This is a genomic window from Streptomyces sp. NPDC031265 (genome assembly GCF_055570295.1).
Genome location: NZ_JBVIHM010000036.1, coordinates 1 through 57,671 on the forward strand (window position 1 = coordinate 1; position 57,671 = coordinate 57,671).

Genomic DNA, 57,671 nt, shown 5'->3' on the forward strand with positions numbered 1-57,671 from the left:
CTTCGTTTCCGACTCTATCAGACTCTTTCGCGTCCGATTCCCAGTCAGCGGGATTCGCTTTCCAGGTTTTCGCTTTCGCGTTTCCCTTTCCGGCGACTCCGACTCTATCAGAAGCATTTCGGCCGAGCTAATCGGCTTCGTGGTTCGAATCAATCGGAGATGGCTCTTTTTCGGGAAATCAATTCCCGGGAGAGCGAGAGAGATACTAGCCAGTGCGCCCGAACCTGTCCAGTCCGGCGCAACCGTTTAAATCTACCTCCCCACTCGAACCGTGTCAACAGTTTTTGTGGGCGAAGAGAACAGTACCAGGTCAGAGGGGTCGTACGCACATCACGCGGCAGTGGGAAGCCCGGCGCTGCGGTCCGGTTCGTCGATGTCGCCTGTCTCGCCCTCGCGTACTGCTCGGCCGCCGAGCACGTAGACGTACAAGAGAAATGCCAGCTCGACGGCGATGCCGATGATGATGCGGGCCCAGGTGGGCAGGCCCGACGGCGTGACGAAGGCTTCGATCAGGCCTGAGACGAACAGGACCAGGGCCAGGCCGATGGCCATGCCCAGGGCCGCGCGGCCTTCCTCCGCGAGGGCGTCGCGGCGGGTGCGGGGGCCGGGGTCGATGACGGTCCACCCAAGGCGTAGCCCTGTACCCGCCGCTACGAAGACGGCGGTCAGTTCGAGAAGGCCATGCGGGAGGACCAGGCCGAGGAAGGTGTCCAGGCGGCCGGCCGAGGACATGAGGCCGATGCCCACGCCAAGGTTCAGCATGTTGGAGAAAAGGACCCAGAGGACCGGGAGCCCCAGGAAGGCGCCCAGGACCAGGCACATCGCGGCTGCCTGCGCGTTATTGGTCCAGACCTGAGCCGCGAAGGAGGCCGCGGGGTGGCTTGAGTAGTACGTCTCGTACTCACCCCCGGGTCGCGTCATTTCCCTGAGCGTCTCCGGAGCGGCGATCGACGACTGGACCTCGGGGTGGGTGCCGATCCACCAGCCGATGATCGCGGCCAGCGCGGTCGAGAGCAGGGCCGCCGGAATCCACCATCTACGCGCGCGATAGACGGCTGCCGGGAATCCGGCGGTCAGAAAGCGCGCGGCGTCGCGCCAGGAGGCGCGGCGGGTGCCGGTCACCGTGGCGCGGGCACGAGCGACGAGCTGGGTGAGACGGGCCGTGAGCTGCGGATCCGGAGTCGAGGACTGTATGTGTGAGAGGTGCGTCGACGTGCGCTGGTAGAGAGCGACGAGTTCGTCGGCCTCGGCGCCGGTCAGGCGGCGGCCACGGCGCAGTAGCTGTTCGAGTCGGTCCCACTCGGGATGGTGGGCGGTGACGAAGACGTCGAGGTCCATGGTCGGCTGCTGCTCCAGGCACTGGGTGCGTACGGTCCGTACTACTGCGGCGCGCTGCGGGCCAGCTTGGCAGACTGAGGTTTTCGAGGGTCCGGGAAGGTCGACGCTTCGGCGGCGACGGCGAAGGGTGGGTACCGGTGAGCGCGCTGGTCACGGGGGATGCGGTCGTGCTGGGGCTGCGGCCCGCGCGGCTGCCCAGTCGGGCGCTCGCGCTCCTCATCGACATGGTGGTGGCCTGGGCCGCCTACCTGATCGTGTCGTTCGCGCTGTTGCTGGCCACCGCGTCGCTCGACGATGCCGCGCAGGCGGCGATAGCCGTCGCCCTGTTCGTCCTCGTACTCGTAGGAGCGCCCATAGCGGTCGAGACGCTGACGCATGGACGCTCGTTGGGGAAGCTCGCCTGTGGGCTGCGGGTGGTGCGCGACGACGGAGGGCCGATCCGCTTCCGGCACGCGCTCGTGCGCGGGGCCATGGGCGTCGTGGAGATCCTGCTGACCTTCGGGGTGGTCGCCTGCATCGCGTCGCTGGTTTCGGAGCGGGGGCGGCGGATCGGGGATGTGTTCGCGGGGACCCTGGTCGTACGGGAGAGGGTGCCGGCCGGACGGGCCACTGCTGTGCCGCCGCCCCCGCCGTGGCTGATGGGACGTTTCTCCGGGCTCGATCTGTCAGGGGTGCCGGACGCGCTGTGGCTGGCCGTACGGCAGTACCTGACGCGAATGGGGCAGCTCGACGCGCAGGTGAGCTGGGCGATGGCGGTCCGGCTGGCCGACGATCTGGTGGCGCGGACAGGGGCGCCAGCGCCGCAGGGCGTGCCTCCGGCCGCGTATCTGGCGGCGGTGATGGCCGAGCGGCAGACTCGGGACGCGCGGCGGGCGTTCGGGGCGGTGCGGGCGGCGGGTGGGGCAGGCGGCATCGCCGGATACAGGGATTCCGGTACGGCGGGCGGGGCAGCGGCCACGGGCGAGGCATGGGCCCCGGGTCCTGCCGCGTCGGCGCCTCACGGCGCGGCGCACATCGCGGGCGCGCCCGTCTGGACCGCCGCTCCCCCGCGTATGCCATCCGCGGGCACGGCATCCGCCTCCTCGGCACCGAAGCCGGGGCCCGAGGCTGAGCCCGATACCCGGTCCGCCACGGGCTTCGTACCGCCTGCCTGAATCAACTGACCCGATCCGTCAGCCCCATCCGTACAGGTCATCTGGCCGTGTCTGCTTGGCGCGCCCACACTCGGGCTGCCTACCGCGCCCAGGCCGTCGGCGGGCTTTCGAGGGATTCGAGCTCGATTCCGGGAGCCGCGAGGACCACGTCACCGGCGATGTGGACGACGTGCTGTTCACCCGTGTCCAGGGCGCTGACCTGGTACTCGTCCACGGTCAGAGGGTCGTTGTCAGTGGCGTGCGCTTCACTGTTCACCAAGGCCCAGGACTGGTCGAGGGTGCGGGGGGCGAGGACCGGGTCGGTGAAGGCGACGAGGCGTACGCGGGTCGCGGGGGAACCGGGGGTGAGGCGGAGCAGACGTGACGTGGCGATGAGGAACGCCGGGGACATGCCGGTGAAGGCGTGGGCGGGGACGTTGCCTTCGGTGGCGTGAGTGCCGGTGGGGTCGGTGCGGACCCAGGTGACGCCGTCGAGGGCGGCGCCGCGCACCTGCCAGCCTCCGGCGTGGAGTTCGAGGCGAATGGGGCGGCCGAGGTCGTCGAGGGCGAGGTCGACGGAGCCGGCGGGATCGCCGGAGGGGGTGGTGATCTGGGAGACGTAGCGCCAGCCGGAGGGGCCGGGCGCGCAGTGGAAGTGTTCTTCGCCGAGGGGGGTGTGGTCGTGCGGATCGTGAAGCGAATACCGGCCGCGGGGCATGGGGTCTTGTGGTCCTCGGGGGCGTAGGGGTGGACCGTTGTACAGAGCGGGGTACGGGGCAGGCCCCCGGCACGGGGGTCCGGGGGCCTGCCTTGTACCGCTGTTCTCGGTACTACGTTCTCGGTACCGCGGCTGTCGAGTCCGTCAGTTACGGAATCAGTAGCGGTAGTGGTCCGACTTGAACGGGCCATCGACCTCGACGCCGATGTACGCGGCCTGCTCGGGGCGGAGCGTCGTGAGCTTCACGCCGAGCGAGTCGAGGTGGAGGCGGGCGACCTTCTCGTCGAGGTGCTTGGGCAGCACGTAGACGTCGGTCGGGTACTCCTCGGGCTTGGTGAACAGCTCGATCTGAGCCAGGGTCTGGTCCGCGAACGAGTTGGACATCACGAACGACGGGTGGCCGGTCGCGTTGCCCAGGTTGAGCAGGCGGCCCTCGGAGAGGACGATGAGGACCTTTCCGTCGGGGAACGTCCAGGTGTGGACCTGCGGCTTGACCTCGTCCTTGACGACGCCGGGGATCTTGGCGAGGCCGGCCATGTCGATCTCGTTGTCGAAGTGGCCGATGTTGCCGACGATGGCCTGGTGCTTCATCTTGGCCATGTCCGCGGCCATGATGATGTCCTTGTTGCCCGTCGTGGTGACGAAGATGTCGGCCTTGTCGACCACCTCGTCGAGCGTGGTGACCTGGTAGCCGTCCATCGCCGCCTGCAGGGCGCAGATCGGGTCGATCTCGGTGATGATCACTCGGGCGCCCTGGCCGCGCAGGGACTCCGCGCAGCCCTTGCCCACGTCGCCGTAGCCGCAGACGACAGCGGTCTTGCCGCCGATGAGGACGTCGGTGGCGCGGTTGATGCCGTCGATCAGGGAGTGGCGGCAGCCGTACTTGTTGTCGAACTTGGACTTGGTGACCGCGTCGTTGACGTTGATCGCCGGGAAGAGGAGGGTGCCGTCGCGGTGCATCTCGTACAGACGGTGGACACCGGTCGTGGTCTCTTCGGTGACGCCGCGGATCTCGGACGCCAGCTGGGTCCACTTCTGCGGCTTCTCGGAGAGGGTGCGGTTCAGCAGGGTGAGGATGTAGCCGTACTCCTCGCTGTCCGCGGTGGACGGGTCCGGGGCCGCACCGGCCTTCTCGAACTCGACGCCCTTGTGGACCAGGAGCGTGGCGTCACCGCCGTCGTCCAGGATCATGTTCGGGCCGCCGGTCGGGGTGTTCGGCCACGTGAGGGCCTGCTCCGTGCACCACCAGTACTCCTCGAGGGTCTCGCCCTTCCAGGCGAAGACCGGGACGCCCTGGGGGTTCTCGGGGGTGCCGTTCGGGCCGACCGCGATGGCGGCGGCGGCGTGGTCCTGGGTGGAGAAGATGTTGCAGGAGGCCCAGCGGACCTCGGCGCCGAGGGCGACGAGGGTCTCGATCAGGACGGCGGTCTGCACCGTCATGTGCAGGGAGCCGGTGACCCGGGCGCCGGCGAGCGGCTGGGTGGCGGCGTACTCCTTGCGGATCGACATCAGGCCGGGCATCTCGTGCTCGGCGAGGGTGATCTCCTTGCGCCCGAAGGCGGCGAGGGAGAGGTCGGCGACCTTGAAGTCCTGGCCGGCGTCGACAGTCGTCATGGCGAGCTGCTCCTCGTAGGTGGGTCGAGGGTGGGTACGGAAGGTCTGCGGGCGCGCCTGGGCACGGCGACGGCCACGCGGGCGCCAACGGGTGCCCGGCGGACATCGCGATGTCCGGGTGGACACCGGAGTGTCCGTGGGCACCAAGCGGTGCCCGTCGTGCTCACAGCGCAGTCCGTCGGAGGCCCTCTCTCCCTCGGCCGGTGCGCGTGGCGTACCGACCGACCGCCATCAGCAGCGACGTCTGGCTCTGGTCACGAATCTACACCGATCGGCCCAGCCGCCCCCAGCCCGTCCAGGAAGGCGAGGTGGAGACGTTCAGGGTCGGGAGCCTTCCCAAAGAGGATCAAGGAGCGGCAGCAAGGGTTAGCCGTGAGCGTTGCGGGTGGGGAGGCGGCACTGGCCGCGGATGCGGCGATGGCCGTCGACCGCGTTCCGGTGGGGGTGGCTCCAGAGGCAGCCTTTGCCGCCGCCCCGACTCCGGGCCGTACCGGGGGCGCTTCCGGTGCGAGCAGAGTCGGCGATTCTCCTGATGAACGTCCCCGCGGCTCCAGGAGTTCCAGCCGATCCCACGCCCCCGAAGGCTCCGAAGGCTCCGAAGGCCCCGCAGGTTCCGGCGACCCCGCCGACCTCCGCGAAGTCCTATCCGGCCGCCTCACCCCGTACACCGTGACGTGAAGGTCGCCCTGGCAGCGGGCGAGAAAGAGGCTGCTATCCGGGAGATGGGCGAGCTGCGGGCCGCGGCGGGAACCTACGGGATGTCGACGAGCTCGTACTGGTCGCGTCGGCGCGTGAGGCGCAGGGCATGACCGGGCTCGGCGAGGTGATCGCGATCCCGCACGCCAAGACGGATGGGGTGGCGAGGCCGAGCGTGGAGTTCGCCCGGTCCTCCGAGGGGATCGAGTGGGGCGCCCTGGACGGGACGAAGGCCAAGCTGCTCTTCATGATCTCGGTGTCGCAGGCGGCGGCCGGGGACGAGCACCTGCGGATCCTGGCACGGCTCTCGCGCCAGCTCATGGACCTGAGTTCCGAGTGCGGTTGGCGGGAGCGCCGGACGAGGCGGCCGTACTCGCGGTGCTGAGCGAGACCCAGTAGAGGGTGCGTCCAGTAGATGCGCGGACCCCGTAGACGTGCGGGCGGGGCGGGAAGTCCTCTCCCGCCCCGCCCACACACTCACACTCGCCTGCCGAAGCCTCGGCCCCAGACCTGCTTCGCAGGTAGCGGTGGAGCGCACTCGGTGACCGTACTCAGTGACCCGTGCCGCCCGGCGTGGTCGCCGGGTCCGGGCCCGCCGCGGCTTCCGTCGCGCTGTAGATGTCAGGCTCCAGGTAGATCACGCGGGCGATCGGGACCGCCTCGCGGATGCGGACCTCGGCCGCGTTGATGGCGTGGGCGACCTCTGCCGCTGTGTCGTCGTGCTGGACGGCGATCTTGGCCGCGACCAGCAGCTCTTCCGGGCCGAGGTGGAGCGTACGCATGTGGATGACGGAGGTGACCGTGTCGCCGTCGACGATCGCCGTGCGGATCTTCTCCAGCTCCTCCGTACCGGCAGCCTCGCCGAGCAGCAGCGACTTCGTCTCGACCGCCAGAATGAGGGCGATCAGGATCAGCAGCGCGCCGATGCACAGGGTGCCGACGCCGTCCCAGACGCCGTCGCCGGTGGCCAGCGCGAGGCCCACGCCGCCGAGGGCGAGGACGAGTCCGATCAGGGCGCCCGCGTCCTCAAGGAGGACTACGGGGAGCTCGGGGGCCTTCGCCCGGCGCACGAACTGCGACCAGGAGAGCGAGCCCCGCGTCTCGTTCGACTCCTTGATGGCCGTACGGAAGGAGAAGCCCTCGGCGATGATCGCGAAGATCAGGACGCCGACGGGCCAGTACCAGGCCTCGATGTCGTGCGGGTGCTTGACCTTCTCGTAGCCCTCGTAGAGGGCGAACATGCCGCCGACCGAGAACAGTACGATCGAGACCAGGAAGGCGTAGATGTAGCGCTCCCGGCCGTAGCCGAAGGGGTGTTGGGGCGTCGCCTCACGCTGTGCCTTCTTGCCGCCGAGCAGCAGCAGGCCCTGATTACCCGAGTCCGCCAGCGAGTGGACGCTCTCCGCGAGCATCGACGACGAACCGCTGAAGAGGAACGCCACGAACTTGGCTGCCGCGATCGCGAGGTTGGCGCCGAGCGCCGCCACGATCGCCTTGGTTCCGCCTGACGCACTCATACGTGCACGTGTTCCCTTCGTCGGTGTCGCGGCCGCCCGGGTGCCGCCATACGGCCGCACATTGTTGCATCAGGCCACGACAGTGGCGCGAAAAGCAGTGCCCGTTCCGGACAGTCCGGCCTTTTCGCCCGCCCGGACGAAGGCCGCCTGGCCCGGGGTGAGGCGCAGGCCGCCGAGCTCCACCGCACCCGCCGTGCACAGGACGATCTGCGGGGTCCCGGCCGTCAGGTCCGTCGGAGCCGCACCCTCCGCGCGTACGAAACGGGATAGGCGGAACTCGTCGATCGGGGTGTCGTAGAGCTCTTCGCCCGCCTCCGACGCCTCGGGGCGCAGGACGCCCGGGTCGTTGGCCTCGAAGCGGACGACCCGGAGGAGTTCGGGGACGTCCACGTGCTTCGGGGTCAGACCGCAGCGCAGTACGTTGTCCGAGTTGGCCATGATCTCCACGCCCATGCCGCTCAGATACGCGTGCGGAATGCCGGCACCGAGGAACAGGGCCTCGCCCGGCTGGAGTTGCACGTAGTTGAGGAGCATGGCCGCGATGACGCCGGGGTCGCCCGGGAAGTGGTGGGCGAGTGAGGCATAGGCCCGGTAGGCGTCACCTCCGAGGCGCTCGCAGGCCGCTGCGGCCTCTGTCACCGTCGCCGCCATCTCCTGCGGATCGGCGGTCAGTACGGCCGTGAGGACCTCGCGCAACGCCGCCTCTTCGGGGTGGGCGTGCAGGAGGTCCACGTACGGCTTGAGGGAGTCCACGTCGAGCGCGGCGAGAAGATCCGCGGATTCTTCCGGAGCCCGGAACCCGCACAGGCCTTCGAACGTTGTCAAGGCACAGATCAGTTCGGGCTTGTGGTTGGCGTCCTTGTAATTGCGGTGCGGGGCGCCGAGCGGAACGCCCGCGCTTTCCTCGTCCGCGTAACCCCGCTGCGCCTGGGCGAGATTGGGATGCACCTGAAGCGAGAGGGGGGCGCCTGCCGCCAGCAATTTGAGAAGAAAAGGAAGACGGGGGCCGAATTTGGCGACGGCCGCGTCACCGAGCTCCGCCGTCGGGTCCGCTGCGATGACGTCGGAGAGCGGAGTCCCGCCCGCACCCCGGTCGATACGGGACGGGGCGCCCGGGTGCGCACCCATCCACATCTCGGCCTGGGGCTCGCCGGTGGGGGCGGTGCCGAGCAGTTCCGGGATCAGCGTCGTGGAGCCCCAGGCGTAGGGGCGCACGGTGTTGGCGAGACGGTCCATGGTTCGCGTGGTCTCTTTCGCGTGGTCTCGTACGGGTTCGGTCGCCGCGTGCCCAGCAGCTGTCGGCACCGGTCACCGTCGGTATCGGTCGCTGTCGGCTCCGGTCACTGATGTCCTCGGCCGCCGGCCGCGTCGGCATCGGGCTGCACCGGCGGTGCCCTACGTGGGGGGCGGCGTCGATGCGAGGGCGAGGTACGCGGTCGTGAAGTCCGTGAGGGCGAGGAGTTCCGCCAGGCACTCCAGCTCCGTGCCCTCCTCCGGCTCCAGTTCGCTGATCTGCGCCTCGTGGCTCAGGGCGAGTTCGCGCGCGGCCGGGGCGGCGGAGAGGCCGCCCGCCGGGCGGTCGCGCAGCAGGACGACCCGGGCGTGCAGCGCTGCGGGCTCTTCCACCCGGTCGCGGAAGAAGTCGTCCGGGTCGGCGCCCTCCCCGAGCGAGCCCGCGAGCAGGATGCCGTGCGACGCGAGCGTCTCCGGCAGCTCGCCGGTGAGTGCGGGGCGGCCCGCGAGCTCGGCCAGTACGGTCGCGAAGCGGCGGCCCGCCGGTGCGGCGCCCTCGCCCTCCGTCCAGACGAGGGGGAGCGAGTCGGCGAGTTCCGTCGCGAGGGTCTTCGCCGGGTTGCTGTACGTGGCGATGGCCGGGCCGCAGCGTTCCGCGGTGCGGTCAAGGCGGTCGGCGATCTTCTCCAGCGTCTCCGGAGGCGCGGCGGTCAGCCCCAGCCGGTCGAGCAGGGCGAGGATGGGGGTGAACAGGGCCCACAGCGCGCTCGGAGAGGCGGCCGGGGTCCTCCCGTCCTCGTACAGCTCGTGCGGGGCCGTCGCCAGCGGCACCACCAGGCCGTGCACCCCGTCGACGGCCTCGGAGAGCGGGGAGCCCTTCGGGGCGACGGCCACGACCGTGCAGCCCCGGCGGTAGGCCTGCTCCGCCAGGAGCGCCAGGCCGGGCTCGCTGCCGTCCGTCGTGGTGATGAGCAGGAGGTCGACCGAGCCCGCCCAGCCGGGGAGGTTCCAGCGCAGGGCGCCCGCCGCGGCGGCCACCCCGGTCGAGACGAGCCGGGCGACCGGCGCGGAGGCTCCGGCCAGCGCCGTGACCAGGTCGGCCACGCCCTCGGCCGCGGTGCCGGGGCCCGCGATGAGTACGGCCCGGGGGCGGCCCTCGGGCTTCAGCTCCGCGATGCCCGCCTCGATGGCGTGCCGGGCGGCGGTACGGACGCGGGCGCCGGCCTCCGCGGCTCCACGCAGCAGACCGCGGCGATCCGCGCGGGCCAGGGCTTCCGGCGCGTCGAGCAGCGACTCATCGAGCATGTGCGGCGGCCTCCGGGGCGATCGGGGTTCCGGGTCACTCGGTTCCCGGCTGGTGTGCCGGGCGGGGTCTGCGGGACGGGGTCCGCGGGGCGGGGTTACGCCGGGCGGCGGGCCTCGTCCACGAGGAGTACGGGGATGCCGTCGCGGACCGGGTACGCAAGGCCGCAGTCCGCGCCGGTGCAGACCAGCTCGGGCGTCTCCTCGGCCGTGGCGTCCTTGAGCGGGGCGTGGCACGCGGGGCAGGCGAGGATGTCGAGGAGGCCGGCTTCGAGCGGCATGGAGGTCCTTCCGGAACGTCTTCGTCGTCTTCGTATACGTGGATCAGGTACCTGGATCAGGCCTTGTCACCCTACCGCCGGGGTGCGGTGCGGGCTCCCCGGGTGGCGTGGGCGGACGCTGGTGGCGGTGGGAGTCGGCCCGCGAGGCCGCCGGGACCGGGTCCCGTGCCGGACGGCCGGGACCGGGCCCCGGCCCGTCCGGCACGGGATTACGCCCGTACCAGCGCCAGGACCTCGTCCCGCAGCTTCGCCATCGTCGGTTCGTCGCGCGCCTCGACGTTCAGCCGCAGGAGGGGCTCGGTGTTGGAGGGGCGCAGGTTGAACCACCAGTCGGCCGTGGCGACCGTCAGGCCGTCCAGCTCGTCCGTGGTGACGCCCTGCCGCGTCGCGAAGGCCTCGCGGACCGCCTCCGTACGGGCGGCCTGGTCGGTCACCGTCGAGTTGATCTCGCCCGAGCCCGTGTAGCGGTCGTACGACGCCAGCAGGCGGGAGAGCGGGGCCTTCTGGGTGCCCAGGGCGGCCAGGACGTGCAGGGCCGCCAGCATGCCGGTGTCGGCGTTCCAGAAGTCCTTGAAGTAGTAGTGCGCGGAGTGCTCGCCGCCGAAGATCGCGCCCGAACGCGCCATCTCCTGCTTGATGAACGAGTGGCCGACCCGGGTGCGGACCGGGATGCCGCCGTTCTCGCGGACGACCTCCGGGACGGACCAGGACGTGATCAGGTTGTGGATCACCGTGCCGCCCGGGTGCTTGGCCAGCTCACGGGCCGCCACCAGGGCGGTCACGGCGGACGGGGAGACTCCCTCGCCGCGCTCGTCCACCACGAAGCAGCGGTCGGCGTCGCCGTCGAAGGCGATGCCCAGGTCGGCGCCCTCGGCGCGGACGCGCTCCTGGAGGTCGACGATGTTGGCGGGGTCGAGGGGGTTGGCCTCGTGGTTGGGGAAGGTGCCGTCGAGCTCGAAGTACATCGGCACCAGCGTCAGCGGCAGACCGTCGAAGACGGTGGGGACCGTGTGGCCGCCCATGCCGTTGCCCGCGTCCACGACGACCTTGAGGGGGCGGATGCCGGAGACGTCGACCAGGGACTTGAGGTGGGCGGCGTAGTCCGCGAGCGTGTCGCGCTCGTCGAGCGTGCCGGTCGTCGCCGCCACTTCCGGGGCGCCCGACTCCGACCAGGCTTCGACCAGGGCGCGGATGTCGGCCAGGCCAGTGTCCTGGCCGACCGGGGCGGCGCCCGCGCGGCAGAGCTTGATGCCGTTGTACTGGGCCGGGTTGTGGGACGCCGTGAACATGGCGCCGGGCAGGTTCAGCTTCCCGGACGCGTAGTACAGCTGGTCCGTGGAGCACAGCCCGATCAGCGTGACGTCCGCGCCCTGGCGGGCCGCGCCGCGCGCGAACGCCGCCGACAGGCCGGGTGACGAGGGGCGCATGTCATGCCCGACCACGATCGCGTCGGCGCCCACCACCCGGACGAAAGCCGCTCCGAACAACTCGGCCAGGGACTCGTCCCACTGATCCGGCACCACCCCGCGGACGTCGTACGCCTTCACGATCTGCGACAGATCAGCAGCCACGGCCCAACCCTTCTGAAATCACCTGCGGAAACATGCGGCCCCCTGGACCGAGGCTACCGGCTGGGGCTGTCAGGGCTGCCGCGCCTGTGGAGAACGCGATGCCTGCGGAGAACTCCAGCCCTGTGGAGAACGCGACGCGGTGGAGGACTCCGGAGCGGTCGGCCCGTGAGGGTCGGGGCTCGCACGACCGGCCCCTCGTCCCCTGCGGCCGGTCCGCTCGGCCCGTCAGGGCTCCGGGGAGCGCAGGACTCGGAGGTGGCCTCGGCGGGCGACCTCCCTGGGGTCGGCCGCGCGGGCGCCACCGGCCTCGGCGGCACGTTCGTGCGGACGGGCCGCTTCCCGTACCGCGTTGGCAAGCGCTTCCAGATCGTCACCGCTGGGGCGGCTCGGGGCGGAGGCGTCGGTGAGGCGGACGACCTCCCAGCCACGGGGCGCGGTGAGGCGCTCGCTGTGCTCAGCGCACAGGTCATAGCAATGGGGCTCGGCGTAGGTGGCGAGCGGGCCGAGGACTGCGGTCGAGTCCGCGTAGACGTACGTCAGTGTCGCGACGGCAGGGCGGCCGCACGCAGTGCGCGAACAGCGACGTACAGGGCTCACGACGTTGGACGGTACCGCACTCTTGAGCGGGCCGCGACGACTCTCCACCGGGTCACTCCACCGTGTCGCGGTGTGAGCTCGGGCACAGCGGCCCCGTGAGCAACTGGGCTGACCTGCACGGGAAGAGGGCCGCACGGTCTGTGACCGGACCGATTACGTTCCGTACTTGGGAATCTTCCGGTCAAACGACGCGAAATCCACTGTCTCGTATGGGCCGGTAATCGCTCTCAAGCGAGAGGGAAACGGTCATCAGACGACATGCCACGGAACGGGCCGCCGCCGCGATCGCACGGCGCTCCGGAGGGCTACGCTGCGTCAGTGATGGACAGTTCCAGTTCCGGCATCGGCTCCGGCCCCGACTCCGTACCGGCCGGCCCGCGGCCCCGCCGCCGCGACCGGCACGGGAGGGGCATGCGCGGACCCGTCGCCCCGCCGCAGGTGCCGCTCTCGGCGAGCCGCGCGGAGAGCTTCCGCGATCTGGTGCGGGACTCGGTGGAGCGGCTGGAGCGGCGCTGGCCGCAGCTGGCCGACGTCGACTTCCTCGTCTCCGACGTGCCGCTGCCCGAGTCCGACGACGACGGGTGGAGCGACGAGGCCGTGCCGCTGGGCCGCGCGCTGCCCGCATCCAAGGGCTCGCCCGCGCGGATCATCGTCTACCGGCGGCCCGTCGAGATCCGCACCAAGAGCCGGGACGAGCGGGCCCTGCTCGTCCACGAGGTCGTGGTCGAGCAGGTCGCCGAACTCCTCGGTCTCGCACCGGAGTCGGTCGATCCCCGCTACGGACAGGACTGAACGGACAGGGCTGAACCGGCAGGGCCGACCGAACCGGATCCGTCCTCAGTCGTCCAGTACCGACAGGTCCTGCTTCGCCGCCGGGACCGCCACCGTCCCCTTGTCGTCGGGGAGCGTCTGCACGGTGAACATCGGGATGCCGTCCTGCGGCAGCGCCAGCGTGCGGGAGGCGTAGACGGGGCCGCTGCCCGGCTGGGTCTCGACCGTCAGCGCGTACGAGCCCTTGAGGCCGGACGGGACCGGCGGCTCCACCGCCAGCGTGGTGCCGGCCTTCACGGTGTACGTCTTGGTCTGCGGCTCGCCGCCCTCGGTGCCGGGCGACGCGGTGACCTTGACCGTGGCGGCGGTCGGCGCGGTGAACGCCAGCGTCGAGCCCTTGGCCCGGTTGTCGGCGGCCGTGGACCGGTCGCCGACCGGCGCGGTGGCCGGAATATATGCGGTCTCCTGCTTGTCACCCGTGCCGCGCACTACGCGCAGCGCCGCCACGATGGGCGTTTTTCCGCCATCCGAACTCGGGGTGAGCAACAGGGAACCCGCCTCACCCCTCGTAACGTTCTTCAGATCAAAGGACGCCGTCATCCCCGACTTCACGTGGACGGTGTCCAGACCAGCAGGGGTGAAGCTGCCGCCCGCACCGGCCAGCCGCACCTTGAGATCGGCGTCGTCGGCGCCCTTGGCGTACACCACCAGGCGTACGTCGGTGGCGTCGCCCGGGATGCCCGGGAGGACCTGGCTCGCCGCCGGGTCGGCCGACGCGGACAGCCAGTCCGCGCCCGCCTTCGCGTCCGATGCCTGCACGACCGCCCCGACCCGGCCGGAGCGGGTCGTGACGTGAACGGTCAGGTCATCGGCCGCCGCCGAGGTCAACGTTGACAACAGAACAGGGACGCTGGATTTGGCGGGGACCGTAATGCCCTCCCCCACCTCCGACTTGATGACGCCGTCCTTGCCGAACAGCTCGATGTCGGCGACCGCCGCGGTGTCGTCCGGGTTGGTCAGATGGACGTAGTCCTGACGGGTCTTGGCGGTGGAAGCGCCGGGGAACCAGAAGTCGGTGTCGGGTTCGGTGCAGCGGGTGCCGAGCACCGCGCGCGTGTCGCCCGCCGAGACCACCGTGGTCTGCTGCGCCGCCCAGCCGGGCGCGAGCGGGCCGTCGGCGGACCCGGCGAGCGCGGGGGCGTCGGAGCCGTCGGCCGTGGCCGAAGCGGGCTTGCCGGGCTCCTTGAGGGTGACGACCGCCTTGTTGGGGTCGGGCTTCTCGGGGGTCTTCCCCTTCTTGCCCTTCTTGTCCTTGCCCGCCTTGTCGGTGGACTTGGCGGGGGCGCCGTCGGTGAGCGGGGTGACGGCGGGCTTCAGCACGGCGCTGCCGGCCGTGCCCACCTTGGCGCCCGCGTCGCCGCTGCCCTTCGGGGTGTACGTGGTGTACGTGGTCTCCGCCAGGTCGGACAGGCTGGGCGCCGGGCACAGCAGGCTGGAGCGCTCGACGGGCAGCCGTGCCGGACCCTTCGCGTCGGCCTTCACCGAGTCGCCGCCCGGCGCGGTGAAGGCCGCGAAGCCGGTGACGGCGGCGAGGGCGACGGCGGCCGCGATCAGGGAGAGGGTGCTGCGGTTCACTGGTTGCTCCCGTCGGGGCGGTGCGGCTGCTCGGTGTCGTGGCCCTGGCCGTCAGGGCTCTGGCCGGGGATGCGGCCACCCTCGCCCTGCCCCTGGCCCGGGGCCTGCTCCCCGCCGTAGCCATAGCCGTAGGGGTCGTACGCGGGCTCCTGCGGCGGGTACTGCTGCTGGTACGGGTCTTGGTACTGCTGCTGGTACGGGTCGTACTGCTGCTGCGGGTACTCGGCGTTGGTGTACGCCGTCTCGTCCCACTGTCCGTAGGACTGCTGCTGCGGCACCTCGGCGTACTGGGCGGTCGCGTACGGGTCGTGCTCGGGGGCCGTGGGCGCGGAGGCCGGCGGGGGCGGGAAGTCCTGGCCGGCCAAGTCTTCGGGCTCCGCCGTCGGCTCGGCGTCGGCGGCCTCGGCCTCCGCCTGGGCGCGCAGGCGGCGGGCCCGGCGGCCCTCGCCGTCCCGGGCCGGGGGCAGCACCGGCTGCTCCTCCTCGGGCAGGTCGTCGTCGATCCGGCGGCGGCGGCCCGGCAGGGCGAGCACGACGAGCACCAGGGCGAGGAGTGACTGGGCCCAGATCCACGCGGTGTGGGTGAAGGGGGCGTCGTAGGTGATGTCCAGGCGGCCGCCGTCGGCGGGGAGTTGGAAGCCCTGGGCCCAGCCGTCGACGGTGGTCTTCTTCAGCGGCTTGCCGTCGAGGGTCGCGGTCCAGCCGGGTGCGGCCCGGTCGGCGAGCCGCAGGACCCGGTCGACCGGACCGGCCGGGATCTTGGTGTGGACGTCGACCGGGTCGGCGGCGACGGCCACCGGCTCGGCGGCGCCGGTCTGCGCCGACCCCGTCTGGGCTCCGGCGGAGGCGGCGGGCGGCACGATGACGGCGCGGGCGACCTGCCGGTCGACGCGCCACAGCGCGCTGCCGTCGAGCTGGCTCAGCCGGCTGAGGCCGGGGGTGGTGTCCAGGACCCGGCCGAAGGCGCGGGGCGCTCCGTCGCGTACCAGCACATAGCGCACGGCGAAGCCGCTGAGCTGGGAGGACTGGTCGGCGCCGGAGCCGGCGACCAGATTGGCGACGACCTTGTCCAAGCGGGGGTCGCTGCCGCCGGAGGCGGCGAGTTCGGCGTCGCCGAGGCGGCCGCCGGAGCCGCGGACCAGGGTGTAGGAGACCTTGGCGGCCGAGGTGCCGCCCAGGACGAGGGTGCGGGCCTGGTCGCGGGTGCCGCTCTCCTCCGCGACGAACGCGGGCACCTGCACCGGGTCGCGGCGCTCCAGCGGGCCGTCGGCGCCGCTCAGCATCCAGCCGCCCGCCGCGATCAGCGGAGCGACCGCGGCGGCCAGGGCGATCAGTGCGGCGACCGGCTGGCGCCAGCCGAAGCCGTGGGCGGCGACGCGCTCCTTGGCGCCCTCGGCGCCGAGTACGGCGGCGGCGAGCAGGGCGAGGCCGTAGACGAGGGTGGCCGGGCCGGCCCAGTCGCTGTTGTTGGAGAGGGCGGCGAAGAGGAAGCCGGTGAGGGCGACGGCCCAGGCGGTGCGGATGGCGAACTCCCGCTCGCCACGCAGCAGTGCGGCGAGCGCGGCCAGCACGAAGCCGACGAGGAGCAGTCCGCCGACCGTCTTGGGGCCGCCGGGGCTCGCGCCGAGCAGGTCGAGCGCGGAGGCCGAGCCCTTGCCGTACTCCAGACCGGCCTCGCGGAAGAAGCCGGACGGGCTGGTGAGCAGGGTCAGTGACCAGGGGGCGAGGATCAGGAGGGGGGTGCCGACGGCGGCGAGGAAACGCAGTCCGTAAGCGGTGATGTCGTCGCGGCGCAGCACCAGGACGACGGCTCCGAGGAGCGCGGCGACGGGCCAGACGACGGGGGTGAACGCCATGGCGACGGTGAGCAGCAGCGCGTACGTCCAGGTCGCGCGCCCGCCCGTCGCCCGGCCACCGCTCCTCACCGACGCGCTTCGCGCGGCCCCTTCCTGATCGCCGCGGCCCTCGCCGCGGAACCCGGCGGCGGTGACGCCCGCACGGGCGATCAGCGGCAGGAGTACGGCGAGGACGGCGGTGCCCAGGCGGCCGGTGGCGAGGGCGCCGGTGGCGGCGGGCAGGAGGGCGTAGGCGACGGCCGCCCAGGCGCGCAGCAGGCGCGACTCGACGAGGGGCCGCGAGGCGAAGTAGGCGGTGAGTCCGGCCAGCGGGACCGAGCAGACGAGCAGCAGGGTCAGGGCGAAGCCGGTGGAGCCGAAGCAGAGGGCGGCGAGGGCGGCGATGGCCGCGAGGTAGGGCGGGGCGGTCTGGGTGCCGCCGGTGCCGATGGGGTGCCAGGCGTCCGCGTAGCGGCCCCACAGGTCGCCGACGCCCGAGGGCGCGGGGAGCAGGGCGCCGCCGGAGAGGGCGCCGCCGCCGAGCAGTTCGCGGCAGGCGGTCAGCGAGATCAGCAGGAGCAGGGCGAACAGGACGGGCGCGGGTTTGCGGGCGATCTTCTTCAGCCGCGCGAACTGCTCGATCTCCAGGAAGTCGGCGTCGTCTCCGCCGGGCCCGGACTCGACGGCGCCGTGCCGGGAGCCGCCGGTGTCCTCGGCCCCGGCGCCGAGGCCGGCGGCGACCTGTTCGACGGTGGCGCGGACGGTGGCGCCAGGCGGCGGGAAGAGCGGCCGCAGCTCGCTCGCCTCCACCCCGCTCTTGCCGCGCCTGCGCCGTCCGGCGAGGATCCGGCCGGGCCGGAGCAGGGTCGCGGACAGGCCCATGATCTCGTCGACGGCCTGGCCGGGCGCCTTGCCCACCAGATAGGCGAGGGTGCGCAGTACGGTGCCGACGACGATGCGCAGGAACACGTACGGCAGCGCGGCGGGGCGCGAGTTGACGAGCATCGTGTAGACGGCGCCCGCCTTGTCGACCCGGTGCGGGTCGACGGCGGAGCGGCCCGCGCAGTCGACGGTCCGGCGCTCGCGGGCGGCGGCCTCGGCGTGCCGGACGACGGCTTCGGGGGCGACGAGGACGGAGTGCCCGGCGGCGTGCGCGCGCCAGCACAGGTCGACGTCGTCGCGCATCAGCGGCAGCCGCCGGTCGAAGCCGCCGAGCTCCTCCCACACATCGCGGCGGATCAGCATGCCGGCGGAGGACACGGACAGGACCGGGCGGACCTGGTCGTGCTGGCCCTGGTCCTGCTCGCGCCTGTCCAGGCCGGTCCAGCGGCGGCCGCTGCGGGCGATGGAGACGCCCACTTCGAGCAGCTGCTTGCGGTCGTACCAGCCGCGCAGTTTGGGGCCGACGATCGCGGCGTGGGCGTCGGAGTCGGCGACGCGCAGCAGTTCGGCGAGGGCGTCGGGCGCGGGGGCGCAGTCGTCGTGCAGCAGCCAGAGCCACTGGACGGGCTCGCCGTGCGGCAGTTCGGGCAGGTCGTAGGTGTCGTCGCGCCAGCTGCGCGAGACGGGGTCCCAGCCGCTGGGGCGCTTCAGGTACGGGAGCTCCTCCGGGCCGAGCACCCCCGCGGAGCGGACGGCCTCGTCGACGGCGGCGCCGAAGCCGGTGCGGCGCGCGAGGTGCAGGACGCGGTCGGCGCCCAGGGCCTCGGTGACCAGGCGGGCGGAGTCGTCGGCGCTGCCGGTGTCGGCCGCGTACGCGCTCTGTACGGGGCGTTCCTGGCCGAGCAGGCCGGCGAGGGCGTCGGGCAGCCAGCGCGCGCCGTCGTGCGAGACGAGCACGGCGGTGACGACGTGTCTGGGGAACTCGGGGGTCGCGGCCTCGGAGTACGGGGCTGTCGACTGGCTGTGCACGGACATCGAGGTACGGGCCCCTCCGGCCGGGGTCCGGGGGTTGGGGGCCCCGGAGGCTGCTGTGCTGACTGGCAGCGCCCCACACTAATGGCTGGGGAACGCGGCAGTCCGCCGCCTGCGGAGGCCGGGTGCAGCCGGAGGGGGCCCGGACGGGGTCCGTAGAGGGTCCGGAGGGGGCAAAGCCCCCGAAAAAACTAGACCGCCGCCTTCTTCAGGCGACGGCGTTCCCGTTCGGACAGTCCGCCCCAGATGCCGAATCGTTCGTCATTCGCGAGGGCGTATTCGAGGCACTCGGAGCGGACTTCACAGGCGAGGCAGACCTTCTTGGCCTCCCGGGTGGAGCCGCCCTTCTCGGGAAAGAAGGACTCGGGGTCGGTCTGGGCGCACAGCGCGCGCTCCTGCCAGCCGAGTTCTTCGTCCACATCGTCGACCAGCAGCTCCTGGAACACCTCGGTCATGTGCACCCCTCGTCTGTCTTTACTGCCCCGTGATGCTGCCGTTACCGATTTCGGGCGAACGACACGAGTGAAATTACAAGTGTGCGGATCCGGGCCAGTCAAGCCGAGATCTGCTATTGGGCCCCGTATTCACTCTGCGGAACCAAAGCTATACGGAAAGTGTTCAAATCGGCAAAAACCATGACACACACCAATGGCTCAAACGTTCTTCCCTCACCTGCCCAGAGAAGACGAGTCGAATATCGATCTTGTTGCGTCCGGGAGGCGGAAGCGACTGGGATCACAGTCCGGTCACGAGAACGCGACGGCGTTTGCGCACCCGGTTGCAGCGCCACATCTCCGGCGGTGACTGTGCACAAACCTTTCTCCGGGCGCAGTAACCGGATGAGGTGAAACATTGCGGCCAAATGGGGTATTGAGTTGACAGCTCGGCTCTTCTTGGTCACCTTTGATTGCATGCCAGCGACCACAGCGCTCTTCGCGACCCACCTCCGTGGGTTCCGCAGTGCTGTCCAGGCGCGCTGTTGCTGTTCCAGCTGTTGATGCCGTAGCGCTCCAGCCTTCTCCGCGTCTTCCCGGTCCTTCGGGCCGCTCGCGCACCCGCGCGCACACGCCTTCGCGACACCCCCGCACTGCTTCCTGAGTTACTGCCGAGGAACCACCGCACCCATGAACAGCGACAGCGACCTTCAGATCGCCGGCGACCTCCTTGAGGTCCTGCACCTCCTCCAGCCCGCCCGCGAGCACCCGAGCACCGTCGCCGACTTCGTCGGCCTGGCCCGCTCCCTCGCGGCCGACCGCGCCCAGTGGGAGCCGCTCGTCCAGTACGACGCGACCAGCCGCTGGTACCACCGGCTGCGCACAGTTCCCCAAGCTCTCGGCTCCGCTCAAGCAGGGGAGGCCCCGATCGGCTACGAGGTCTGGCTGCTGTCCTGGGTGCCCGGGCAGCGCAGCGGGCTGCACGACCACGGCGACTCCTCCGGCGTACTGACCGTGCTCCAGGGCGAGTTGACCGAGCGCACCGAGCGCGGCACCCGCGCCCTGGGCGCCGGGGCCCAGCGCGTCTTCGCGCCCGGCTACGTCCACGAGGTCGTCAACGACTCCCTGGAACCGGCAGTCAGCCTGCACATCTACTACCCGGGCCTGACCGACATGCCGATGCACGCCAGTCAGTCCACAGCCGCCGCGGCGGATGTCGTACCCGCCTGACAGACTCTCCACATGCGCATTGTGGTTCTGGCCGGCGGCATCGGCGGTGCCCGTTTTCTGCGCGGCCTCAAGCAGGCCGCGCCGGACGCGGACATCACGGTGATCGGCAACACCGGTGACGACATCCATCTGTTCGGGCTGAAGGTCTGCCCCGACCTCGACACGGTGATGTACACCCTGGGCGGTGGCATCAACGAGGATCAGGGCTGGGGCAGGACCGACGAGTCCTTCCACGTCAAGGAGGAGCTCGCGGCGTACGGGGTGGGGCCCGAGTGGTTCGGCCTGGGCGACCGCGACTTCGCGACCCACATCGTCCGTACGCAGATGCTGGGCGCGGGCTATCCGCTGAGCGCGGTGACGGAGGCGCTCTGCGCCCGCTGGCAGCCGGGCATCCGGCTGATCCCGATGTCCGACGACCGGGTCGAGACACATGTGGCGGTCGAGGCCGACGGGGAGCGGAAGGTCATCCACTTCCAGGAGTACTGGGTGAAGCTGCGGGCGTCCCTGGACGCGACGGCCGTGGTGCCGGTCGGGGCCGACCAGGCCAAGCCCGCGCCGGGCGTCCTGGAGGCCATCGCCGCCGCCGACGTGATCCTCTTCCCGCCGTCCAACCCGGTCGTCAGCGTCGGCACGATCCTGGCCGTGCCCGGCATCCGCGAGGCGATCGCGGAGGCGGGCGTCCCGGTGGTCGGGCTCTCCCCGATCGTCGGGGGCGCGCCGGTGCGGGGCATGGCGGACAAGGTGCTGGCCGCCGTCGGCGTCGAGTCGACGGCCGCGGCGGTCGCCGAGCACTACGGGTCGGGGCTCCTCGACGGCTGGCTGGTCGACACGGCCGACGGGGCCGCCGTGGACCGGGTCGAGGCGGCGGGCATCCGCTGCCGCGCGGTCCCGCTGATGATGACGGACCTGGACGCGACGGCGGCGATGGCGCGCGAGGCACTGACGCTGGCCGAGGAGGTGCGCGCGTGACCACCGACTCCACGGGCACCCCTCCCTCGTACCGCGTACGGGCCGTCGGCGGCATACCGGAGGTGCGGGCCGGGGACGATCTCGCGAAGCTCATCGCGGGGGCCGCGCCCGACCTCGTCGACGGGGACGTCCTGCTGGTCACCTCGAAGATCGTCTCCAAGGCGGAGGGGCGGCTCGTCGAGGCGGCCGACCGGGAGGCGGCGATCGACGCCGAGACGGTACGGGTGGTGGCCCGGCGCGGCGCCCTGCGCATCGTCGAGAACCGGCAGGGCCTGATCATGGCCGCCGCCGGGGTCGATGCCTCCAACACCCCCGCCGGGACGGTGCTGTTGCTGCCCGAGGACCCCGACGCCTCGGCCGAGGCGATCCGGTCCGGGATCCGGGCCGCGCTCGGCGTCGAGGTGGGCGTCCTGGTGACGGACACCTTCGGGCGGCCGTGGCGCGCCGGGCTCACCGACGTGGCGATCGGCGCCGCGGGCGTGCGCGTCCTCGACGACCTGCGCGGCGGCACGGACACGCACGGCAACGAGCTCAACGCGACCGTCGTGGCCAGCGCCGACGAACTGGCCGCCGCGGGCGACCTGGTCAAGGGCAAGGCCGCCGGCTTCCCGGTCGCGGTGGTCAGCGGCCTGGCGCACCTCGTCTCGGCGGACGCCGAGGGCGGCACCCGGGCGCTGGTGCGGGGCGCGGCCGACGACATGTTCCGCCTGGGCACCTCGGAGGCGATCCGGACGGCGGTGACCCAGCGGCGTACGGTCCGTGCGTTCGCCGACGAGCCCGTCGACCCGGGCGCGGTGCGCCGCGCGGTGGCCGCCGCCGTCACGGCCCCGGCGCCGCACCACACCACCCCCTGGCGGTTCGTGCTGCTGGAGTCCGAGGAGTCGCGGGTGCGGCTGCTCGACGCGATGCGGGACGCGTGGATCGCCGACCTGCGGCGCGACGGCAAGTCCGAGGAGTTCGTCGCCAAGCGGGTGCGCCGGGGCCAAGTCCTGCGCGACGCGCCGTACTTGGTGGTCCCCTGCCTGGTGATGGACGGCTCGCACAGCTACGGCGACGCGCGCCGGGACGCGGCCGAGCGCGAGATGTTCGTGGTCGCCACGGGCGCGGGCGTGCAGAACTTCCTGGTGGCGCTTGCGGGCGAGCGGCTCGGCTCGGCGTGGGTGTCGTCCACGATGTTCTGCCGCGATGTCGTACGGGAGGTCCTCGGCCTGCCCGACAGCTGGGACCCGATGGGCGCGGTGGCGGTCGGACACCCGGCCGAGGCGCCGAAGGAGCGGCCGGGGCGGGTGGCGGACGCGTTCATCGAGGTGCGCTGACGGACCCTGCGGTGCGCTGCGGGAGGTTCCGGGCCGGCCGCTGATCGGACCGGCCGGACCGTCCCCGCCTACAGCGCCCCGAAGTCGCGTGGCGACATCCGGGGCGCGCGGCGGGGCGGGGTGCGGCCGCTGAGGAGGATCAGCCGGGTGGCGCGGTGGCGCTGACCGGCGTACGGGGCGAGGAGCTCCAGCATCGCGGCGTCGTCGGCGGTGCGGTCGCCGGCCAGGGCGTAGCCGACGATGCCCGGCAGATGGAGGTCCCCGACGGTGACCAGGTCGGGGGCGCCCATCGCGCGCTGCAGGGTCTCGGCGCTGGTCCAGGGGCCGATGCCGGGAACGAGGTGGAGGCGGGCCGCGGCCTCCTCCGGGGGGAGTGCGGCGGCCTCCTCCAGACGGCGGGCCACACGTACGGCGCGCAGGATCGTCGACGAGCGCTTGGCGTCCACGCCCGCGCGGTGCCACTCCCAGGACGGGATCAGGGCCCAGGTCTTCGGGTCGGGCATGACGTACATCCGCTCGGGCATACGGTCGCCGGCCGGGCCCGGGGCGGGCTCGCCGTACTCGCGCACCAGCAGCCGCCAGGCGCGGTAGGCCTCGTCCGCGGTGACCTTCTGCTCCAGGATCGACGGGATCAGCGACTCCAGGACCAGGCCGGTCCTGGTCAGCCGCAGGCCGGGCCGGCGCCGGGCGGACTCGGCGAGGAGGCGGTGGCGGGGGGCGAACTCCCCGGGGTCGTCCGCGTCCCCGAGGAGCCCCGGGAGGTGCCCGAGCAGCCACTCGGCGCCCGGCCCCCACGCCTCAGCCTCCGCCCTGCCTTCGCGGAGCGCGACGCGGAGGGTGCCGGGGCCGTCGGGGGTGCGGGAGGCTCGCCACACCGAGCCGTCCGGGGTGGTGCGGAAGGTGGGGTCGGCGGGGCCCCTTCGCAGGGGGCCCAGGACGAGGCCGAGGTCCAGGGGGCCGGGCGGGGTGTAGTGGCGGGTGCCGGTGTTCTGGGCGGGGTGGGTGGTGAGTGTGGGTACGTGGAGGTGGCCGCCTCGCACGGTGGTGCGGGTGGGGGTACGGGGGTCGAAGCGGCCTGCCACGCTTTTGAGGTTACTGGTCCTGTCCCCCACCCCGCGAAGCCCTCCGGGGGGCCAGGGGTTCGTCTGCGAGCCGGTGGGGGCTGGTCGCGCAGTTCCCCGCGGAGCCCTCCGGCGGGGGCCAGGGGTCGTCTGCGAGCCAGTGGGGACTGGTCGCGCCCACGCGGCGGAGCCCTCCCGGGGGCCAGGGGTTCGTCTGCGAGCCGGTGGGGACTGGTCACGCAGCTCCCCGCGAAGCCCTCCAGCGGGGGGCGGGGATCGTCTGCGAGCCGGTGGGGACTGGTCACGCCCACGCGGCGGAGCCGCACAATGCCACAGCCCCGCGCCCCTGAAGGGGCCCGCTCCTCGAACGCCGGAGGGGCTGGAGTTGCCAAGGGGCGCGGGGAACCGCGCGACCAGCCACAGACAAGCCGCAGACGAATGGGGCCCGGGGCGCAGCCCCGAAAGCGGGGGCGGGGGCGCAGCCCCAGCGGGTGTACCGGGGGGCGAAGCCGCCGTGAGCGGTGTGCAGGGGCCGCAGGTCCCGCAGGCGGGTGCAGGGGCGCAGCCGCGCCCGGGGTCCGGGGGCGTAGCCCCCGGGAGATCACCTCAACCCCTCACCCCACCCACCCCTGGAGGGTTTAGGGGAACGGGCGGGGTGGGGCCCCTACTCGTCCGATGAGAAGCGGAGCGCCGCCCCCGGGATCGTCGCGTCGCACCACACCCGTACGCCCTCGCGGAGCTCGTTGTCCGGGCCCACCCTCGCGCCGTCGCCCACCACCGCCCCCGCCAGCACGCAGCGCGCCCCGATCACCGCGCCCGCGCCGATCAGCGAGTCCGCGATCACCGCGCCGGGCTCGACCACCGCGCCCGCCAGGACCGTGCTGCCGGAGATGCGGGCGCCCGAGCCGATCACGGCGCGCTCCCCGACCACCGTCCCGCCGGTGAGCTTCGCGTCCGGGGCCACGGAGGCGCCCGGCAGGACGAGGCGGTCGCCGCAGCGGCCCGGGACCGCCGGGGACGGGGCCCTGCCCTGGACCAGGTCGGCCGAGCCCCGGACGAAGGCCTGCGGGGTGCCCAGGTCCAGCCAGTAGGTGGAGTCCACCATGCCCTGCAGGTGTGCGCCCGCCGCCAGCAGGCCCGGGAACGTCTCCCGCTCCACCGACACCGGACGGCCCGCCGGGATCGAGTCGATCACCGAGCGGCGGAAGACGTACGCCCCCGCGTTGATCTGGTCGGTGACGATCTCCTCCGGGGTCTGGGGCTTCTCCAGGAAGGCCTGGACCCGGCCGTCCGCATCGGTGGGCACGAGCCCGAACGCCCTGGGGTCGGGCACGCGCGTCAGGTGGAGGGAGACGTCCGCGCCCGAGGACGAGTGCGTCTCGACCAGGGCCCGGATGTCCAGGCCCGTCAGGATGTCGCCGTTGAAGATCAGCACGGGGTCGTCCGGCCCCGAGCGCAGCCGCGACGCCACGTTCCTGATCGCGCCGCCGGTGCCCAGCGGCTCCTCCTCCGTCACGTACTCCAGGTGCAGCCCGAGCTCCGAGCCGTCGCCGAAGTGCGGCTCGAAGACCTCGGCCAGATAGGACGTCGCCAGCACGATGTGCTCCACGCCCGCCGCCCGCGCCCGGGCCAGCTGGTGGGTGAGGAACGGGACGCCCGCCGCCGGGATCATCGGCTTGGGCGTGTGCACCGTGAGCGGGCGCAGCCTGGTGCCCTTGCCACCGACCAGGAGGATCGCTTCAGTCACCTGTCGTCTCTGCTTCCTGCTGGGGCCGGGCGGAATCGATCGTTCAACTACGGCCGGCCAGTTTATGCAGACTGTTCGCGCCCGATCGGTACGCCCCCGCCCCGGTCAGCGCCGGCCCTGGAGCCGGGCAGAGGACGACCGGGCCTTGCCGAGCTTCTTGTAGAGGCGCGCCCCCGGGCAATCGGTGGCGTAGCCGTCCCGGTGCCCGGAGATGGCATTGAGCCTGACGCTTCGCCCCTTCTGGTAAAGGTTCCCGCCGGCCGACGTGAGATGCGTGGTGCCCTTCGGATTCACCCCGTACAGACCGAGCTTCCAGGCCGTCAGGCGGGCGATCGCGTCGAGGGCGGCGGCGGACGGGTTGGTCGAGGCGTACGTTCCGATGACCGCGACGCCCATGGAGTTGGTGTTGAAACCGAGAGTGTGCGCCCCGAGGACCGGCTTGGCCACACCTCCCGCGCGGCCTTCGTAGAGGTTGCCGCACTTGTCGACGGCGAAGTTGTAGCCGATGTCGCGCCAGCCGTTGCTGCGGACGTGGTAGCGGTAGATGCTGCGCAGCACGGAGGCCGCCTGTGAGCAGCGGTAGTTGTTGCCGGACGCCGTGTGGTGCACGAAGGTGGCCTTGACCTTGCCGGTGTAGACGTAACCGGGCTCGCGCAGGTGCTCGTCGGCGCCCCAGCCGTGGCGCGTGATGATGCGCGGGCGCGGGCCGATGTACGGGCGGGCCGCCGCCACGACGTCCTCCGCCCGCGCGCCGGACGCCACGGCCCGGTCCTGCGCCTGCTCGGCGCCCTCCTCCTGCTCCGCCTCGTCCGCCGCCCCCACCCCGTCCGGGTCCGCGCCCGGGTCGACCAGGTCGATGTGGAGGCCCCGGGGCAGCGCGCCCGGCGTCGCCCGGCCATCCCCGGCCGCGTCCGCCCGTACGCGCACCTCGACGCCGTCCGAATGGCCCACCCACAGCGGGGCGGTGGAGCCGTGGATGTGCGCGGCGTCGTACTCGGGGGTGCCGGGGTCGGGGGCGTGCTCCTCGTTGTGGGTGTCGACGTCCTGCCAGCCGGACCAGGTGCGGGTGCCGGCGGCCCGGGTGCGCACCTGGACGGTGCCGTGGAGTTCGACCTTCGCGTCGTCCCAGACCACGCCGAGCAGGGAGAAGGGTTCGGTGTTCCGCTCCGGCAGGCCCTGGGCGCGGGCGGCGCCCAGTGTCCGGTCGGTCGCTCCCAGCGGGGCGAGGGGCAGCGACTGGGTGGAGCCTGCCAGTTCGGCGGACGAGGAGGAGGCGGACGAGGAGGACACCGAAGAGGACGTGGCGGACGCCGAAGAGGACATGGCGGACGCCTGGCTGGCCGCGGCGTCCGCGGACACGGCGAGCGGCAGGGCGAGTGCGGTGGCGCACGCGACCGAGATCGAGGATGCAAGGAGTGCACGCATGCTGACGATCGTGGACATAAGCGTACAAGTCTGTCCATCTCAAAACTGACGGGCCGTCGCCGGACCGGTGTACGCGGACGGCGCTCTCCCCGGGCGCGCGCGGCGCCCCCACCCGTACGCTTACCGCGTGAACGCCAGCGACCGTACCCCCGCCGACCTGCTGCGATCCGCGCTCGCCGCGGACCCGGCCCGCCCCCTGGTCACCTTCTACGACGACGCCACCGGCGAACGCGTGGAAGTCTCGGTGGCCACCTTCGCCAATTGGGTGGCCAAGACCGCCAATCTGCTCCAGGGCGACCTCGCCGCCGCACCCGGCGACCGGCTCGCGCTGCTGCTGCCCGCGCACTGGCAGAGCGCCGTCTGGCTGCTCGCCTGCCACTCGGTCGGCGTGGTCGCCGAGGTCGGCGGCGACCCGGCGGGCGCGGACCTCGTGGTGGCGGGGCCGGACACGCTGGACGCGGCCCGCGCCTGCACCGGCGAGCGGGTGGCGCTCGCGCTGCGCCCGCTCGGCGGCCGCTTCCCGCAGCCGCCCACCGGGTTCCAGGACTACGCGGTCGAGGTGCCGGGCCAGGGCGACCGGTTCGCGCCGTACGCCCCGGTCGACCCGGCGGGGCCCGCGCTCGCCGTGGACGGCGCCGAGCTGAGCGCGGCCGGGCTCGTGGAGCGCGCCCGCGCCGACGCCGCCGCCCTGGGCCTGGAGCCCGGCTCCCGGCTGCTGTCGGCGCTCCCGTACGACAGCTGGGAGGGGCTGGCGCGCGGCCTGTACGCGCCGCTGGCCTCCGGCGGCTCGGTGGTGCTCTGCCGCAACCTCGGCCAACTGGCCGACGGCGGGCTGGAGAAGCGGATCGAGAGCGAGCGGGTCACGCACCGGGCGGTGTGACGAGCGCGGGCCGCGCCGGAACGGCCACCGGTCGGCGGTCGCGTGGCCACCGGACGACCGTCGCCGGGCCGCCGCACGACCGCCCGGCCCGCTCCGGACCAGCGCCGTCCAGCCCTCGCACGCACCTGGTACGACCATCTTCGCGGCGCCACCCTTGTGGCCCACAGCGGGCCGAGTCCCTTGGGTCCCGGACACAACTCCGGTGGATGATCGGCGGTACGCCACACAACCAAGCGCGCGCGACGACCGTCTACCGGGGTGCCCGGGCGGCTTTCCGCCCGCCGCCGACCCGTGAAGGATGGACGCCGACGTGACCGACAGCCCGCCCCCCGAGCCCGACCACCGGGCCGGGGACGAGCCACGACCGGACACGCCGACGCCCCCGGAACCGGCCGGGCCCACAGAACCCGACGCGTCCGACGCGCCCGGCGAGCAGCCCGACGCGGCCGAGCCGACCGAGCCGACCGAGCTCGGCGAACCCGACGCGCCCGACGCGCCGGACGCATCCGACACGCCCGGCGACCGCAACCGCCGTCACCACTGGCTGCGTTGGACCGCCCTCGGCGTCTCGTTCCTCGTGCTCGCCGCCGCCGGGACCGGCTGGTGGTTCTACAAGAAGCTCGACAACAACATCCGCACCGACACCACGGCCGCCGCCGAGCTGCAGCGCTACGACAAGGAGCGCCCCCCGCCCGGTGCGGACAACGCGCAGAACCTGCTGCTGATCGGCTCGGACTCGCGCGCGGGCAGCAACAGCAGATACGGGCGCGACGACGGCGGGAGCCAGCGTTCGGACACCACGATCCTGCTGCACCTGGCGGCGGACCGGAAGTCCGCGACCGCCGTCTCGCTGCCGCGCGACCTGATGGCGGACATCCCGGACTGCCTCAAGCAGGACGGCACCCGCTCCAAGGCCCAATTCGCGCAGTTCAACTGGGCGTTCGAGTTCGGCGGCGCCGCCTGCACCATTCGTACGGTGGAGAAGCTCACCGGAATCCGGGTCGACCACCACATGGTCGTCGACTTCAGCGGCTTCAAGGACATGGTGGACGCGGTCGACGGCGTCGAGGTCTGCCTCAAGCAGCCGGTGGACGACCAGCAGGCGCATCTGAAACTCCCCGCGGGCCGCCAGACGCTCCACGGCGAGCAGGCGCTGGGATTCGTCCGCGCCCGGCACGGCTTCGGCGACGGCAGCGACACCGAGCGCATGGACCGCCAGCAGCAGTTCCTCGGCTCGCTGGTGCGCAAGGTGCAGAGCAACGGCGTGCTGCTCAATCCGACCCGGCTCTATCCGGTGCTCGACGCGATGACGAAGTCGCTGACCACCGACCCGGGGCTGAATTCGCTGAAGGACCTGTACGACCTGGTGCGCGGGATGCGCGGAATCCCGACCGACAAGGTGCAGTTCCTCACCGTGCCGCGCAAGCCGTACACGTACGACACGAACCGCGACGAGCTGGTCCAGCCGGACGCGCGGATGCTGTTCCAGCAGCTGAGGGACGACCGGCCGCTCCAGGTGGCACCGGCCGGGGGCACGGAGAAGGACAAGGGGGACGGCAATGCGCAGAAGGGGACTGCCGAGGGGTCGGACGGCTCGTCGTCGGACGGCAAGCCCGACGATCCGGCTTCCCCGAGCCCGGCGCCGACGTACCCGGGTTCGAATGCCGCCGTGGGCATGTGCGGGTAAAGCGTGTGTCAACGGAGAACAGGCGGGGATGCGGATTGGGCGGATTGCCCGGTTGTAAGGGGCGTGGAATTTGTCACGGCCGTCGCTCTTCGCTCAACAGGGCAGATAGTGTGACGCGACCCGGTGCTTGTGGCCACCCGAGGCCACGCACTGCAGGATCGAATGACTGAGCGCTTTGGGGGAAGTGACTCGCGTGGCACCGACGGAGGACTAAGGCAACCGTGGATGCGCAGAGCCGTGGGCGGGCAGAGGAAGTCGACCCGGCAGACCAGTGGGTGCTCAACCCGCAGACGGGCAATTACGAATTGCGACTGAATCCTTCCGGACCGCAGTCGTCCCCGTCGGCAGGCGCCCCCCCGCGCAGAACCACGGCCCCCGGCAGAGGCGGCCCGTCCCGCCGTCGTGACGTCCCCGGCCAGCGCGACAACCGCCGCTCCGGCGGCGACCAGGACGAGTCCCCGGCCGCGCCGGGGAGGCGCAAGCGCAAGCCCAAGGCGTCCCGCAAGAAGAAGGCGCTGCTGTGGACGGGCGGGGTGATGGGGTTCGTCCTCGTCGCGGGCTCGGCCGGCGCGTACCTGCTCTACCAGCACTTCAACAACAACCTGAACACCGTCGACGTCGGTGACGCGGGCAGCAAGCACGCCACCTCCGACGGGCCGGTCAACATCCTGATCATCGGTACGGACAAGCGCACCGGCAAGGGCAACGAGGGGTACGGCGACAAGGGCAGCGAGGGCCACGCCGACACCAACATCCTCTTCCACGTCTCCAAGGACCGGACGAACGCGACGGCCCTGTCGATCCCGCGCGACCTGGTCACCAACATCCCGGAGTGCCCGACCAAGCAGAAGGACGGCACCAGCAAGACGGTGCGGTCCGAGACGAAGGTGCGCTTCAACACCAGCCTGGGCCAGGACGGCCGCGACCCGGGCTGCACGATGCGTACGGTCAAGGCGCTCACCGGGCTGAGCGTCGACCACTTCATGATGGCCGACTTCAACGCGGTCAAGGAGCTGTCGACGGCCGTCGGCGGCGTCGAGGTGTGCCTGACCAAGCCGGTGAACGACCCCAAGTCGCACCTCAAGCTGCCGGCCGGCGTCTCCAAGATCAAGGGCGAGCAGGCCCTCGCTTTCGTACGGACCCGGCACAGCTTCGGCAACGAGAGCGACCTTGACCGGATCAAGCAGCAGCAGCAGTTCCTCAGCTCGATGATGCGGAAGATGAAGTCCGACTCGACGCTGAGCAGCCCGACCAAGATGTACGGGCTCGCGAACGCGGCGACCAAGGCGCTCACGGTCGACTCGGGCATAGGGTCGATCAAGAAGCTGACCAGCCTCGCGCAGGACCTCAGCAAGGTCGATCTGAAGAACGTGACCTTCACGACCGTGCCGGTGATCGACAACCCGGCCGACGGCCCGGTGCACAAGACGGTCATCATCGACCCGTACAAGGCGCCGCAGGTGTTCAGCATGATGCGCTCGGACGTGTCCTTCACCGAGGTGAAGAAGAAGGAGAACCAGGCCAAGGACGCCCAGGCGGCGCTCCTCAAGGGCACTCGCGCACAGGCGTCCGCCGTGCGCGTCCAGGTGCTCAACGGCGGCGCGGTGGCGGGCTCCGCCTCCCAGACGCTGGTGTGGCTGCAGAACAGCAAGGGCGTGCTGAAGTCGGACAACGGCGGCAACGCCCCGGCGAAGCTGGCGACCACCACGCTGGCGTACGCGCCCAACCAGGCGGACCAGGCCCGTAAACTCGCCGATCTGATGGGTCTGCCGGCGAGTGCGCTGAAGCCCGGGACCCAGGACGCGGTGGGGAAGACGCCGATGGTGATGACCCTCGGCGCGGACTTCAAGGGCGCCGGCATTCCGATCGCCGCTCCGGCCAAGGCGCCCGAGGGCATCCAGAAGGTCGAAGCGGACAAGTCGGTGTGCGCCAAGTGACACGCGTATGCAACTGATGCGTACGCAACTGACGTGTGCCAAGTGACAACAGGTTTCCGGCCCTTACGGGGCGTGGGGACCACCTGAGACAGGGGGTATTGGGGTGGGGCAGAACAGCGTGCGCGGGGAGGGAACGCGGCCGCGGCGCGTCCAAAACGCCGATCAGCTCGGCTGGGACGAGTCTCTCTACGGCCAGGAGGGGGGCGGCGACAAGCCGCCCGCCCCGCGCTCTTCCGGCGACGGGCCGGACGACGGCAAGGGCGCGCCCGAGAAGGGCACGGCCGCCGACGGCAGCGGGCACCGGCGCGGCGGTCCGCGTAAACGAGTGAAGAAGAAGGGCAAAAGACGCATACTGCGCTGGGTCGCCTCGACGCTCGCGCTCCTCATACTCGGGACGGCCGGCGCCGGATATCTGTACTACCAGCACCTCAACGGCAACATCCGCAAGGGCGACCGCAGCGCGGGCGGCTCCAACGCCAAGAAGACCGAGGCCAACGCCGACGGCCAGACCCCGCTCAACGTCCTGCTGATCGGGTCCGACAGCCGCAAGGGCGCCGAGAACGTCAAGCTCGGCGGCGCCAAGGCCAGCGCCGACAACCCGCCGCTGGCCGATGTGCAGATGCTGATGCACGTCTCCGCGGACCGCAAGAGCGCCTCGGTGGTCTCCATTCCGCGCGACACCCGCGTCGACATCCCGGCGTGTGTGAACCCGCAGACCACGAAGACGATGCCGGCCACCAACACCCTCATCAACGAGGCGCTGGCCCGGGGCGGCGCGGGCTGTGTCCTGGACACCTGGGAGAAGCTCACCGGCGTCTACATCGACCACTGGATGATGGTCGACTTCGCGGGCGTGGTGGCGATGGCCGACGCGGTCGGCGGCGCCGACGTGTGCGTCAAGCAGAACGTGTACGACGGGCCCAAGCCCAAGGTGTCCGGCGGCTCGCACCTGCGGCTCACCGCGGGCACGCACAAGGTCAAGGGCGAGCAGGCGCTCCAGTGGCTGCGCACCCGGCACGCCTTCGAGAGCGACCTTGGCCGGTCCAAGGCCCAGCACATGTACCTCAACTCGGTGATGCGCGAGCTGAAGAAGCAGAATGCTTTCACCAACACCGGGCGCATCATGAACCTGGCCGAGACGGCCACCAAGTCGCTCCAGGTCTCCCGGGAGCTCGGCACGGTCAAGAAGCTCTACGACCTCGGCATGGAGCTCAAGAGCGTGCCGATGGACCGGCTGAACATGCTGACCATGCCCCGGATCCAGGACCCCAAGGACAAGGACCACGTCCTGCCGCAGCCCGGCGCGGCCGACGCGCTGTGGTCGATGCTGCGCGACGACAAGCCGCTCGACAAGAAGGACGACGGCCCGGCCAAGCAGGAGAGCAAGGGCCCGGCGGCCACCCCGGCCGGCTCGCTCGCGCTCAGCGTCGTCAACGGCACCGGCGTCAACGGCGCGGCGCCCACCCAGAAGCGGGCGTCCACGGTCACCGACACCCTGAAGAACAAGGGCTTCTACAAGGCGAAGGCCTCCGACACCCGGGGCTCGGCCGCGGTCACCACGCTCACGTACCCCAAGAGCGCGGGCGCACAGGGCAAGGCCGACGCGCTGTCGGTGGCCACCGCGATGGAGCTGCCGTCCAGCGCGGTGAAGGTGTCCGCCGACGTCTCCACGCTGACCCTGACGGTCGGCGCCGACTGGCGCACCGGCGCCACGTACCCGAAGAAGGCCGCCGAGAACAGCGACCCGCTGAAGGACACGGAGAACGTGAACGGCGCGAGCAAGTCGGACTGCATGGACGTGTACTGGCCCTACCGCTGGTAGGCGCGGGTTCCGCGTACGCGAAAGGGGGCGCCCGGTGCTGTGAAGCACCGGGCGCCCCCTTTCGTACGTATTACGTACGCGAGGTCAGAGCTTGACCGCCGGGCGGCGGCTCGCGATGACCTTCTTGGCGAGCGCCTTCGGGCTGGTCAGGAAGCCGTAGCCCCAGGACATGTGCATGGTGGCGAGCGCCACCGGGATCTGCAGACGGGCCCTGAGCGGCAGGCCCTTGCCCGCCGGGAGCGAGCCCGCCGCGATCGCGGCGAGATAGCCGGCCGGGATCACGAAGCCCACCGGGGTGAGCGCCGCGCCCACCACGACGCCCGCCGCGATCGCGCAGACGGCGGTCGGCGGGGCGAGGTAGCGCAGGTTGATGGAGCCCTCGTGGTAGCGGGCGACGACGTGGCGCCAGCGGCCGTAGTCCTTGTACTGCTTGGCCAGGGCGCGCACGCTCGGGCGCGGGCGGTACTGGACCCTCAGCTCGGGCGAGAACCAGATGAGGCCCCCGGCCTCGCGTATGCGGAAGTTCAGCTCCCAGTCCTGGGCGCGGATGAACTCCTCGTTGTAGCCGCCCTGTTGCTCCAGGGCCTCGCGCCGGAAGACGCCCAGGTACACCGTCTCGGCCGGGCCCGCCGCGCCGCCGGTGTGGAAGGCCGCGTTGCCGACGCCGATCTTCGACGTCATGGCGGCCGCGACCGCGTCCTCCCAGGCGTTCTCGCCCTCGGCGTGCATGATGCCGCCGACGTTCTGCGCGCCGGTCTCCTCCAGGAGGCGGACGGCGGTGGCGATGTAGTTCGGGGAGAGCATGCCGTGGCCGTCGACCCGCACCACGATCGGGTGACGGGAGGCCTTGATGGCCGCGTTCAGGGCAGCGGGCGTGCGCCCGGTGGGATTGGGGACGGTGTGGACCCTGGCTCGTTCATGAGAAGCAGTCTCCCGTACGAGCTCGGCGGCGATCTCGTTCGTGCGGTCCGTGGACGGGCCGAGCGCGATCACCACCTCCATCTCGCCGTCGTACTCCTGTTCCAGGATGTGGCGGACCGAGTTGCGCAGATGCCGCTCCTCATTGAGGACCGGCATGATCACGGAAACAGCGGGGTGCGTGGCGTTCATCGTGGTTCACGTTACCGCGAACGGGGGACAGCGTTGCGCCCGGCCGGGGCGGCGCCGGTTGTCGCAGATCGTATGGGCCTACCGTGCTCACTATCCCCCTTTCGCCCGCGGAGGTCCCCGTGCCCACGCCGCCCCCCTCGCGCTCCCCCCGCTCCCCCCGTACCCCCCGTACCCCCCGTACCGACCCGCCCCGCAGCAGACAGCAGGACGAGCGGCCCCGCTGGGGCATGCGGATGGTGACGACCCTCTCGGTCCTCGTGCTCGGCGCGGGCGGGGTCGGCCACGCCGTGGTGACCAGTCTGGACGGCGGGCTCGGGCGGGTGGACCCGTTCAAGGACATGAAGAACCGGCCGCAGGCGGGGCACGGCACCAACATCCTGCTCGTCGGCACGGACGGCCGGGACACGGTCACGCCGGAGGAGAAGGAGAAGTACCGCCTGGGCGGGGCGCCCTGCCACTGCACCGACACGATGATGATCGTGCACGTGTCGGCGGACCGGAGCCGGGCGAGCATGGTGAGCATCCCGCGCGACAGTTACGCGGAGATCCCCGAGCACACCGACCAGAACACCGGCGCGCACCACAACCAGCACCCCGTGAAGATCAACGCGGCGTACGCGGAGGGCGGGCCCGCGCTGACCGTGCGCACGGTGGAGCACATGACCGGCCTCAAGATGGACCACTATCTGGAGGTCGACTTCACCAGCTTCATGAAGACCGTGGACGTGCTCGGCGGGGTGCAGATCTGCACGGCCCGGCCGATGAAGGACTCGTACACCGGTCTCGACCTCACGGCGGGCACGCACGAGCTCGACGGCGGGCAGGCGCTCCAGTACGTACGCTCCCGGCACACCGACGGGTCGGCGGACCTCGGCCGGATGCAGCGCCAGCAGCGGTTCATGGCGGCCCTGATCCACAAGGCGACGGGGTCGGGCATGCTGATGAACCCGGTGCGCTTCCGCGAGGTCGCCTCGACGCTGCTGTCGTCGGTCCGCGCGGACCAGGGCTTCGACGCGGAGGAGATCCTCTCGCTGGGCCGGACGATGCGGGGCTTCTCCCCGGCGTCGTCGGAGTTCACGACCGTGCCGATCGGGCAGATGACCTTCCCGGTGAAGGGGATCGGCTCGACGGTGAAGTGGGACCCGGAGAAGTCGGGGAAGCTCTTCGCGGAGCTGCGCGAGGACCGGCCGCTGGCGGGGCGCGGGGCGCGCGCGCAGCAGGACGGCAAGGGGAAGCCGCCCGGGGCGATGGTCGAGGTGGCGCCGGACCGGATCCGGGTCCAGGTCTACAACGGCACCCGCAAGGACGGTCTCGGCCGCCGCGTGGACGACGCCCTGCGCGCCACGGGCTTCCGCACCACGGGCAACCCGATGGCGGGCTCCACCGGGGACCTCCACCGCACCCTCGTCGAGTACGACCCGCGCTGGGACCGCTCGGCGAAGTCCCTGGCGGCGGCCCTGCCCGGCGCCGAGCTCCGCCCGGTCAAGGGCCTGGGCCCCACCCTGAAGGTGACGGCGGGCACGGACTTCAAGGCGGTGACGCGGGTACGGGCGGAGGCGTCGGGGGCGGGCGAGTTCGAAACGGTGAGGGGGGACGAGGTGGTGTGCCCGTAGGGCGCGGCCCGTACGGCGCGGCCCGTACGGCGCGGCCCGTACGGCGCGGCCCGTACGCCTAGTCGTCCAGGCCCTCCGCCGACCGCTTCTCCCGGAGCTCCACGATCGCGCGCCGCCGGGCCAGGCGGTGGGTGCGGCGGATCTGGGCCTCCTGGTAGCGGCGCTCGTCGCGCTCCGTCTCCGGGAGCACCGGCGGCACCGCGCGCGGCTTGCCGTCCGCGTCGACCGCGGCGAAGACCAGGTACGCCGAGCCGACCTGCTGAGCGGGGGTGGACTCGTTCCAGCGCTCGGCCAGGACCCGTACGCCGACCTCCATCGAGGACCGGCCGGTCCAGTTGACCTGGGCCTTCACATGGACCAGGTCCCCGACCCTGACCGGCATCAGGAACGCCATCTCGTCCATGGACGCCGTGACCGCCGGGCCACCGGAGTGGCGTCCGGCGACCGCCCCCGCCGCGTCGTCCACCAGCTTCATGATCACGCCGCCGTGGACCGTACCCAGAAGGTTCGTGTCATGGGCGGTCATGATGTGGCTCAGGGTGGTACGGGACGCCGAGGTCGGCTTGCCCGGAAGATCAGTCATACCGCCCAGCTTATGCGCGGCCGCCCGTGCGCTCATCGCACGTACATTGCATCAGCTGTGCAACAGCCCGGACCCAGATCCCCACCCGGCCTGTCAGACACGCGGGGGACCCGTGCATGCTTGACGGCATGAACGACGGATGGTCCGACGACGACCGCGGTGAGCGCTACGGCCGCGGCAGCTCCGCCGCGCAGCCGGACGGCCCGCGCGTGATGCGACACGTGCAGCGGCCCGTGGGCTCCGCGCCCGTGCGCCCGCAGCGCCCGGTCCCGCCGCAGCAGCCCTCGTACGACGACGGGCAGGGCTACGGACAGCAGCAGTACGGCAACGGTGTACCCGCACCCGGCCAGTACGACAGCGGCTACAGCGACGGCCAGGTCTACGGATCCCCGGCCGGGCGCGGCCCCGACGGGCCCGGCGGCCGCGGTCCCGGCGGACCGGGCGGCGGCCCGGGCGCGGCGGCCTCCCCCGCCAGGCCGCGTGCGAACTGGCGGCGCCGCATCATGATCGGCTCGGCGGTCCTGGTGGTCGCCGTGGTCGGCGTGTCCGTCGGCACGTACTTCTGGGCCGACGGCAAGGTGCGCCGCGAGGTGGACCTGTCGAAGGTCATCGACCGCCCCGGCGACGGCAAGGGCACGAACTACCTCATCGTCGGTTCGGACTCCCGCGACGGGCTCTCCAAGGACGACAAGAAGAAGCTGCACACCGGCTCCGCCGAGGGCAAGCGGACCGACTCGATGATGATCCTGCACACCGGTGACAACGGGAACACGATGATCTCGCTGCCGCGCGACTCGTGGGTGCAGATCCCCAGCTTCAAGGGCTCCCAGTCCGGCAAGCTGTTCCCGGCCAAGGGCCACAACAAGCTGAACGCGGCGTACGCGATGGACGGCCCCGAGCTGCTCGTGCGCACGATCGAGGCCAACACCGGGCTGCACATCGACCACTACGCCGAGATCGGCTTCGCGGGCTTCGCGAACATCGTGGACGCGGTCGGCGGCGTGGAGATCGACATCCCGCAGGACATCAAGGACAGGGACTCGGGCGCCGACTTCAAGAAGGGCAAGCAGACCCTCGACGGCCAGCAGGCCCTGGCCTTCGTCCGCAACCGCCACGGGTACGCGGCCGGCGACCTGGAGCGCACCAAGAACCAGCAGCGCTTCCTGTCGGCGCTGGCCGCCCAGACCGCGACACCGTCGACCGTGCTCAACCCGTTCAAGCTGTACCCGGTGATGGGCGCGGGCCTGGACACGCTGGTCGTCGACAAGGACATGGGCCTGTTCGACCTGGGCGAGATGTTCTGGGCGATGAAGGGCGTCACCAGCGGTGGCGGCACGTCGATGAACATGCCGATCTCCGGCAACGGCCCGCAGTCGTCCCTGATGTGGGACACCACGAAGGTCAAGCAGCTGGTGAACGAGCTGAACAACGACCAGAAGGTCACGGTGACTTCGTCGCGCTGACGCCCTGTCAGAGTGTGCCGATCGCTGCTCGGAGTGCTCCGGGCGCGACAAGACTCACAGAGAAATCACAGGGCTCTGCACAACTGCCCGCCCTTGCCCCGCTTTGCCCGCCCGTTCGGCGGCCAGGGCGGGGCTTTTGGCGTAAAGAAAGCCCTATGGGCGGCCCTGGTCGCGGTCATACGATCACGCGTACCCATGCATTCTCTCGAACCCAGAAAAGGGCTCCAGTGAAGATTCGCCGTGTTCTGGCGACGGCCGTCGCCGCCGCTGTCACCGCGCCCGTCGTGATGCTGTCGGCCGGGTCGGCGTTCGCCGACGCGCAGCCGCCGTCGCAGACGCAGAAGAAGAAGCCGACCATCGAGGAGCTGGAGAAGGCGGCCGCCGCGGCGAAGAAGGCGTACGAGGACGCCCTCGCCGCCGAGGAGACCGCCAAGCAGGCCGTGGTCGCGGCGACCTCCGAGAGCTCGCCGCTCCATGTGAAGGCCAAGGCCGCCGACAAGGAGGCGGGCGCCGCGACCGCCGCGAAGGCCGTCGCCGACAAGGCCCTCTCGGACGCGCAGTTCATCCTGGACAAGCTGCCCGCCGACACCAAGGCGGAGGACCGCGCCGCGGCCCAGCAGGCGGTCGAGGACGCCAAGAAGGAAGCCGAGAAGGCGGCCGGCGTCGAGAGGACCGCCGTGGAGAAGTCCAAGGCGGCCACCAAGGAGGCGAAGGACGCGGAGGTCGCCGCGTTCAAGGCGCTCAACACGGCCTCGGAGGCGGTGCGGACCACGCGCACGGCCAAGGAGGCGGCCGACGAGGCGCTCGCGGACGCGAAGAAGGCGGCCGAGAACCCGCCCTGCGACTACGACGCGAAGCTCACCACGGTCGCGACCGGCCTGCCGTCGAAGATCGTCGCCGGTACGACCACCGACTTCTCGCTCCGGGTCGCCAACGACACGGGCCGGACCCTCGACAAGGTCTGGCCGTTCACGTACCTCCACGCGACCGACAAGAGCGGCTACAAGGTCACCGACGACCTGCTGCACCTCCAGTGGTCCACGGCCGCCTCGGGCGGCTGGAAGGACGTCGACGCGCTGCACCGCGCGGGCGTCATCAACAAGCTGGGCAACGGCCGCCACGTCGACCTCAAGCTCCGCCTCAAGATCGACGCCAAGGCCCCGGCGGGCCCGGGCATCGCGTTCGTCGCGGGTGACTACCGCAACGCCGACGGCTCGTGCGGCGGTTCGCCGGACCTGGCCGAGTACGACTTCGAGATCCTCGCGGCCGGCACCAAGCCCGGCCAGGTCGACCCGGCCAAGCCCGGCAAGGGCAAGGCGAACACCCCGGACAACAAGCCGCAGGGCACGACGTCCAGCACCCCGCTGAACCCCACCACCGGCACCCTCGCCGCCACCGGCTCCTCCTCCGCCACCCCGAAGCTCGCCCTCGCGGGCGGCGCGGCCGTGGCGGTCGGCGCGGGCGCCCTCCTGGCGGCACGCCGCCGCCGCACCGACGGCTGAGCGCACTCCCCCGGACACGCGTCGGGCCCGTATCCGTGCCACACGGATACGGGCCCGACTCGCTTAAGGTCTGGGCCGTTTCGGACCGCTGCAGCCCGCGACGGGGCGTTCTGGGGCGGAGTCTTGGCCCTGCTGACGTGGGGTACAGCCGTTGGTCTCTTGGTCATGACGGCAGCCGGGAAGCTCACCGCGGCACATCCATGAGTTCCCGCTCCCCACTGGCCAGTGAGGCTCCCCAGCGGGGAGCGGGGCATGTCCCCGGTCGGTCGCACGCCCCGTGAAGCGGGATCGGCCGACCGGGTCAGCAAGTGCAGTGCACCACTCCGACAGCAGTAGGAGGCGACGCACGATGAGCACAGCGGTCCAGACGCGGACCCGCGATCCGCGCATCATCCTCAACGCGGTGCAGGAACGTGTCCCGCATCTGGTCACGGACGTGGACGTGGCCGACCTCTGGGAGCGGGAAGTGGCGCTCTTACTCCGAGACAGCGTGGAGGTTCCCAGCCTCGCCGAACGCATCCTCGGCCAGGGCATCGCGTACCTGATCACCGCCATGGAATGCCCCGGTGTGGACATGGGCGTCGGCAAGACCGTGGACCTGGGCGTCCATCAGCTCATCCTCGACACTCCGCTCTACTTCGCCCTGTGCGAGGAGTACAACGACGGGCGGTCCAAGCACCATGCCCCGCTGATCGAGCGCCGCCGGGACGGCACCGTGATGCGTACGGCCGAACTGCTGCGCAAGAACGGGTTCGACGTCGACGACGAGCTGTGGGCGGTGGACGCCTCCGACTGCTCACCGTGTGACAACAAGGTCCCCGACAGCCACTGACACGGGACTAGAGTGCCCTCGCCCCCAGACTCCGCACGAGGGGCGGGGGCACCCTCTTGCCCGCCCCGACACAGAGGAAGCTCCCGTTGCCCGCACGACACGACATCGACAGTGAACGCGAACTCTGGGACACCTTCGCGGAGAGCACCAAAGGCAAGGTGTCCGCGTCTGATCCGGTCTTCTGCTGGACGCAGTACGCCGGGCACGGGCCTGGCCCCGAACTGCTCGGAGATCCGGCAACCGCGCTGGAAATCGGCTGCGGCACGGGGCGAGCGCTCGCCTACCTCGCGCAGAAGGGCGTGAAGGCAACGGGAGTGGACCTTTCGCCCGTCATGGTCGCGAACACCACTGAACGGTGGGGCCCGTTGGGAGCACGGTTCGTCTGCGCCGAAGTACTGGACCACCTGAGCAGCACAACGGAGACGTACGACGCCGTGTACTCGATCTTCGGGGCGGCCTGGTTCACCGATCCGGCCAAGCTGCTTCCTTTGATTGCCCAGCGGTTGAATCCGGGTGGCGTGCTTACGTTCTCCCACCCTCCGGCCATCCCCGGTGCGTACGGCCCACAGGGCATGTACAAGGGAGGGTTCGCGGGGAAGGCCATGTACACCTACCGGTACAGCTACACGCCCCGGAAGTGGGAATCCCTCCTGCTCAAGGCCGGGTTCAAGGATGCAGAAGCGCAGGTTCTTGAGGCCCCGGAGGAAGACCACATCGGAACGCTGATCGCCCGCGCGTCAGTGAGCTGAACCGAAGCGAACCAGGAACGCCCCAGCCCAATTGGGCTGAGGCGTCTACCCCCGAGGGCCTCGGGGCCTGTGGACGTACGAAGGCAGGGGACGGCGCTCGGCGAGCGCTAGCCGTCCCCGCCGGTTCTGGCGTCGAGGACGGCCTGGCCCTGTCGGTCGGCTCTCCACCAGCCTTGCCCGCAATGGTGGTGAGGAAGCCGTCCCGACGGGCCCGCTCCGCATGGCCGTTACCCGCCCGGCGTCAGCCCAGGTTCTCCCCAGCGTGACGCCCATGATCAGCCCGAGACGGACCTGAGCGGACCGGAGGCCGATCACGGCCCAGGAGCCGCCAGAAACCGTCGCTGACCTGCGAAAACCCTACTACGGCAGGTTCCTCGCCATCACGATGCGCTGGACCTGGTTCGTGCCTTCGTAGATCTGCGTGATCTTGGCGTCGCGCATCATGCGCTCGACCGGGTAGTCGCGGGTGTAGCCGTAGCCGCCGAGGAGCTGGACGGCGTCCGTCGTGGCCTCCATGGCGACGTCCGAGGCGAAGCACTTCGCCGCCGCGCCCAGGTAGGTCAGGTCCGCGTCGCCGCGCTCCGAAGCCGCGGCGGCCTGGTAGGTGAGGGCGCGGGCCGCGGAGATCTTCATCGCCATGTCGGCGAGCATGAACTGGATGCCCTGGAATTCGGCGATCGCCTTGCCGAACTGCTTGCGCTCCTTGACGTAGCCCTTGGCGTAGTCGAGGGCGCCCTGGGCGATGCCGAGGGCCTGGGCCGCGATGGTGATGCGGGTGTGGTCCAGGGTCTTCATCGCCGTGGCGAAGCCCGTGCCCTCGGCGCCGATCATGCGGTCGGCGGGGATGCGGACGTTGTCGAGGTAGACCTCGCGGGTCGGGGAGCCCTTGATGCCGAGCTTCTTCTCCGGGGCGCCGAAGGAGACGCCCGGGTCCGACTTCTCGACGACGAAGGCGGAGATGCCCTTCGATCGCTTCTCCGGGTCCGTCACGGCCATGACCGTGTAGTAGTCGGAGACGCCCGCGTTGGTGATCCAGCGCTTCACGCCGTTGAGGACCCAGAAGTCGCCGTCGCGGACCGCGCGGGTCTTCATGCCGGCCGCGTCCGAGCCCGCGTCCGGCTCCGAGAGGCAGTACGAGAACATCCCGTCGCCCTTGGCCAGCGGGCCCAGGTACTTCTTCTTCAGCTCCTCGGAGCCGGAGAGGATCACCGGGAGCGAGCCGAGCTTGTTCACGGCCGGGATGAGGGAGGAGGACGCGCAGACGCGGGCCACCTCCTCGATCACGATGACGGTGGCGAGCGCGTCGGCGCCGGCGCCGCCGTACTCCTCGGGGACGTGCACGGCGTGCAGGTCGTTGGCGACCAGGGCGTCCAGCGCCTCCTGCGGGAAGCGGGCCTCCTCGTCGACCTCGGCCGCGAACGGCGCGATCTTCGCCTCGGAGAGCGAGCGGATCGCGTCGCGGAGCATGTCGTGTTCTTCGGACGGGCGGTACAGGTCGAAATCAGCCGTTCCGGCCAAGGTGACTCACTCCCAAGGGCGCTAACTACCGTTAAGTAACCTTAATTTTAGAGGGGTGTACGCCCCGGGGCATACGTGAGTTTGACGACAGGCCCGATTACTCCGCCGTCGCTTCGGATCAGTGCGGATCACGGTGCCCGTACGCCCCCGACTATGCTCGGGCAGCGCCCTCAAAGCCCGTACCTTCCAGGAGCACCGCATGGCCCTCAAGATCACTGTGATCGGCACCGGATACCTCGGGGCCACCCACGCCGCGGCCATGGCGGAGCTGGGATTCGAGGTGCTGGGCCTCGACGTCGTCCCCGAGAAGATCGAGATGCTGGCGCAGGGGCGCGTGCCGATGTACGAGCCGGGCCTTGAGGACCTGCTCCGCAAGCACGTCGCCGGGATCGAGGGATCCAGCGGGCGGCTGCGCTTCACCACCTCCTGGGAGGAGGTCGGCGCCTTCGGCGATGTGCACTTCGTCTGTGTGAACACCCCGCAGAAGCACGGCGAGTACGCCTGCGACATGTCGTACGTCGACGCCGCCTTCACGTCGCTGGCGCCGCATCTGCGCCCGGGCGCGCTGGTGGTCGGGAAGTCGACCGTGCCGGTCGGGTCCGCCGCCCGGCTCGCCGCAGGGCTGCCCGAGGGCGTGGACCTGGCCTGGAACCCCGAGTTCCTGCGCGAGGGCTTCGCCGTGAACGACACCCTGCACCCCGACCGGCTCGTGGTCGGTGTGGAGAGCGAGCGGGCCGAGAAGCTGCTCCGCGAGGTGTACGCGGTGCCGGTCGGCGAGGGCTCGCCGTTCGTGGTGACCGACTTCCCGACCGCCGAGCTGGTGAAGACCTCCGCCAACTCCTTCCTGGCCACCAAGATCTCGTTCATCAACGCCATGGCCGAGGTGTGCGAGGCCGCGGACGGGGACGTCGTGAAGCTCGCCGAGGCCATCGGGCACGACGAGCGGATCGGCTCGAAGTTCCTGCGGGCCGGGATCGGCTTCGGCGGCGGCTGTCTGCCGAAGGACATCCGCGCCTTCATGGCCCGGGCCGGTGAGCTCGGCGCCGACCAGGCGCTCACCTTCCTGCGCGAGATCGACTCCATCAACATGCGCCGCCGCGGCCAGATGGTCGAGATGGCGCGGGAGGCGCTCGGCGGCGGGTCCTTCCTGGGCAAGCGGGTCGCCGTGCTCGGCGCGACCTTCAAGCCCGACTCCGACGACGTGCGCGACTCGCCCGCCCTGAACGTGGCCGGGCAGATCCACCTCCAGGGCGGCCAGGTCACCGTCTACGACCCCAAGGGCATGGACAACGCCCGCCGCCTGTTCCCGACGCTGGGGTACGCGGACACCGCCCTTGACGCGGTCCGGGGCGCGGACGTGGTGCTCCACCTCACCGAGTGGCGCGAGTTCCGCGAGCTGGACCCGGCGGCGCTGGGCGAGGTGGCCGGCGCCCGGATCGTCCTGGACGGGCGGAACGCGCTGGACTCGGTGAAGTGGCGCGAGGCGGGCTGGACGTTCCGGGCGATGGGCCGCCCGCGCGCGTAGCGGGCTAGCTCGGGTCGAGATCCTCGATGGTGGCGGTGGAGGGCCCTCGGCGGGGTTGGGCCGCGCGGGCGGCGAAGTCCACGTCACGGATGACCCGGGCGAAGTTCCCCCAGGTCAGCGCGGCGAGATCGGCGTCGTCCCAGCCGCGGCCGATCAGCTCGGCGAGCAGTACGGGGTAGCAGGAGGCGTCCTCCAGGCCGACGGTGCGCGGGGCGTCCGGCATCAGGCCGTACCCGCCCGAGAGGCCGATGTGGTCCGGCCCGACGACGCCGCGCAGATACTCGATGTGGTCGGCGACGTCCTGCGTGCAGGCGGGCCGCCCGGACCGCGCGACCTGCGCGGGGTTGAAGCTCACCAGACAAACCCCCCCGTTCTCGGGGAGCCCGCCGAGGAGCTCGTCGGTGACGTTGAGCGGGTGGTCGGTGAGGGCGCGGGCGGCCGAGCGGGTGAAGATCAGCGGGGCGTTGGCGGCGCCGAGGGTCTCGCGGACGGTCTCCGGGGCGGCGCCGGACAGGTCGATGGCCATGCCGAGCCGGTTGAGCTCCCGTACGACCTCCTGCCCGAAGCGCGTCAGGCCCGCGCGGGTCCAGCTCGCGGTGGCGGTGAGGGCGACGGCGCGTACGCCGAGGGCGTGGTAGGCCCGGACCGTGCCCAGCGAGTCGCCCAGCGCGTGGGCGGCCACCGGCCCGAAGAGGGACGCGATACGGCCGTGGTTGCGGGCGTCGGCAAGGTCCCCGATGGCCTGCGCGAGCCGCAGCCCCTCCGGGCAGGCGTCCACGAGCGTACGGAGCCGGTCGACGCGTTCCAGGGTGGCGCTGACGGGGTCGGGGCAGTCGCCGGCGACCATCAGCGACCAGAACTGCGCGCCGACGCCGCCGTGCCGTAGCCGGGGGATGTCGGTGTCCAGCGAACTCTCCCCCAGCTCGACGTCGTGCCACGGGGTGTTCACGAGCACCTGGGCGAGGGTGTTGTAGCCGTCGGCGACGGGGTGGGCGCGGAGGAGGGTGTGGATGCGGGTGCGCACGTCGGGGTCGAGGGTGTCGCCGGGGGCGATGGCCTCCGCCTCCGGCGTGGCTTCCGGCGCGTCCGCCTCCGGCGTGGCTTCCGGCGCGTCGGCCTCCGGCGTGGCTTCCGGCGCGTCCGCCTCCGGCGTGGCTTCCGGCGCTGGTTGGCCGGGCTTGGGCTTGGAGCCGCGTTTCCGGGGGGTGGCGCGGTCGGGTGCGCCTATCGCGGCGGTGGCGACGTCGGCCTCGTCCTGCAGATCTGCCATGACGGTCTCCCGGTTCGGCGTCGGCGACAGCAGTACGGCCACGATCACACGTCGGCGGCGGGAGGTCTCGGCGGATGAGGCGTTCGGGGGAGGACCCCGGCTCGGCTCCCGGGGGCTTCGCCCCCGGCCCCGTGTTTGTCTGCGGGTGGGTGGGGGCTGGTCGCGCAGTTCCCCGCGCCCCTGTAGGCCCGTGGTTTGTCTGCGGGTCGGCTGTGGCTGGTCGCGCAGTTCCCCGCGCCCCTGCAGGCACCTCCGGCCCCTCCGGCGTGCAAGGAGCGGGGCCCGGGCAAATTCAGCCCCTGGGGGTCCCCCCTGGACGAAGTCCTTGGGGGAGTTTGAGGAGCGGGGTCCGGGGCGGAGCCCCGAAAGCGGGGGCGGGGGCGGAGCCCCAGCGGGGTGCAGGGGCGCAGCCCCGCAACGGGGGCCGGGGGCGGAGCCCCCGGGAGGCCACCTCAGCCCCCACCCACCCCCGGAGGGTTTAGGGAAGGGGCGGGGTGGGGGCTCAACCGTCCAGGGAATCCAGCGTCGCGTTCGACACCCCCCGCCGCCCCGCCTCCTCCCGGCTCACCGCCTCCGCGTCCCGCAACACCCGTACCGCGTTCCCCCACGTCAGCTTGGCCAGGTCCCCCTCGGACCAGCCGCGGCTGAGGAGCTCGGCGATCAGGTTGGGGTAGCCGGAGACGTCGTCCAGGCCGGACGGGGTGAACGCCGTGCCGTCGAAGTCGCCGCCGATGCCGATGTGGTCGATCCCGGCGACCGCGCGCATGTGGTCGAGGTGGTCCGCCACCGTCACCACGGAAGCGGCCGGACGCGGGTGCGCCGCCTCGAAGGCGGCGTGCAGCGCCATCGCCTCGGGCGAGGTGTCCAACGCGTGCAGCCCGTGCGCGCGCAGGTTCTCGTCCGCCGCCGCCGTCCACTCCACCGCCGCAGGCAGGATGAACTTCGGTACGAAGGTCACCATGGCCACTCCCCCGTTGCCGGGGAGGAGCGACAGCACGTCGTCGGCCACGTTGCGCGGGTGGTCGCACACCGCCCGCGCCGAGGAATGGGAGAAGATCACGGGCGCCGACGACGTCGACAGCGCGTCCCGCATCGTCGTCGCCGCCACGTGCGAGAGGTCGACGAGCATGCCGAGGCGGTTCATCTCGCGGACCACCTCGTGGCCGAACGGGGACAGGCCCCCCACCCCCGGCGCGTCCGTCGCCGAGTCCGCCCAGGCGGTGTTGTCGTTGTGGGTCAGCGTCATGTAGCGGACGCCCAGCGCGTACAACGCCCGTAGCGTGGCGAGGGAGTTGTTGATGGAGTGGCCGCCCTCCGCGCCCTTGAGCGAGGCGATGCGGCCCTCCGCCCGCGCCTTCTCCATGTCGTCCGCCGTCAGCGCCGCCGCCAGGTCCCCGGGGTAGCGCGCGATCAGCTGGTCGACGCAGTCGATCTGCTCAAGGGTGGCGCTGACCGCCTCGTCGCCCGCCATGTCGGTACGCACGTACACGGACCAGAACTGCGCGCCCACCCCGCCCGCCCGTAGCCGGGGGATGTCGGTGTGCAGATGGCCGGTCTGGTCCCGGCCGACGTCGCGGCGTTCGAGGTCGTAGCGGACCTGCTTGCGCAGCGCCCAGGGGAGGTCGTTGTGGCCGTCGACGACGGGGTGCTGGGCCAGCAGCGTACGGGCCCGCGCGAGGTGGTCCACCGTGCTCACTTTCCGAAGCCGAAGGACGCCGAGGCCTCCACCTTGGAGCGCAGCCGCCTGCCCTTCTCCGTCGCCTGGTCGTTCAGCTCCTGCTGGAACTCCCGCATGCGCGCCAGGAGTTCGGGGTCGTGGGCGGCCAGGATACGGGCGGCCAGCAGGCCCGCGTTGCGCGCCCCGCCCACCGACACCGTCGCCACCGGCACCCCGGCCGGCATCTGCACGATGGACAGCAGGGAGTCCATGCCGTCCAGGTACTTCAGCGGTACCGGCACACCGATCACCGGCAGCGGGGTGACCGAGGCGAGCATGCCGGGCAGATGGGCCGCCCCGCCCGCGCCCGCGATGATCGCCTTCAGGCCGCGGTCCGCCGCCTGCTCGCCATACGCGATCATCTCGTGCGGCATCCGGTGCGCCGAGACCACGTCGACCTCGTACGCGATCTCGAACTCGTGCAGGGCCTGGGCGGCGGCCTCCATGACCGGCCAGTCGGAGTCCGAGCCCATGACGATGCCGACAACAGGACCGGTGACAGGGGTGGCGCTCATTCGGTGATCGTTCCTCTGAGGTAGTCGGCCGCGTGACGGGCGCGCTCGCGCACGTCAGCGAGGTCGTCGCCGTAGGTGTTGACGTGACCGACCTTACGACCGGGCTTCACGTCCTTGCCGTACATATGGATCTTGAGCTGGGGGTCGCGGGCCATGCAGTGCAGATACGCGTAGTACATGTCCGGGTAGTCGCCGCCGAGCACGTTGCACATGACCGTCCACTTCGACCTCGGGCGCGGGTCGCCCAGCGGAAGGTCGAGTACGGCCCGGACGTGGTTGGCGAACTGCGAGGTGACCGCGCCGTCCTGGGTCCAGTGGCCGGAGTTGTGCGGGCGCATGGCCAGCTCGTTGACGAGGATGCGCGACACCCCATCGGCGTCGCGGGTCTCGAAGAGCTCGACCGCGAGGTGGCCGACCACGCCGAGCTCGTCCGCGATGCGCAGGGCCAGCTGCTGGGCCTCGCCCGCCAGTTCCTCGGCGAGGTCGGGCGCGGGGGCGATCACGGTGTCGCATACGCCGTCGACCTGGACCGACTCGACGACCGGGTAGGCCACCGCCTGGCCGTGCGGGGAGCGGACCACATTGGCGGCCAGCTCCCGTACGAAGTCGACCTTCTCCTCGGCCAGGACCGCGACGCCCGCCTTGAAGGCGTCCGCCGCGTCCGCCTCGGAGCGCACGAACCACACGCCCTTGCCGTCGTAGCCGCCCCGCACCGTCTTGAGGATGACGGGGTAGCCGTCCGACCCGTCGCCCGACCACCGCCCCTCATCGAGGCGCTTCGCGCCGCCCCCGCTGATCTCCGCGGCGAACCGCGACACGTCGGCCGGGTCCGCCACCAGCCGGTGGCGGGGGCAGGGCGCACCGATCTCGTCGAGCTTGGCGCGCATCACCCCCTTGTCCTGGGCGTGCACCAACGCGTCGGGCCCCGGCCGGACGGGAATGCCGTCCGCCTCCAGGGCCCGCAGGTGTTCGGTGGGTACGTGCTCGTGATCGAAGGTGATCACGTCACAGCCGCGCGCGAAGGCACGCAGCGTCTCCAGGTCGCGATAGTCGCCGATGACGACCTCGCTCACCACCTGGGCCGCCGAGTCCTGGGGGGTGTCACTGAGCAACTTGAATCTGAGGCCGAGGGGGATGCCCGCCTCGTGGGTCATACGGGCGAGCTGACCGCCGCCGACCATGCCGACTACCGGGAACGTCACACCCCCAGGGTATCCGCCGTCCCCGGGGCCCCCGCCGGAGCGGCCCGTGGAGCCCCTGCGGGGCCGGGCGTGGCCTGGATTTGCGGGCGTCCACGAGCAATGCCCAGAGGCGCTGGTTAGCATGGCCGGGTTGGCGTACGACGAACGACACCGATACCGAGAACGACACCGAACCGAACGGGGCTGGGCGATCACCATGAGTGAACGGGGCGCATTGCGTACGCGACTGCAGCTGCTCGCCCGGGAGATCGCGAAGTTCGGCGCCGTGGGCGCCATCGGGTTCGTCGTCAACGCGATCGTCTTCAACCTGTGCATGCACGTGGCCCACCTCGCGGTCGTACGCTCCGGAGTCATCGCCACCGCCGTCGCCATCGCCACCAACTACGTCGGCAACCGCTACTGGACCTACCGGCACACCGACAGCGGCCGGCGCAGCCGGGAGCTGATGCTGTTCCTGCTGTTCAGCGGCATCGGCCTGGTGATCGAGAACGGTGTCCTCGCGCTCTCGCACTACGGCTTCGGCTACACCTCGACGGTCGCCGACAACGTCGCCAAGAACGTGGTGGGCCTCGGCCTCGGCACGGTCTTCCGGTTCTGGTCGTACCGCACCTGGGTGTTCCGGGCGCTGCCCGCCCGGGAGGCCGTGGAGACCGCAGAATCCTTTCTCGGCGATGCCCCTCAGCCGTACGCCCGCCACAACTCCGGCTCGTGAAGCAGTTCCGGCTCGTGAATCAGGGGCGTAAACCGGTCATCTGATCGTCTGCTCCGGCTCGTGCGGATCACGCGGGTCGCGTGCCATCCGGCCCAGGAACAGAGCGAACACCGCGGGCTGCTGCTGGAGCATCTCCAGGCGGCCGCCGTCCGCCTCCGCCAGGTCGCGGGCGACCGCGAGGCCGATGCCGGTGGAGTTGCGGCCGCTGATGGTCCGTTCGAAGATCCGCGCCCCGAGGTCGGACGGCACACCGGGCCCCTGGTCGGTGACCTCGACCACGGTCTGGTTGCCGGTGACACGGGTGCGCACCGCGACCGTGCCGCCGCCGTGCATCAGCGAGTTCTCGATCAGCGCCGCCAGGACCTGGGCGACCGCCCCCGGGGTGCCCACCGCACGCAGCCCCTGCTTGCCGGAGCGGACGATCGCGCGGCCCGCGCTGCGGTAGGCCGGGCGCCACTCCTCCAGCTGCTGCTTGACCACCTCGTCGAGGTCGAAGACGACGGCCGAGCCGATCCGGGGGTCGCGGGAGTTGGTGAGCAGCCGCTCCACCACGTCGGTGAGCCGCTCGACCTGGGTGAGCGCGATCGTCGCCTCCTCCTTGACCGTGTCCAGGTCGTCGGTGAGGGCGATCTCCTCCAGCCGCATGGAGAGCGCGGTGAGCGGGGTGCGCAGCTGGTGGGAGGCGTCGGCGGCGAGCCTGCGTTCGGCGGTGAGCATCTTGCCGATGCGCTCGGCGGAGGAGTCCAGGACGTCGGCGACCCGGTCCAGCTCGTGCACCCCGTACCGCTTGTGGCGGGGGCGCGGGTCGCCGGAGCCGAGCCGCTCCGCGGTCTCGGCCAGATCGGTGAGCGGGGAGGCCAGCTTGTTGGCCTGGCGTACGGCGAGGAGCACCGCGGAGACGATGGCCAGCAGCGCCACCGCGCCGATGATCAGCAGGGTGCGCCCGACCTCCCTGGTGACCGTGGAGCGGGACTCCTCCACCAGGACGGTCTCGCCGCGCGCGCCCGTGGCGGTGCCGCGGATGAGCGAGCCGCTCGGCCGGGCGCCGAGCTCGATGGGGGCGCGGCCGGGGATGTCGATGCGGGCGTAGCGGTCGGGACCGACCCCGGCCAGCGACTGGGGGCCGACCGTCTCGCCCGCGAGCATCCGGCTGTCGATGACGCTGACGAGCCGCAGCGCCTCGGAGTTCACGCTCTCCTGGGCGCTGCTGCTGATCGTCCTGGTCTCGACGATGACGAGGGAGATGCCGAAGACGGCGATCACCACGAGCACCACGGCGAGCGTGGAGTTGATCAGTCGGCGGCGCATGGCTCAGTGTCCCAGGACGTACGGGCCGCGGGTCGTCAGCTCTTCTCGAAGCGGAAGCCGACGCCGCGGACGGTGGCGATGTAGCGCGGGTTGGCGGCGTCGTCGCCGAGCTTCTTGCGCAGCCAGGAGATGTGCATGTCGAGCGTCTTGGTCGAGGACCACCAGGTGGTGTCCCAGACCTCGCGCATCAGCTGGTCGCGGGTGACGACCCGGCCCGCGTCGCGCACGAGCACCCGCAGCAGGTCGAACTCCTTGGCGGTGAGCTGGAGCTCCTCGTCGCCCATCCAGGCGCGGTGCGACTCGACGTCGATCCGTACGCCGTGGGTGGCGGGCTGGGGGGCGGGCTCGGTGGCGCCGCGCCGCAGCAGGGCCCGCACCCGGGCCAGCAGCTCGGCCAGCCGGAACGGCTTGGTGACGTAGTCGTCGGCGCCGGCGTCGAGGCCGACCACGGTGTCCACCTCGTCGGCGCGGGCGGTCAGCACCAGGATCGGGACGGTGTGGCCCTCGGAGCGGAGCCTGCGGGCCACCTCCAGGCCGTCCATGCCGGGCAGCCCCAGGTCGAGCACGACCAGGTCGGCGCCTCCCTGGAGTCCGGCGTCGAGGGCGGTCGGGCCGTCCTCGCGGACCTCGACCTCGTAACCCTCCCGACGCAGTGCGCGGGCCAGCGGCTCCGAGATGGACGCGTCGTCCTCGGCGAGCAGTACACGGGTCATGGGGGTGATGGTAGTCCGCGACCGGGACGGCCTGTCCGTGGAACCCGTCAGGGACCGGCCGGGGTTGGGAGCCGCGCCCGTTCTTGATCGTCCCCTGATCGCCTCTTGATCGTCGGGCGGCCGTTCCTTGATCGTCTTTTGCCCGTCCGCCCCTGCGGCTCTGGGATGCGATCCTGTTAACCACCTTCGAATGTGGGCGGATGGTTCCAGCAACACCTGTGATCCATCTCTCAAGTCCTTCCATATGCGGCGGTGTGGTGTCGTATGGTGTCTCAACGCCTTTAGCACTAACTCGGGGACCTTTGGCCTGCTTGGCGCGCCAAAGGTCTCTTTTCTGCGAACGAACCGGAATTACTGGTTCCGAAGACAGTGAATGACCTATGGGCCGGGCCCCGGGCGCGATGTCGCGCCCCGGGCGTGGATCCCGGTGGGTCCGTCCTCTCGACTCCGTCACCACGGATGCGAACCCCTCGGGCGTAGGGGCGGGGCGGCTCCCCTGCCGGTGCCGGCCACCCCCCACCGGGCGCGACCACCGCTCACGAAGCGCGCGTCCCGAGCAAGCAAGGATCGACCATGGCGTCCAGCCTGACGAAGGACTCGGCGAGCACCACCGGTTCCGAGAAGACCTTCTTCGGCCACCCCCGCGGCCTGGCCACTCTCTTCATGACCGAGATGTGGGAGCGCTTCTCCTACTACGGCATGCGCGCCCTTCTCGTGTACTACCTGGTCTCCGGCGGCGCCGACGCGGCGACCGGCGCCCAGGGCGGCGGCCTCGCCATGCGGGCCACCACGGCCACGGCCATCTACTCCGTCTACGTCTCCATGGTCTACCTCATGGCGATGCCGGGCGGCTGGTTCGGCGACCGTGTGTGGGGTGCCCGCAAGACGGTCACCGTCGCCGGTTTCGTGATCATGAGCGGTCACCTTGCGCTGGCCCTGCCCGGCCAGGCGCCGTTCTTCGCCGGCCTGGTACTGGTCGCCGTCGGCTCCGGTCTCCTCAAGGCCAACATCTCCACGATGGTCGGCCACCTGTACAACGGTGCGGACGACCCGCGACGCGACGGTGGCTTCACCGTCTTCTACATGGGCATCAACCTCGGTGCCTTCGCGGCGCCGCTGGTCATCGGCACGGTCGGCAAGGAGCACAACTGGCACCTGGGCTTCGCCCTCGCCGCGCTCGGCATGGCCCTGGGTCTGGCGCAGTTCCTCCTCGGCACCAAGCACCTGGACCCGAAGAGCAGCCTCGTCCCGAACCCGCTGTCCGCCGAGGAGCGCAAGGGCGTTCTCGCCAAGGTCGCCGCCGTCGTCGCCGCCCTCGCCGTGTTCTACGGCGTCGTGGTCGCCATGGGTGCCTACACCCTGAACTGGGCGCTGGTTCCGCTCACCCTCGCCGGTCTGATCATCCCGATCGCGGTCCTGGTCCGCATCAAGCGCGACAAGGACCTGTCGACGACCGAGCAGTCGAAGATGAACGGCTACATCTGGCTGTTCGTCGCGGCCGCCGTCTTCTGGATGATCTACGACCAGGGCGGCTCGACGCTGTCGCTCTTCGCGGACGCCAAGACCACCGACAACGTCGCCGGCATCCACTTCTCGGCCACCTGGTACCAGTCGCTGAACCCGCTGTTCGTCATGGCCCTGGCCCCGGTCTTCGCCTGGCTGTGGCTGTGGCTCGCCCGTAAGAACCAGGAGCCCAACACCATCGTGAAGTTCGCGATGGGCCTGGTCGTCATCGGCGCCTCGTTCTTCGTCTTCATCGTCCCGATGAACATGGCGGGCGACGGCAAGGTCTCCCCGATGTGGCTCGTCTCGATCTACATGATCCAGACCATCGGCGAGCTCTGCCTCTCCCCGGTCGGCCTCTCGGTCACGACCAAGATGGCGCCGCAGAAGTACGCCTCCCAGATGATGGGCGTCTGGTTCCTCGCGGTCACCGCGGGCGACTGCTTCACCGGTCTGCTCTCGCTGGCCGGTGTGAGCCTCGACGGCCTCGGGATCATCGCGATGGAGGCCTCGATGGCCGCCGTCGCGGGCCTCGCGATCTACATGTACCGCAAGAACGTCCAGTCGCTCATGGGCGGCGTGCACTAAGCGCACCGCACCACGCCGCACGGCCAGGGGCCGCCGCACCTTTCGGGGTGCGGCGGCCCCTCGCGTATCCGTACCGCGTATCCGTACGTACGGGACGGCTCAGCGCGTGCCGCGCAGCCGCCGCCACGGGGTGAAGGTGAAGACCGCGCCGCCGAGCAGGACGGCGGTCCCGGCGATGAGGCCGAGGGCGCGCAGGGCGCCGTGGTCGTTCGCCCCGGTCTCGGCGAGGCCGCCGGAGCTGCTGCCCGTGGCGCCGCCGGCGGTACCGCCGGAGCTGCCGCCGGAGCTGCCGCCGGAGCTGCTCGTGCCGCCGGACGCGCCGCCCTGCTGGGCCGTGGTGTCCAGCTCCAGGGACACGGGCGCCGTGCCCTTGACCGCGCAGGGGATGTTGATCTTCGAGCCGCCCAGGGTGACGTCGATCGTCAGGGCGCCGGGGCTGAGCGTCGACTTGCCGCTCGCGCCCGGTTTGTAGGTGCCGGTCATGTCGGAGAGGCTGACCGGGTCGCCGGTGTTCAGGGGGCCGGAGTTGGCCGGTCCCGTCACCGTCACCGAGCCCTTGTCGGCGCCGCCGACGGTGATCTGCATGGAGGGCTTCAGCGCGCCCGCGGGAAGCGGGGCCGGGCTGTTCATGACGCCCTTGGCGGTCTTGACCGTGAGGTCGTAACTCCCGCCGTTCTTCTTGGCGCCGATCGTCACCTTGGAATTGATACTGGCCGGGCCGGGGGACTTGCAGGCAAAGGTGACCGCTACTTCCTTGCCGGGGAAGTCGGTCTGCCCGCCGCTGCCGCCGGTGGTGGCTCCGCCGGTGGTGGTTCCGCCCGTGGACGTGGTGCCGCCGGAGGTCGTGGTGCCGCCGGAGGTCGTGGTGCCGCCGGAGGTCGTGGTGCCGCCGGTCGTCCCGCCCGAGGCGGTGGTCCCGCCGGACGCCGTGGTCCCTCCGCTCCCGGTCGTACCGCCGGAGGTCGTCGTCCCACCGCTCCCCGTCGTACCACCGGACGTCGTCGTCCCGCCCGACGTCCCCCCGCCCTCCGTCACCTTGATCGTCGCCCCGGCGCCGACCGTCTCCTTCGGGGAGCACGTGGTGTCCGTCGAGATCGGCTTGCTGACGTTGATGTTGTACTTGTCCGGCGTCAGCTTGACGTCGCCCGCCTTGGTCAGCTTCAGCCTGGCCTTCATGTCGGGCAGGACCATCGGGCTGTTCTTGGGGATCGGCGGGTTCTGCCGCGGGCCCTCCACCGCCAGGTCGGCGCTCTGGGCACCGGCCACCTTGACGGTGCCGGTCGGCTTCACGGTGTCCTTCTCCAGGTCGAGCACGTCGGGGTTCTTCGACGCGGCCTGGACGGTCTTCCACACCACTTCGACCTCGTCGCCCACCTTCGCCTCGGCGGGCGCGGTGATCTGCACCTTGGTGGTGCCCTCGACGGGCGGCAGGCCGGAGATGGGTGGCGGGATGCACTCGGTGGCGTACGAGACCTCTGCCGCCCGGGCGGGTCCGGCGGCCAGAATGATTCCCGCGCCTGCGAGCATCAGCGCGGCTCCGGCCGCGCTCATCCTCCGTTGCGTGGTCACGGATTTCCCTTCGTCGTGGGGGTGTTCGGACGGTTCTCGGTCGGTGCGGAGTCGGGGGTGAACCACGGCAGGGGCGTCGTCGCCGTGGTCGTGGCCGTGGTGGAGGTGTCGTCGGCCGGTGGCTGCGGGGACGGTTCGGCGGCAGCCCTGCGGACGGGCCGGCGGGGTCGGGCGCGGTCCCCCGCGCGCCCCCGCCGTGCGTGCTCCGCCCCGCTCGGGCGGACCTTGTCCACCACCGCCATGCCGATGCGGAACACCGCCGCCGGGACGACCACGCCCAGCAGGATCCAGAAGAGCGTGACGCCCCACGGGCGGCCCACCCCCCACGGCTGGGTGGCGAGCACCTTCTGCCCGTACTTCACCGAGACCTGGTAGTCGCCGTGCGCGCCCGCCGACAGCTCGAAGCCCAGCCTGACCTCGGCCTTGCCGCCGGGCTTGATGGTGCCCTTCCACTGCCGGTCCTCCCACTGCGGCGCGAACACACCGTGGGAGGTGCCCACTTGGAAGACCGGGTCCTTGACCGGGGCCGCACCGAGGTTGCCGACGGTGACGACGAGCGTGCGCGAGGGCGGCGCCCCGAACCAGGTGAGGATCCCGCTGCTCCCGTCGAGCTCCGGCGCGGTCAGGACGCTCAGGCGCCCGGTGCCCGACTGCTCGGGCAGCGGCGCCACCGGATGACCGGTGATCTTCAACTCGGCGTCCACCAACGCCTGTTCGCCCGTCACCGTGGCCACGTGCACCACACAGGGGCAGGGCTTGGGCGGTGCGGCCACCGGCAGCGGCTTGCTGAAGGCGCCCTTGGCGTCGGTGGTCACCGCGCGCCCGTCCGCGTTGGCGCAGGAGTTGGTGCCGCCGATCACGCCCTGCCCGGGGGTGGACTGGCCGCAGACCAGCAGCATCAGGAGCGCGCCGGGCCGCCAGCCGGTGCCACTGGCGGTGATCTCGGTCCCCTTGGCCGCCTCCGGCTTCGACAGCGTCACGGCGGGCTTCACGTCGTCGGCGCTCGCGGCCGCCGACGCCAGCGCCGACGCCGGCGGGAGCGTCAACAGCGCGGCCGCTACCAGCGCCGCCCCTCTCGTACGCGGCTTCACGATACTGCTCCCGTCGTCGCCAACTCGGTTACGGGGTCAGGGGTTTCGGGGCCACCCGGATCCGGCCGACGGCGCCGCCTCCGTACCCACAGCGCCGCGCCCGCGCCCGCCGCCACGCACCCGGCGCCCGCCGCCGGGCCCCACGGCACGAACACCGCCGAGGCCGTCGCCTCGCTCCGGGCGGCCCCGCCCGCCGTCACCGTCAGGCGCACCTCGACGCGGTCGAGGGCGGGCGGGCGCCGCCAGGGCTCGGCGAGCTCGACGCGCTGACCGGGCAGCAGCTCGACCGGCAGCGGTCGGGCCGGGCGCCGCAGCGGCTGCCCGAAGAGCCCGTCGGCGCGGACGGCCAGGCTCGGGGCGAGGGTCGTGTTGCCCCGGTTGACCAGGGCGTAACGGATGAGGGAGCGGCCCTTGTCGACGCGTACGTCCTCGACGGTGAGCGCGGGCAGGACCGGGCCCGCGACCCGCGCCTGGACCCGCACCCCCGCCTCCCGGCCGCCGCCGGACGCGACGAGCGCCGCCGGGTGGTCGCCGGGCGGGGCGCCCGCCGGGACGGTGACCGCGAACGGCACCTCGGCCCGGGTGCGCGGCGGGATCCGCACCTCGGCCGAGGCGAGCGCGAGCCACGGATCGGCGCCGGGGCGCACCGCGAAGGCGCCGGTGGAGGCGTTGTACGCGGCGGCACCGCGCAGCCGCAGGGTCAGCGGGCGCGCGGTGGGGTTGGTGAGCGAGAGCCGGTCCTCCAGTACGGAGCCGGGCGCGCCCTCCAGATAGAAGTACGGTCTGCCGTCGCCGCTGGGCCGCGAGCCGCCGGACGCGGGCGCGGCGGTCCACTCCCCGTCGGCGGCGCGCGCGGCGGGGGCGGACAGGGCGGTCAGGGCCAGGGCCGCGGCGAACACGGCCAGGCGGATCGGTCGTGGCGGCATCAGCGGCTCCCCGTCGAGCGGTGCGGCGTGCGGCTTGACGACGTACGGCTTGCGGGCGCGTCCCCGTGCCCGGGCCGGGCCGTCCCGTGGGTAGGGGCCGGGTCAGCCGTGCGCCCGTGCGCCGCGCCGGGTCAGCCACAGCACCCCGGCCGCGCCGGTGAGCAGGACCGTGCCGCCGAGCGTGCCGAGGGCCACGGCCGAGTCGAGCGGGCCGGTCTTCGGCAGCGCGTCGACGGGCCCGGAGGCGCCGGTGACGTCCAGCGAGAGCGAGGGGCCGGGGCTGTTGCCCGGGGTGCAGGTCGTGGTGGTGCCCAGCGCCTTGATGGTGAGGATCGACGCGGTGAAGGTGACCTTGCCGGACGCCTTCGGTGTGTACGTACCGCTCAAGTCGCTGATCTTGATCGGGCTGTTGGCCGGGATCTCGGCCGTGTTGGCCGCTCCGGACACCGCCACCGTGCCCTTGTCGGGGCCGCCCAGCTTGATGACCGCGCTCGGGCTCATCGCCCCGGCGCCCAGCGCCACCGGGCTGGAGGAGACGCCCTTCTGGAACGACATGGTCAGCTTGTAGGCGCTGCCGTTCTTGACGGCCGTGATGTCGATGGGCGACACCGCGGCCTTGGGGCCGATGGGTGTCTCGCACTTGTAGTTGACGTCCACGACGTCGGCGTGGGCGGCCGGGGCGGCCATCAGCACCACCGGGCCCGCCAAGGCAGCCGCAAGGGCGAGTGCTGTCCGCTTCTGGTACGACACGTACGACACCTCGAATTTCCCTCGGTCCCGAGGCCGTTCAAGTTACTGACGGCACATCAGATTGGGCGTCAAGGTACGCCGGGGACCTTGGAGAGGGAAGACACACAACGCGGTGGATGACGGATCGCAAGTGACACGAGTGCCCTGGGGCACGGGTGCTCCGCGCGGACGCCGGATTTCCGAGAGGGCGCCCTACGCGGGCGCGGCGAGCTCCGCCCAGACCGTCTTGCCGGGCACTCCGGGCGTCCG

The 57,671-nt window shown here is 71.6% G+C and carries 47 protein-coding genes (1 of these 47 running past the window's edge); 18 read left to right on the forward strand and 29 right to left on the reverse strand.

Annotation, left to right across the window (positions count from 1 at the left end):
- Nucleotides 1-330: 330 nt before the first annotated feature.
- On the reverse strand, nt 331-1,338 hold the full coding sequence (locus ACZ499_RS35150; RefSeq protein WP_468680637.1) for a stage II sporulation protein M: 1,008 nt from the start codon (nt 1,336-1,338) through the stop codon (nt 331-333).
- 137 nt (nt 1,339-1,475) lie between these two features.
- On the opposite strand from ACZ499_RS35150, the gene ACZ499_RS35155 reads away from it, so the two are divergent.
- A complete protein-coding gene (locus ACZ499_RS35155; RefSeq protein WP_468680639.1) occupies nt 1,476-2,492 on the forward strand; it encodes an RDD family protein in 1,017 nt (338 codons plus the stop codon).
- Nucleotides 2,493-2,571: 79 nt separating this feature from the next.
- On the opposite strand, the gene ACZ499_RS35160 is transcribed toward ACZ499_RS35155, so the two are convergent.
- Complete coding sequence (locus tag ACZ499_RS35160; RefSeq protein ID WP_468680640.1) at nt 2,572-3,189, reverse strand: hypothetical protein; 618 nt, start codon at nt 3,187-3,189, stop codon at nt 2,572-2,574.
- Nucleotides 3,190-3,345: 156 nt separating this feature from the next.
- Complete coding sequence (gene ahcY / locus ACZ499_RS35165) at nt 3,346-4,803, reverse strand: adenosylhomocysteinase (protein ID WP_468680642.1); 1,458 nt, start codon at nt 4,801-4,803, stop codon at nt 3,346-3,348.
- Nucleotides 4,804-5,608: 805 nt separating this feature from the next.
- On the opposite strand from ahcY, the gene ACZ499_RS35170 reads away from it, so the two are divergent.
- The gene (locus ACZ499_RS35170) at nt 5,609-5,884 is read left to right on the forward strand and encodes a PTS sugar transporter subunit IIA (RefSeq protein ID WP_468680643.1); all 276 of its coding nucleotides are present in this window, start codon (nt 5,609-5,611) and stop codon (nt 5,882-5,884) included.
- 166 nt (nt 5,885-6,050) lie between these two features.
- Here the strand turns inward: ACZ499_RS35170 and ACZ499_RS35175 are convergent, their stop codons facing one another.
- The 6 genes from ACZ499_RS35175 to ACZ499_RS35200 all read right to left on the reverse strand — a co-directional run bounded on the left by ACZ499_RS35175 (nt 6,051) and on the right by ACZ499_RS35200 (nt 12,048).
- On the reverse strand, nt 6,051-7,016 hold the full coding sequence (locus tag ACZ499_RS35175) for a cation diffusion facilitator family transporter (RefSeq protein ID WP_468680645.1): 966 nt from the start codon (nt 7,014-7,016) through the stop codon (nt 6,051-6,053).
- 69 nt (nt 7,017-7,085) lie between these two features.
- Nucleotides 7,086-8,252 (reverse strand): mannose-6-phosphate isomerase, class I, encoded by a 1,167-nt coding sequence (gene manA / locus ACZ499_RS35180; RefSeq protein WP_468680647.1) that lies wholly within the window; start codon nt 8,250-8,252, stop codon nt 7,086-7,088.
- A 159-nt stretch (nt 8,253-8,411) separates the two neighbouring features.
- Nucleotides 8,412-9,554, reverse strand: a complete 1,143-nt coding sequence (locus tag ACZ499_RS35185; protein ID WP_385549840.1) for an SIS domain-containing protein — start codon at nt 9,552-9,554, stop codon at nt 8,412-8,414.
- 95 nt (nt 9,555-9,649) lie between these two features.
- Nucleotides 9,650-9,832, reverse strand: coding sequence for a Trm112 family protein (locus ACZ499_RS35190; protein WP_067159781.1), 183 nt, complete (start codon nt 9,830-9,832; stop codon nt 9,650-9,652).
- A gap of 209 nt (nt 9,833-10,041) precedes the next feature.
- Nucleotides 10,042-11,403 carry a phosphomannomutase/phosphoglucomutase gene (locus ACZ499_RS35195; protein ID WP_468680649.1) on the reverse strand — a complete coding sequence of 454 codons (1,362 nt, stop codon included), beginning with the start codon at nt 11,401-11,403 and terminating at the stop codon, nt 10,042-10,044.
- A gap of 225 nt (nt 11,404-11,628) precedes the next feature.
- Nucleotides 11,629-12,048 (reverse strand): DUF3499 domain-containing protein, encoded by a 420-nt coding sequence (locus ACZ499_RS35200; protein WP_468680651.1) that lies wholly within the window; start codon nt 12,046-12,048, stop codon nt 11,629-11,631.
- Nucleotides 12,049-12,321: 273 nt separating this feature from the next.
- Between ACZ499_RS35200 and ACZ499_RS35205 the strand changes: the two genes are divergently transcribed.
- The gene (locus ACZ499_RS35205; RefSeq protein ID WP_371653066.1) at nt 12,322-12,792 is read left to right on the forward strand and encodes a metallopeptidase family protein; all 471 of its coding nucleotides are present in this window, start codon (nt 12,322-12,324) and stop codon (nt 12,790-12,792) included.
- Between the two features lie 45 nt (nt 12,793-12,837).
- Here the strand turns inward: ACZ499_RS35205 and ACZ499_RS35210 are convergent, their stop codons facing one another.
- The 3 genes from ACZ499_RS35210 to ACZ499_RS35220 all read right to left on the reverse strand — a co-directional run bounded on the left by ACZ499_RS35210 (nt 12,838) and on the right by ACZ499_RS35220 (nt 18,610).
- Nucleotides 12,838-14,406, reverse strand: a complete 1,569-nt coding sequence (locus ACZ499_RS35210) for a DUF5719 family protein (protein ID WP_468680653.1) — start codon at nt 14,404-14,406, stop codon at nt 12,838-12,840.
- A complete protein-coding gene (locus tag ACZ499_RS35215; RefSeq protein ID WP_468680654.1) occupies nt 14,403-18,158 on the reverse strand; it encodes a glycosyltransferase family 2 protein in 3,756 nt (1,251 codons plus the stop codon). Before ACZ499_RS35215 ends, ACZ499_RS35210 begins: the two co-directional genes overlap by 4 nt.
- A gap of 188 nt (nt 18,159-18,346) precedes the next feature.
- Nucleotides 18,347-18,610: a WhiB family transcriptional regulator gene (locus ACZ499_RS35220; protein ID WP_067159810.1), complete on the reverse strand. Its 264-nt coding sequence runs from the start codon at nt 18,608-18,610 to the stop codon at nt 18,347-18,349.
- Nucleotides 18,611-19,279: 669 nt separating this feature from the next.
- On the opposite strand from ACZ499_RS35220, the gene ACZ499_RS35225 reads away from it, so the two are divergent.
- The 3 genes from ACZ499_RS35225 to ACZ499_RS35235 are packed head-to-tail and all read left to right on the forward strand — an operon-like array spanning nt 19,280 to nt 22,104.
- Nucleotides 19,280-19,819 carry a cysteine dioxygenase gene (locus ACZ499_RS35225; RefSeq protein ID WP_468680656.1) on the forward strand — a complete coding sequence of 180 codons (540 nt, stop codon included), beginning with the start codon at nt 19,280-19,282 and terminating at the stop codon, nt 19,817-19,819.
- Nucleotides 19,820-19,831: 12 nt separating this feature from the next.
- Complete coding sequence (gene cofD / locus ACZ499_RS35230; RefSeq protein WP_468680657.1) at nt 19,832-20,788, forward strand: 2-phospho-L-lactate transferase; 957 nt, start codon at nt 19,832-19,834, stop codon at nt 20,786-20,788.
- Nucleotides 20,785-22,104: a coenzyme F420-0:L-glutamate ligase gene (locus ACZ499_RS35235; protein ID WP_468680659.1), complete on the forward strand. Its 1,320-nt coding sequence runs from the start codon at nt 20,785-20,787 to the stop codon at nt 22,102-22,104. The genes cofD and ACZ499_RS35235 overlap by 4 nt, the downstream gene beginning before the upstream one ends.
- A 68-nt stretch (nt 22,105-22,172) precedes the next feature.
- Here the strand turns inward: ACZ499_RS35235 and ACZ499_RS35240 are convergent, their stop codons facing one another.
- The 3 genes from ACZ499_RS35240 to ACZ499_RS35250 form a co-directional block, all read right to left on the reverse strand.
- Complete coding sequence (locus ACZ499_RS35240; RefSeq protein ID WP_468680661.1) at nt 22,173-23,186, reverse strand: DNA-3-methyladenine glycosylase family protein; 1,014 nt, start codon at nt 23,184-23,186, stop codon at nt 22,173-22,175.
- A 643-nt stretch (nt 23,187-23,829) separates the two neighbouring features.
- Nucleotides 23,830-24,912: a mannose-1-phosphate guanylyltransferase gene (gene manB, locus ACZ499_RS35245; protein WP_468680662.1), complete on the reverse strand. Its 1,083-nt coding sequence runs from the start codon at nt 24,910-24,912 to the stop codon at nt 23,830-23,832.
- A 105-nt stretch (nt 24,913-25,017) separates the two neighbouring features.
- Complete coding sequence (locus ACZ499_RS35250; RefSeq protein WP_468680665.1) at nt 25,018-26,337, reverse strand: peptidoglycan recognition protein family protein; 1,320 nt, start codon at nt 26,335-26,337, stop codon at nt 25,018-25,020.
- A gap of 127 nt (nt 26,338-26,464) precedes the next feature.
- On the opposite strand from ACZ499_RS35250, the gene ACZ499_RS35255 reads away from it, so the two are divergent.
- The 4 genes from ACZ499_RS35255 (at nt 26,465) to ACZ499_RS35270 (ending at nt 32,663) form a co-directional block, all read left to right on the forward strand.
- Nucleotides 26,465-27,217, forward strand: coding sequence for a TIGR03089 family protein (locus tag ACZ499_RS35255; RefSeq protein WP_468413444.1), 753 nt, complete (start codon nt 26,465-26,467; stop codon nt 27,215-27,217).
- 298 nt (nt 27,218-27,515) lie between these two features.
- Nucleotides 27,516-28,904, forward strand: coding sequence for an LCP family protein (locus ACZ499_RS35260; protein WP_468680666.1), 1,389 nt, complete (start codon nt 27,516-27,518; stop codon nt 28,902-28,904).
- 221 nt (nt 28,905-29,125) lie between these two features.
- Nucleotides 29,126-30,841, forward strand: coding sequence for an LCP family protein (locus ACZ499_RS35265; RefSeq protein WP_468680668.1), 1,716 nt, complete (start codon nt 29,126-29,128; stop codon nt 30,839-30,841).
- 103 nt (nt 30,842-30,944) lie between these two features.
- Nucleotides 30,945-32,663, forward strand: a complete 1,719-nt coding sequence (locus ACZ499_RS35270) for an LCP family protein (RefSeq protein ID WP_468680669.1) — start codon at nt 30,945-30,947, stop codon at nt 32,661-32,663.
- A gap of 84 nt (nt 32,664-32,747) precedes the next feature.
- On the opposite strand, the gene ACZ499_RS35275 is transcribed toward ACZ499_RS35270, so the two are convergent.
- Nucleotides 32,748-33,773: a glycosyltransferase family 2 protein gene (locus ACZ499_RS35275; RefSeq protein WP_468680670.1), complete on the reverse strand. Its 1,026-nt coding sequence runs from the start codon at nt 33,771-33,773 to the stop codon at nt 32,748-32,750.
- A 119-nt stretch (nt 33,774-33,892) separates the two neighbouring features.
- Here ACZ499_RS35275 and ACZ499_RS35280 point away from each other — a divergent pair, with 119 nt between their 5' ends.
- The gene (locus ACZ499_RS35280; RefSeq protein WP_468680672.1) at nt 33,893-35,386 is read left to right on the forward strand and encodes an LCP family protein; all 1,494 of its coding nucleotides are present in this window, start codon (nt 33,893-33,895) and stop codon (nt 35,384-35,386) included.
- Nucleotides 35,387-35,444: 58 nt separating this feature from the next.
- Here ACZ499_RS35280 and ACZ499_RS35285 read toward each other — a convergent pair whose 3' ends face one another.
- Entirely contained in the window at nt 35,445-35,969 is a 525-nt protein-coding gene (locus ACZ499_RS35285) for an acyl-CoA thioesterase (protein ID WP_385549046.1), read from the reverse strand.
- Between the two features lie 128 nt (nt 35,970-36,097).
- Here ACZ499_RS35285 and ACZ499_RS35290 point away from each other — a divergent pair, with 128 nt between their 5' ends.
- From ACZ499_RS35290 to ACZ499_RS35305, 4 genes are all read left to right on the forward strand, one after another.
- Entirely contained in the window at nt 36,098-37,432 is a 1,335-nt protein-coding gene (locus ACZ499_RS35290; RefSeq protein ID WP_468680674.1) for an LCP family protein, read from the forward strand.
- A 227-nt stretch (nt 37,433-37,659) separates the two neighbouring features.
- Nucleotides 37,660-38,934: an LAETG motif-containing sortase-dependent surface protein gene (locus ACZ499_RS35295; RefSeq protein WP_468680675.1), complete on the forward strand. Its 1,275-nt coding sequence runs from the start codon at nt 37,660-37,662 to the stop codon at nt 38,932-38,934.
- A 349-nt stretch (nt 38,935-39,283) separates the two neighbouring features.
- A complete protein-coding gene (locus ACZ499_RS35300; protein ID WP_468680677.1) occupies nt 39,284-39,766 on the forward strand; it encodes a hypothetical protein in 483 nt (160 codons plus the stop codon).
- Between the two features lie 86 nt (nt 39,767-39,852).
- Complete coding sequence (locus tag ACZ499_RS35305; protein WP_468680678.1) at nt 39,853-40,515, forward strand: class I SAM-dependent methyltransferase; 663 nt, start codon at nt 39,853-39,855, stop codon at nt 40,513-40,515.
- A gap of 360 nt (nt 40,516-40,875) precedes the next feature.
- On the opposite strand, the gene ACZ499_RS35310 is transcribed toward ACZ499_RS35305, so the two are convergent.
- Nucleotides 40,876-42,033: an acyl-CoA dehydrogenase family protein gene (locus ACZ499_RS35310; protein ID WP_385549065.1), complete on the reverse strand. Its 1,158-nt coding sequence runs from the start codon at nt 42,031-42,033 to the stop codon at nt 40,876-40,878.
- Nucleotides 42,034-42,232: 199 nt separating this feature from the next.
- Between ACZ499_RS35310 and ACZ499_RS35315 the strand changes: the two genes are divergently transcribed.
- Complete coding sequence (locus tag ACZ499_RS35315; RefSeq protein WP_468680681.1) at nt 42,233-43,558, forward strand: UDP-glucose dehydrogenase family protein; 1,326 nt, start codon at nt 42,233-42,235, stop codon at nt 43,556-43,558.
- Nucleotides 43,559-43,562: 4 nt separating this feature from the next.
- Here ACZ499_RS35315 and ACZ499_RS35320 read toward each other — a convergent pair whose 3' ends face one another.
- The 4 genes from ACZ499_RS35320 to ACZ499_RS35335 form a co-directional block, all read right to left on the reverse strand.
- Entirely contained in the window at nt 43,563-44,828 is a 1,266-nt protein-coding gene (locus ACZ499_RS35320) for a dipeptidase (RefSeq protein WP_468680684.1), read from the reverse strand.
- A 502-nt stretch (nt 44,829-45,330) separates the two neighbouring features.
- On the reverse strand, nt 45,331-46,515 hold the full coding sequence (locus ACZ499_RS35325; protein ID WP_468680718.1) for a dipeptidase: 1,185 nt from the start codon (nt 46,513-46,515) through the stop codon (nt 45,331-45,333).
- 5 nt (nt 46,516-46,520) lie between these two features.
- Complete coding sequence (gene purE, locus ACZ499_RS35330; RefSeq protein WP_468680686.1) at nt 46,521-47,060, reverse strand: 5-(carboxyamino)imidazole ribonucleotide mutase; 540 nt, start codon at nt 47,058-47,060, stop codon at nt 46,521-46,523.
- Nucleotides 47,057-48,262 carry a 5-(carboxyamino)imidazole ribonucleotide synthase gene (locus ACZ499_RS35335; protein ID WP_468680688.1) on the reverse strand — a complete coding sequence of 402 codons (1,206 nt, stop codon included), beginning with the start codon at nt 48,260-48,262 and terminating at the stop codon, nt 47,057-47,059. Before ACZ499_RS35335 ends, purE begins: the two co-directional genes overlap by 4 nt.
- A gap of 196 nt (nt 48,263-48,458) precedes the next feature.
- On the opposite strand from ACZ499_RS35335, the gene ACZ499_RS35340 reads away from it, so the two are divergent.
- A complete protein-coding gene (locus ACZ499_RS35340; RefSeq protein ID WP_468680689.1) occupies nt 48,459-48,974 on the forward strand; it encodes a GtrA family protein in 516 nt (171 codons plus the stop codon).
- Between the two features lie 36 nt (nt 48,975-49,010).
- On the opposite strand, the gene ACZ499_RS35345 is transcribed toward ACZ499_RS35340, so the two are convergent.
- Nucleotides 49,011-50,282: an ATP-binding protein gene (locus ACZ499_RS35345; RefSeq protein WP_468680691.1), complete on the reverse strand. Its 1,272-nt coding sequence runs from the start codon at nt 50,280-50,282 to the stop codon at nt 49,011-49,013.
- A gap of 35 nt (nt 50,283-50,317) precedes the next feature.
- A complete protein-coding gene (locus ACZ499_RS35350; protein WP_100574199.1) occupies nt 50,318-50,995 on the reverse strand; it encodes a response regulator transcription factor in 678 nt (225 codons plus the stop codon).
- Nucleotides 50,996-51,568: 573 nt separating this feature from the next.
- Between ACZ499_RS35350 and ACZ499_RS35355 the strand changes: the two genes are divergently transcribed.
- On the forward strand, nt 51,569-53,086 hold the full coding sequence (locus ACZ499_RS35355) for a peptide MFS transporter (protein WP_468680694.1): 1,518 nt from the start codon (nt 51,569-51,571) through the stop codon (nt 53,084-53,086).
- Nucleotides 53,087-53,185: 99 nt separating this feature from the next.
- Here ACZ499_RS35355 and ACZ499_RS35360 read toward each other — a convergent pair whose 3' ends face one another.
- The 5 genes from ACZ499_RS35360 to ACZ499_RS35380 all read right to left on the reverse strand — a co-directional run.
- Nucleotides 53,186-54,637: a hypothetical protein gene (locus ACZ499_RS35360; protein ID WP_468680721.1), complete on the reverse strand. Its 1,452-nt coding sequence runs from the start codon at nt 54,635-54,637 to the stop codon at nt 53,186-53,188.
- 14 nt (nt 54,638-54,651) lie between these two features.
- Nucleotides 54,652-55,746, reverse strand: coding sequence for a hypothetical protein (locus ACZ499_RS35365; RefSeq protein WP_468680696.1), 1,095 nt, complete (start codon nt 55,744-55,746; stop codon nt 54,652-54,654).
- Nucleotides 55,743-56,672: a COG1470 family protein gene (locus ACZ499_RS35370; protein ID WP_468680698.1), complete on the reverse strand. Its 930-nt coding sequence runs from the start codon at nt 56,670-56,672 to the stop codon at nt 55,743-55,745. The genes ACZ499_RS35365 and ACZ499_RS35370 overlap by 4 nt, the downstream gene beginning before the upstream one ends.
- Before the next feature lie 102 nt (nt 56,673-56,774).
- Nucleotides 56,775-57,422 (reverse strand): peptidase, encoded by a 648-nt coding sequence (locus ACZ499_RS35375; protein WP_468680722.1) that lies wholly within the window; start codon nt 57,420-57,422, stop codon nt 56,775-56,777.
- A gap of 192 nt (nt 57,423-57,614) precedes the next feature.
- Nucleotides 57,615-57,671, reverse strand: the 3' portion of a protein-coding gene (locus tag ACZ499_RS35380) for an ATP-binding protein (protein WP_385545862.1). It continues 414 nt past the right edge of the window; 57 of the gene's 471 nt are visible here — the last part of the coding sequence; the start codon falls outside the window, past its right edge; it ends in the stop codon at nt 57,615-57,617.

What these genes read in the sequence shown, in the direction of transcription:
- ACZ499_RS35300 (WP_468680677.1), top strand. Translation starts at nt 39,284, where the DNA reads ATGAGCACAGCGGTCCAGACGCGGACCCGCGATCCGCGCATCATCCTC.
- ACZ499_RS35260 (WP_468680666.1), top strand. Translation starts at nt 27,516, where the DNA reads ATGGACGCCGACGTGACCGACAGCCCGCCCCCCGAGCCCGACCACCGG.
- ACZ499_RS35340 (WP_468680689.1), top strand. Translation starts at nt 48,459, where the DNA reads ATGAGTGAACGGGGCGCATTGCGTACGCGACTGCAGCTGCTCGCCCGG.
- ACZ499_RS35215 (WP_468680654.1), bottom strand. Translation starts at nt 18,158, where the DNA reads ATGTCCGTGCACAGCCAGTCGACAGCCCCGTACTCCGAGGCCGCGACC.
- cofD (WP_468680657.1), top strand. Translation starts at nt 19,832, where the DNA reads ATGCGCATTGTGGTTCTGGCCGGCGGCATCGGCGGTGCCCGTTTTCTG.
- ACZ499_RS35355 (WP_468680694.1), top strand. Translation starts at nt 51,569, where the DNA reads ATGGCGTCCAGCCTGACGAAGGACTCGGCGAGCACCACCGGTTCCGAG.
- ACZ499_RS35175 (WP_468680645.1), bottom strand. Translation starts at nt 7,016, where the DNA reads ATGAGTGCGTCAGGCGGAACCAAGGCGATCGTGGCGGCGCTCGGCGCC.
- ACZ499_RS35150 (WP_468680637.1), bottom strand. Translation starts at nt 1,338, where the DNA reads ATGGACCTCGACGTCTTCGTCACCGCCCACCATCCCGAGTGGGACCGA.
- purE (WP_468680686.1), bottom strand. Translation starts at nt 47,060, where the DNA reads ATGAGCGCCACCCCTGTCACCGGTCCTGTTGTCGGCATCGTCATGGGC.
- ACZ499_RS35205 (WP_371653066.1), top strand. Translation starts at nt 12,322, where the DNA reads ATGGACAGTTCCAGTTCCGGCATCGGCTCCGGCCCCGACTCCGTACCG.
- ACZ499_RS35285 (WP_385549046.1), bottom strand. Translation starts at nt 35,969, where the DNA reads ATGACTGATCTTCCGGGCAAGCCGACCTCGGCGTCCCGTACCACCCTG.
- ACZ499_RS35190 (WP_067159781.1), bottom strand. Translation starts at nt 9,832, where the DNA reads ATGCCGCTCGAAGCCGGCCTCCTCGACATCCTCGCCTGCCCCGCGTGC.
- ACZ499_RS35185 (WP_385549840.1), bottom strand. Translation starts at nt 9,554, where the DNA reads ATGCTCGATGAGTCGCTGCTCGACGCGCCGGAAGCCCTGGCCCGCGCG.
- ACZ499_RS35290 (WP_468680674.1), top strand. Translation starts at nt 36,098, where the DNA reads ATGAACGACGGATGGTCCGACGACGACCGCGGTGAGCGCTACGGCCGC.
- ACZ499_RS35220 (WP_067159810.1), bottom strand. Translation starts at nt 18,610, where the DNA reads ATGACCGAGGTGTTCCAGGAGCTGCTGGTCGACGATGTGGACGAAGAA.
- ACZ499_RS35360 (WP_468680721.1), bottom strand. Translation starts at nt 54,637, where the DNA reads ATGAGCGCGGCCGGAGCCGCGCTGATGCTCGCAGGCGCGGGAATCATT.
- ACZ499_RS35320 (WP_468680684.1), bottom strand. Translation starts at nt 44,828, where the DNA reads ATGGCAGATCTGCAGGACGAGGCCGACGTCGCCACCGCCGCGATAGGC.
- ACZ499_RS35160 (WP_468680640.1), bottom strand. Translation starts at nt 3,189, where the DNA reads ATGCCCCGCGGCCGGTATTCGCTTCACGATCCGCACGACCACACCCCC.
- ACZ499_RS35275 (WP_468680670.1), bottom strand. Translation starts at nt 33,773, where the DNA reads ATGAACGCCACGCACCCCGCTGTTTCCGTGATCATGCCGGTCCTCAAT.
- ACZ499_RS35225 (WP_468680656.1), top strand. Translation starts at nt 19,280, where the DNA reads ATGAACAGCGACAGCGACCTTCAGATCGCCGGCGACCTCCTTGAGGTC.
- ACZ499_RS35315 (WP_468680681.1), top strand. Translation starts at nt 42,233, where the DNA reads ATGGCCCTCAAGATCACTGTGATCGGCACCGGATACCTCGGGGCCACC.
- ahcY (WP_468680642.1), bottom strand. Translation starts at nt 4,803, where the DNA reads ATGACGACTGTCGACGCCGGCCAGGACTTCAAGGTCGCCGACCTCTCC.
- ACZ499_RS35350 (WP_100574199.1), bottom strand. Translation starts at nt 50,995, where the DNA reads ATGACCCGTGTACTGCTCGCCGAGGACGACGCGTCCATCTCGGAGCCG.
- ACZ499_RS35250 (WP_468680665.1), bottom strand. Translation starts at nt 26,337, where the DNA reads ATGCGTGCACTCCTTGCATCCTCGATCTCGGTCGCGTGCGCCACCGCA.
- ACZ499_RS35370 (WP_468680698.1), bottom strand. Translation starts at nt 56,672, where the DNA reads ATGCCGCCACGACCGATCCGCCTGGCCGTGTTCGCCGCGGCCCTGGCC.
- ACZ499_RS35170 (WP_468680643.1), top strand. Translation starts at nt 5,609, where the DNA reads ATGACCGGGCTCGGCGAGGTGATCGCGATCCCGCACGCCAAGACGGAT.
- manA (WP_468680647.1), bottom strand. Translation starts at nt 8,252, where the DNA reads ATGGACCGTCTCGCCAACACCGTGCGCCCCTACGCCTGGGGCTCCACG.
- ACZ499_RS35345 (WP_468680691.1), bottom strand. Translation starts at nt 50,282, where the DNA reads ATGCGCCGCCGACTGATCAACTCCACGCTCGCCGTGGTGCTCGTGGTG.